We start from the raw sequence: 55,838 nt of genomic DNA, 5'->3' as shown, positions 1-55,838 counted from the left end.
CAGTACCCCCGAGGACGCCTGCGACTCCGCCGCGCCGCCGGGCGCGGACAGCCGGTAGCGGGCGGTCTGGTGACCGGCCTGCCCGAAGTAGATCTCGTTCAGCGCCAACAGCCGCTGGGTGTCGTCCGCCACCGCCTCCACCATGGTGCGGGCCTCAAACCTCCCCTCCGCGCCCGGTCCGACGGCAGCCCGCAGCAACTGCCCGGCCCGGCCCGGACGGTGGCGCACCAGCACGCCCGGGTTGCGGCCCGGCTCCGCGTCGATTCCGATCACCGGCTGCCCCGACAGGTACTTGGCGGTGTTGGCGACCAGCCCGTCCTGGCCGACCACCACCACCAGGTCCTCCGGTCCGAACAGGAACCGGTCCAGGTCCGCCCGTTCCACCCGGGTCTGCCGCCAGTCCAGCGGCACCGCCGCCGACACCTCCGCCAGCGCGGCCCGCGCCAGGTCGTGCCGCTGCTCCGCCTCGTCGAGCGAACGGTAGCGGCCGGCGAGGAAGAACTCCGCCTGGCCGTGCGTGCCGTGGTGCGCGATCAACTCCTGGTACTCGGTGCGGCGGTGGACCAGCACCACGCGCGGCGCGAGACTCATCGGACCGGCCGATCCGCGCCGCCCGTCGGGGCGGTGGACGGCGTGGCGGACCGCGAGGTGGACGGCGTGGGCGGTGTGGTCGGGGTGGACAGGCGGGTGAGCAGGCCGGTCAGGACGTCCGGGGTGAGGGTGATGCTGTCGATCCGGGGCAGGTGCTCGGCCAGCCGGATCAGGGCCAGCGCCTGCAAAACCTCCGGTCCGGCCTGCTGGTGCGCCGTCAGCCACGCCGCCTCGGCGGCGGCCTTCGCCTCGCCCAACGACCGTGCCGCCTCGGCCTGTTGTACGGCCAGGGTGCCCGCTGCCTCGGCCTCCGCGACCGCCAGCCGGGTGCGGCGGGCCGCCTCGGCGTCGGTGCGGATCGCGTCCGAGGCCGCCTTCTGTTCCGCCTCGCGACGCGCGTTCGCGCCCTGCTGGGTCACCAACTCCTCTTCGCGGCGGGCCAGTTCGATCCGGCTGGCGAGTTCGTTCTCGGCGATGGTGCGCTCCCGCTCGACCGCGACCGCGCGACGCTCGTAGGTGGCCCGGTCCGCCTCCTGCTGGACCTGCTCGCGGGCGGGGGTGCGCAGCGCCCGCTCCATCTCGGCCTCGGGCCGGACGGCGGTGACGCGGACCGCCAGCACCATCAGGCCGATCTCGCCCAGCCGGGGTTCGCCGACCAGCCCCTCGGCGATCCGTTCGCGGACCGCCGCCACACCATCAACCAGGGTGTCCGCCAGGGGAGTTCGGGCGATCAGCTGGAGGGCGTGCTGCTGGGCTGTCTCGGTGAGCAGGGTGGCGAGCTGGGCGAGCGGTTCGGCCCGCCACGCGCCGGTGTCGGGGTCGATGCCGAAGTCCAGGCGGGTGGCGGCGACCGTCGGGTCACTGATCCGGTAGGTGACGGTGGCCTGGACCGCGAGGTCCTGGAAGTCGGCCGTGCGGGCGTGGCACATCATCGCCAACTCGCGGTCGTCCGCCGGTACTTCGGATATCGCGGCGGTGAGCGGCCGGAACCAGAAGGCGAGCCCGGTGCCCTCGTGGGCGACCTGGCCGCCCCGCAGGTGGCGGATGTGGCTGGTGGGGGCGGAACGCAGGTGGCGGAAGCCGAAGCGGCGGGTGATGTCGGCCATGGCGTCGTGACCGTCCTCTCTTTTCGTCTTGATGACGATAAGGCGGGGCGGTCATTGTCGTCAATGCGACGAAAAGAGGGGTGGTGGGCCCGTGGGCCCGAGGCTCGGCGGGCGTCAGATGGCGGCCCGCGTGCGGGAGGCGGTGGAGATCGCGGCGAGGTCGCTCTCGCCGTGGCCGTGGGCGATGGCCTGGAGCAGGGAGTCGCGCAGCAGCGAGGCCAGTGGGAGCGGGGCGTTGGCGCCGGCGGCGGTCTCCAGGGCGAGGTTCACGTCCTTCAGTCCGAGCGCGAGGCGGAACCCGGCCGGATCGAAGGAGCGTTCGGTGATCATCGCGCCGTAGCCGGCGTAAACCGGGCCCGGGAACAGGGAGTTGGTGAGGACGTCGAGCAGCGCGGCCGGGTCGAGCCCGTTCGTCTCGGCGAGCACCGCGGCCTCCGAGAACGCCTCGATCGCCGACACCAGAAGGAAGTTGGCGCTGATCTTCGCCACGTTCGAGGCCGCCGGGTCCTCGCCGAGATGCCAGGTGCGGCGGCCCATCGCGTCGAACAGCGGTGCCACCCAGTCGAGTTCGGCGGCCGGACCGGCCGCCAGGATGTTCAGGTTCCCGGCCGCCGCCGCGTCCGACCGGCCCAGCACCGGCGCCGCGATGTATCCGAGGCCGTGCTGTGCGTGCAACTCGGCGGCGCGGCGCGCCAGCCCCGGCGAGACGGTGGCCATGTTGACGTGCACCGCCGCCCGCGCCGAGGACAGCAACTCGTCGTTCAGCAAAAGGCGTTCGACCACTCGGTCGTCCGCCAGCATGGAGATCGTGACCTCCGCGCCGAACGCGTCCGCGAGCGTTCGCGCCGCCGACGCCCCGTCCGCGACCAACTCCGCCACCGGCTCGGGCGAGCGGTTCCACACCCGCACCGAATGCCCAGCGTCCAGCAGTCGACGGGCCATCGCCCGACCCATCGCGCCCAGACCGACGAAACCGACGTCCATGCTCACTGCCTTCCAGCGGGATGCGAACGGTGATCCGAGGGCGATGCTACGACGCACCCCCGCCGCCCGGCCGGTACGGCACGACCGGGCCCCGCCCCCGGTGTCCCGCCGCGAGGGCCGAACGGGAGACCTCGGCCCCTGTTCGGCGACCGGCCCGGCGGTGATACTGGACCCATGGGGTTCATCGTCTTCGTTACGCTGCCGGGCCTGGTGCTGCTGCTCACCGCCCTCGCGGTGGTCGACCAAGTCCTGCTTCGCGCAGGCCGCGCAGGCCTGCTGCCCTGGCGGCCCGGCCACCGGCAGGGCCAGATCTCGGCGACCGGGTTCGAACAGCTCCACGCCCAGTTCTCGGCGGGCAAGCAGAACGAGCTGAAGGAACGGCAGTCGGCGCTGATGATGCGCGACGAGGACGAGGACGGCGCGCCGCCGAACAGCAGCCGGATCGACCTGACGCGCGGCTCTGCCGTGATCAGGATCCCGAAGTCCTCCTGACGGCGGCTGTTCGTACCTGCGCAGTTCGTACCTGCGCAGTTCGTACCTGCGCAGTTCGTACCTGCGCAGGGAGAATGCTCCCGTGGCACGGCACAAGGGAGCAGGGAGCGGGACGTGGGGACGGACGCGGGCATGAACTGGTACGGAGTCCGATGCGTATTCGAGTGGGCGGCTTCGGGCGGGCGCAGCTACGAGGAGCGGATCACGCTCTGGCAGGCGTCCTCGGCCGACGACGCGATCGCCCGGGCGGAGGCGGAGGCGGAAACGTACGCCACCGAGACGGGGGTCGCGTACCTCGGCCTCGCACAGTCCTACCGCCTCGGCGGCGACGGCGTGCCGGGCGCGGGCGCGGAGGTGTTCTCGCTGCTGCGGGACAGCACGCTGGAGCCGGACGCCTACCTGGACGCGTACTTCGACAGCCGGACCGAACGCCAGCAGCGCTGAGCGGCCGCCCGGGGCGTCGGGAGCGGACCTCCGGCCACCGAAAAAGGGCCGGCGCGGCGGCCGGTCGGGCGTCGTCGTCGCTGCCTGCGCGGCCGTGACGCTTGCGGGAGCATCGGGGGCGGACGCGAGATCGCCGGCAACTGCTGGTCGACGCCCGGTACTTGAGCGTGACAGGGCTGGGGTCGCATCGTGTGCACCTCGACCGAAAAGCCGCGGGCGAGGACGCCGTTGAGGTGTTCCGCGTGGGCGCCGAGCCACTGCTCGATGGGGACGCCGGGGCGCTGATCCCGAGGAGCACGTAGTCGTCGGAGTCGGCGGTGCTCTCGCCGCAGACGCAGCACAGGAGGCGCTCGAACGGGGTGTCTGCGGGGCTCGCGCTGTCGGGCATGAGCGACAGGGCAACGAGCGCAGGCCGCTCGGCGCGGGGACGCGCGGGCGAGTGGCGGGCGGCGGCTTCGAGCGCCTCGCGGCCATTCCGGACGATCCCGGACTTCTGCGCGTCCAGGCCGACGGGGACCCGGCTGCGGAAGGCATGCGACTACCGTTTCCGACGGGCGATCGGCGGTTCGTCGAGACCTGTGGGCCCGGGTTTCGTCGGCGGATCGGGCCGTGGCGCGGTCAGCCGGGGGTGGTGCGAGCGATCCGCTCGGCATGGCGGCGCATTCGGGTCGGGTCCCCCGGGAAGTGGCTCTCCCAGTCCTGGTGCAGGCTCATCCAGGCCACCGGCTGGCCGCTCTCGGCGGTGAGGGGCACCGCGGCGTCGACAACCGCGGTGTAGGACAGCCCGAGTGTGACGGTCCCCCCGGGGCGATAGCAGCGGACTGCGACCATGGCCGGCTCCGGGAACGGTTCGACCCGCAGGCCGGTCTCCTCGAACAGCTCACGGATCGCGCCCTCCCTGGGCGTCTCCCCGGGTTCGACCCGCCCGCCCGGCGGCACCAGGCCTCGCCAGCGGTTCTCGACCAGCAGGACCCGCGCGAGATCCTCGTCGAAGACCCAGACCTCGGCGCCGAACGGCTCCGTCAGCGTGGGGCCGGCCGAGGCCAGCCACTCACATGCGCCGTCAAGCTCAACCCCGGCCAGGCGGGCGTCGGCAGCCGCCGCTTCGAGGGCCCGGCGGTGGATCACGTTGTGAGTCACCCGGTCACGATACGAGGCCGGTCCGACACTCCCGGGCCCGGCTACGCGAGGGGTCTGCCGGGGCGCGGCGGCGAACTGTCCCAAGTCCGGCCACTGGCAGTGCTGTTGATGCTTTGGCCGGCGGGGGAGTTGTTCGCGGTGGGTGGTGCGGGCTGTGGGGTGGGGCTGGGCTGGGGGGTGTTGGGAGTGGTGAGGCGGGTGATGATGGCGGCGGTGGCTTGGGCGTCGGCGTGGTCGAGGCGGCGGGCCGAGCCGCGCAGCAGGTGGCGGGCCTCCATTGCGGCGAGAGCGAACAGACCGGGCAGCAGGTCGGTGGAGCGGGCCGCGACCCAGCGGGTGCCGCGAGTGGCCATCCACCACAGGTCCGCGCCCGGAGCGGGCGTGCGGGTGGGGAGTTCGGCGGGCGGCGGGCCCACCGGGTGGCCGCTCTCGGCGAGCAGGGTGTGGAAGCCGCGCGCGATCAACTGGTGCCCGGCGGCACTGGGATGGAGCCGGTCCACGCTCAGCAGGGCGCGCTGCTCGGTCCATGGCAGGTCCGCGAGGTGCAGGTGGACGGCGTGGTGGTGATCGGACAGCGCATGGACCATCGCGTTCACGCCGCGCATCCGGCGCGCCAACGGACGTGCGAGCGGTGCCGGAAGGCGCAGCAGCCTGCCGGGGTCGGGCAGGCAGGCGGTGAGCGGGACGGTGCCCGTTGCAGTCAACGAGGAGAGAATCGAGGAAAATTGACGTGCCGTCAGCTCGAGGTCGAACGAGGCGCGCAGGGTGTCGTTGCCGCCGACCACGACCGCCGCGTACTGCGGGCGCAGCGCGAGGGCGGTGGGCAGTTGGGAGACCAGCAGGTCGCGGCTGAGTGCGCCGCTGTTGGCGAGGTTGCGGAAGTCCACGGGGTCCGGCGACAGGCTGGGCGCGAGCAACGCTGCCCAGCCTCGCCAACCGCCGGGAACGGGGTCGCCGACGCCCTCGGTGAGGGAGTCGCCGAGCGCCGCGAACCGAACCGTCATCACGTCCCTCCAGCGGGGTCGGGGATGGGTGTGGAGTGCGGTGGGGGAGTGGGAAGTTGGGGCCTGGCGTGCGTCAAGGCGGGAGGGGCCGGGAGCGCGATGTGAGGGGGTGGGGGTGCCGAGTGCTGTGGAGCCATGGGTGGTTGGGGACGCTGCGGGGCTGGGCGGGGTGGCGTGGGGCGGTCCTGTGATGGGCCGGCGCGTGCGGAACGCCGTGCGGGTGCGGGTAGTTGGTGGTAGTTGCGGCCGATGGCGAGGTGGGATCGGTGGTGCTGGCGGGGTGGAGGAGGTGACGCCCGATGACGCGGGTGGCGGGTGGCGGGTGGCGGGTGGGGAGGGTGGAGCCGACGGGCTGGGCGCTGTGGCGTGCCGGATGGCGATTGGTTGTGTGGGTGCGGATTCCCCGAGGTCGCTGCGGGCTGGATGGCGTGGTGGATGCGACGGTGGGAGGAGTTGGCGGCCGGGTGTTGTGGCGCGGGGCGGTGGAGTGGGAGAAGAGGCGACCGGTGGTGGGTGGTTGGGCTGCTCCGCACCACGGTCCGAGGCGGGATCGGCAGCGGGCGGTCGGACGGGGAGCCGGTGGCGGGTGTGGTGGCCGGCAAGGCCGGCGGGTGCGAAGTGGAGGGTGGTAGCGGTGAGTTGGTGGTCGCTTACGAGGATGGGGCAGCAGGTGGTGGGTGCTTGGGGCTGCTGCGTGCCACCGCATGAGGCGGGGGCGGTGGCGGTCGGCCGGGCGGGGAGCCGGCGGCTGGGTGTGGTGGGCGACGAGGTTGGCGGAGTTGGCGGTCGGGTGATGCGGGGCGGGGTGGCCGGCGGTGGGTTGGGGGGTCGGTGATGCCTCCTCGCGGGCGCTGAGGCGTGAGGTGGTGGGCGGCAGGACTGACGGGTGCGGAGCGCGGTCCGGGGTGGCGGGAGCCGGTGGTCGCGTATTGCGGCCAAGGTGGCGGAGGGCGGGTGGGTACGGCCGTCGCGCGCCACCACATGCGGCGGGGTCGGTGGTGGGCGGCGACGTTGGTGCGTGCGAAGTGGGCGCGGGTTGGGGGGCGTTGGTGGTCGCGCACGGGGACGGGAGTAGCGGCGGCTGGTGGCGGGTGGCAGGGGTCCCTGTGTGCTGCCGCATGAGGCGGGGCGGTGGTGGGCGGTTGACGTGGGGGTCGGCGGCTGGTGCGGTGGGCGGTGAGGAAGGAAGTGGTGGCGAGGCTCCGGTTGGACTGTTCGGCGCGGGTGCGTGCGGTGGTACGGCGTTCGGGTTCGGGGTGGGTGGGGCCGCTGCTTGCCCCCGCGCGCGTGAGCGGTCGGACGGGGGTCCGGTGGGGGTCAGGGTGTGAGGTGGTGGGCGGCGGGGGCGGTGGCTGCGTGGTGGGCGGTGAGGAAGGCGGTGGTGGCGGCGTTCCAGCTGAACTGTTCGGCGCGGGTGCGTGCGGTGGCGCGGCGTTCGGGTTCGGGGCGGGTCAGGAGTTGCGTCACGGCGTCGGCGAAACCGCTGCCGGTGTCGGCGGCTGCGAGGCCTGCCGGGCCGACGACCTGGGGGAGGGCGGAGGAGCGGCTGACGGCGACGGGGGTGCCGCAGGCCAGGGTTTCGAGTGCGGCCAGGCCGAAGGTTTCCACCGGGCCGGGGGCGATCACCGCGTCGGCGGTCGCCAACAGGGCGGCCACGTCGGAGCGTTCGGCGAGGTGGCCGAGGAATCGCACGGGCAGCCGCAGTTCGGCGGCCTGGCGTTCCAAGCGGGCGCGCAGGGGTCCCGTTCCGGCGACGGCCAGTACGGCGGGGACGCGGTGGCGGCGGCGGAGTTCCGCCAGTGCCTGGAGGGCCCGTTCCGGGCGCTTCTCGGCCGACAGCCGTGAGCACATCACCAGCAGGACCTGGTGCGGCCCGGCCAGCCGGGCCCGCAGGGCCGGGTCGCGGCGGTCGGGGTGCATGGTCGTCAGGTCGACGCCCAGTGGCGCCTGGGCGAGGTTGGCGGCGCCGATCCGCTCGAACTCCTCGGCCGCCCACGCCGTCGTGCACAGCACCGTGTCGTAGGCCTGCGCCGTACGGGAGTTGAGCCGGTCGGCGAGGCGGCGCGCCAGGCGCGGGGGCAGGCCCCAGGTGCCGAGGACGCCGGTGGCACTCTCGTGCGAGACCATCATCGACCGCACTCCGTGAGTCTTCGCCCAGGCGCCCGTCCAGCGCAGTGTGGTGCGGTCCGAGACCTCCAGCCGGTCGGGGGCCAACTCGTCGAGGACGGCGGTCACTTGACGCCGGTCCCGGAGGACCCGGTAGCCGCCGCTGCCCGGCATTGGGGGGCCGGGCAGCGTGATCACCCGGCCCTGCTCGGTCCACTCGTCGCTGCGGCGCGCCCCGGGGACGATCAGCACCGGCTGGTGGCCCGATGCCAGGTAGCCGGCGCCGAGGTGCCGCAGTGCGGTCCGCAGGCCGCCGGAGACCGGGGTGACGAAGTTCGCCACCCGGACGATGCGCAGTCCTCCGTTCACGCCGGCTGCTCCTCGACCAGTTCACCGGCCGCCGGTGCGGGCGCGGCGGCAGACGCGGTGGCCGATGCCGGCAGTGCGGGTGCGGTGTCGGGCGGACGGGGTGCCGGCATCGCCGGGAGGTCGCCCGGGGAAGGGGCCACCGAGGGCACGGAGACGGCGGAGGGCACGGAGACGGCGGAGGGCACGGCGTCGGCGGAGAGCGTTGCGTCGGAGGAGCGGGAAAGCGTTTTCCGTTTGGTCCTGCCGGGCGTGTCGGCCGGTCGGGCGCGGTGTTCGGCGAGGACGTCCTGGTAGTGCCGGATGAGCTGGTCGCCGACCGCCTCCCAGGTGCGGTCGGTGACGTCGGCGCGGCCGGCGGCACCGTAGTGGGTGCGGAGGTCGGGGGCGGCCGCGAGGGTGGCGACGGCGCGGGCGACGGCTCCGGCGTCGCGGGGGGCGACCAGCAGGCCGGTGCGGTGGTGGCCGACCAGGTCCAACGGGCCGCCGACGGCGGGGGCGACCACGGGGACGCCGCTGGCCATCGCCTCCTGGATGGTCTGGCAGAAGGTCTCCAACGGGCCGGTGTGCACGAACACGTCCAACGAGGCGAAGCAGCGCGCGAGTCCGGCGCCGGTGCGGCGGCCGAGGAAGACCGCGCCGGGCATCGCGGCCTTCAATGCGGGCGCGCTCGGCCCGTCGCCGATCACCACCACTCGCACCCCGGGCAGCCGGGAGGTCTCGGCGAGCAGGTCGACGCGCTTCTCGGGGGCGAGCCGGCCGACGTAGCCGACCAGGACCTCGCCGCCGGGGGCCAGCGTGCGGTGCAGCGCCTCGTCGCGGTGCTCGGGGTGGAAGCGCGCGGAGTCGACGCCGCGCGCCCAGATCCGGACGTTGCGCACGCCGTGCGCGGTGAGGTCCTGGGCGGCGGGGGTGGACGGGGCGAGGTTGCGCGCGGCGGAGCGGTGCACGGAGCGGATCCGCGCCCAGGCGAGCGCCGAGCCCAGCCCGCGTCCCATCCGGTACGCCTGCGCGTACCCGGCGAGGTCGGTCTGGTAGACGGCCACCGTCGGCAGGTCGAGGCGTTCGGTGATCCTGGCGGCGCGCGCACCGAGCACGAACGGGCTGGCGAGGTGCACCACGTCCGGCCGGTGGGCGGTGAGGGCGGCGGCGAGCCGACGGCTGGGCAGCGCGATGCGCACCTGGGGGTAGCGGGGCAGCGGAACGGAGGGAATGCGCACCACCGGCAGCGGTTCCCGGTCCGGGCCGAAGGACTGCGGCGGGCAGTGCGCGCCCCGGGCCGGCGCGGGCGTGATCACCAGTGGCTGGTGACCCCGCCGGACGAGGTGTTCGGCGGCCCGCAGCACGCTGTGGGCCACGCCGTTGACCTCGGGCGGGAAGGATTCGGTGACGATGGCGACTCGCATGCCAACGTTGTGGCCAAGCCGGGCATGCGCCCGGACAAAGGGATCTTTCGCGCAGGCGAACGTCTGCCGCCATTTCCGCACACCGGCCGACGGGCCCGGCCGTGACCCGGACGGTTCGCGCAAACGGGCTGCGCACTGTGCACAAAACTGCGCGGAACGAGGCTTGAACGAATGCTCGACGCCATGGCGCGCTTGCGGCTGCGATGTGTGCAGGTCAGCTCGCGGGATCGACTCCGACGTTCAACCACAAGTTCCTGCAGATGACTTGGCGGACCTCCAGCACCCCGCGGGTCCGGCCCGCACCGCCCACTGTCCGTCCGCCCGCTCAGGAGGAATCCCGATGCGCCCCGCCCCACGGACCTCACCGCACAGACCCGGACGCGCCCGCCCGGCGATCCACCGCGACCACGCTGATGCCGGCGACACTGGCCGCCGTGGCCGGCCCGGCCGACGCCGCCCGCGCCACCACCGCCGCCCGCGCCACCACCGCCGGCAACGCCACCGGCGTCACCCGCTCCGGCGACACCTTCACGGTCACCACCTCCGGCGGGGCCGCCGCCCGGATCCAACTGGCCCGCGCCCAACGGCAGCTACAACGGCCAACTCGCGGCTCGAGACTACGAATTCACCGTGCAAGAGGCCGCCGCGCCGAGCAGCTTCACGGTCGGGACGGCCGCACTCGCCAAGCCGACCGGCAAGGCCGCGTACGACGCCGCGAACACCGGCTGGTACTTCGACCCCGCCGACCGGGCCGGTGTCCTCTGGATCAAGGCCGGCAACCGTGCCGTCACCAGCGCCTTCAACGTCACCGCCACCGGCCTCACCCTGTCCACCGGCACCCCCGTCGCCGCGAACTGGCCTATCCCACAGGCCAATTGGAAGGTCGTCTCGGCCGACAGCCAGAAGACCGTGACGGAGAACGGGGCCGCCGCCAACGCCATCGACGGCAGCAGCGGCACCCTCTGGCGCACCCGGTGGTCCACCACCGCCACCCCGCTGCCGCACGAGATCCGGATCGACCTCGGCGCCCGCTACAGCGTCGACAGCCTCACCTGCCTGCCCCGCAGGGACGGCGGAGTCAACGGCCGCATCGGCACCTACGAGATCTACATCTCCGACGGCACCAGCACCTGGGGCAGCCCCGTCGCCACCGGGATGTTCGCCGACACCCCCACCGCCAAACCCGTCAACTTCCCGGCGAAGAGCGGACGTTACCTACGGCTGAGGGCGCCGGGCGAAGCCGGCAACCGCGGGCCGTGGACCGGCGCCGCAGAGCTCACCGCCACCGGCGTGCCCGCGCCCACGCCGTAGCCCGCCGGCCACCAGCCCGCCCCGCCCCGGGAGACCGGGGCGGGGCGGGCACAGGCATTCGCTCAGGGCACCGGGTGCGGCAGTGGACGCGCCAACCGCCGCACCTCCTCGAGACGGGCCGGATCGGGCTCCTGCCGGGTGAACAGGTCGTGCCCGACCACCGTCGACTCCCACTCGTCCGGGGCCTCTGCGGAGCGCGTCAACAGCCAGGCCGCCGAGATCCACTCCGCGCCGTTCTGCTGGTACTGGCCGCTCCACGACGTCACCGAACCCGCGTCGCCGCGCTCGTTGTGCCACGCCACCGTCCAGCCCACCGCCGTCCCGTGCCCGGCCTGCGTCGGCGCCACCAGACGTCCCACCAGCGGATACGCGCCGCTCGCCCGGCCCGTCGCCGACACGTACGTGCCCGTGACCGACCCGTCCGGACCCGCCACCAACCGCATGTGCGAACCCAGTTCGCTGTACCAGTCGCCGGTGATGCCCACGCTGCTCCTCCCGCCGCCCTGCCGGCCGCCACCGCGCCCGGCCCGGGCGCGCCAGCCACCACTGTGCCGCCCCCGGCCGCCCGGACAGCGGCGACGCGCGGACGTCCCACGAGGGATGACACGACTGACTCGGGCCCCCGTACCTCCGGGCGGCCGCCGGCCTCGCCGCCCCCGGGACCGATTCACCCCCGGGACGGAGTCGCCTGCGCGTCAAGGGACAATGGACTCTTAACAGGCCCCCCGCCCCCGCCCGCAGGAGACTCCGCACCGTGACCGACCAGCAAGACCCCGCCCCGACCGGCCGTCGCCTCGACCTGCTCGCCGACTGCTCCTCCTGCTTCGGGCTGTGCTGCGTCGCCCTGCCCTTCGCCAAGTCCGCCGACTTCGCCGCCAACAAGAACGCCGGCACCCCCTGCCGCAACCTCGACGCCGACTACCGCTGCGGAATCCACGTCAAGCTCCGCGACCGCGGCTACCAGGGCTGTACCGTCTTCGACTGCTTCGGCGCCGGCCAGAAGATCTCCCAGCACACCTTCGACGGACGCAGCTGGCGCGAGGACCCCGACACCGCCCGGCAGATGTTCGACGCATTCCCCGTGGTGCGCCAACTCCACGAACTGCTCTGGTACTTGACCGAAGCGCTGGAGCTCCCCCGGGCCCGCCCCGTACACGCCGAGCTGCGCCGCGCGAGTGACGCGATCGACGAGCTGACCCGCCGGGACGCCGCCGCCCTGATCGCCGCCGACGTCCCCGCGATCCGCGCCGAGACCAGCGAACTCCTGCTGCGGGCCAGCGAGTTGACCCGCAACGCGCTGCCCGGAAAGAAGCGCAACCACCGCGGCGCGGACCTGATCGGTGCCCGGCTGAAGGGTACCGACCTGCGTGGGGCCAATCTGCGCGGCGCCTATCTGATCGCCGCCGACCTGTCCGGCGCGGACCTGCGCAGTGCCGACCTGATCGGTGCGGACCTGCGCGACGCCGACCTGCGGGGCGCGGACCTGACCGGCGCGCTGTTCCTGACGCAGTCCCAACTCAACGCCGCCAAGGGCGACTCCACCACCCGCATCGGCCCCGGACTCGCCCGGCCCGCGCACTGGTGACGGCGCACTGGTGACGGCGCGAGAGTGACTGCGCGCGGGACGGCGGCACGCGCGGTGACGGTTTGCGGGGCGGCGGCACGCGGGACGACGGCGCAGTGGGCGGGAGGGGGCGCGAGGGGCGCGCGTGGAGCCCGGATACGGGATTAATCACCTGCGGCCCGTGTGCTCCCCACGTATGGTCATGACCTCCCCGACGCGAGAGGAGGATCATCCGCGATGGGACTGTTCAAAGACACCCCGCCCCGCGAACATCCGGAGTTCACCCAGCTACGGTTCATGGCCGCCGGTACACCCTCGTGGTGGAAGCGCAACCGCCACAAGGTGGTTGGCACTGCCGGCCTGCTGATCGGCTTCTGGCTGGCCGGACACCACGACACCGCCGCACCCGCAGTACCCGCGACACCCGCCGCTCCGGCGGCGCCCGCCGCGGGCTCCTGCACCCCGACCGGCCGCTGACCACGGCCGGCGGACGACGAGACGCGTAGGCCCTCGGCGCCGCCCGTGACGACAACGGGCGGCGCCGAGGGCCGAGTTCACTCACCGCCGGGCACGGGCCGACGTCCAGGGCGGACGCCGCCGGCTTCGGCAGTCGCCGACCCGTAGGTCACTTGCCGCCGTGCAGGGCGGCCAGCGTGGCCTGGAACGCGGCGCCCGAGTTGCGCGGACGGTTGTACGGCAGCTTGCCGAGCATCGCGCCCATCGCGCAGCTGTTGGTGGCCGCCGAGAACAGCAGGCCCGCGCCCACCGCGGCCGACACCCAGCGCACGCCCGGCACGGCCAGGTCGATCACCACGCCGGCCAGCACCAGCGAACCCGCGACCATCCGGACCTGGCGGTCCATCGCCCAGCGGACCTTCTCGCCCGGCACCTTGTCCAGCTGCTTGCCGTCGGCGGCCCAGGCCGCGGTGCCGCCGGAGATCAGCAGCGCCTGGATGCCGGCGGCGGACAGCTGCTCGCACGCGTTGCCGGCTCGGGCGCCCGAGGCGCAGGTGATCGCCAGCTCGCCGCGCTCGGCGGCGGCGCGCAGCGCGGGCAGCGCCTGCGACAGCTGGTCGAGCGGCACGTTGTGGGCACCGGGAATGTGGCCGCCGGCGAACTCGCCGGGCGACCGCACGTCGATGACGGTCAGCTGCTGAAGCCTGGGCTGGAGCTGGTCGACGGTCAGGGGCGTGGTCATGTGGTGTGGGGCCTTTCGGGCAGGAGTGACCCGGCGTGCGGATCGCCGCCGGGCGGGGGAGTGGAACGGTACCGGAGAACGCAGGTGGGACTGCGAGGGCTCCGGCAGGTGGCGCGGGCCGGTCAGAGCACCGCGTCCACCAGCATCAGGGCGGCCACCGCGAGCAGCGCGGTCGCGAAGATCCGCTGCAGGGTGCGGCCGGACAGCTTCGACGCCAGCCGCTTGCCGTCCCACGCGCCGAGGATCGCCGCGGCTGCGAACGGGCCGACCACCGCCCACGGGATGTCGGCGGCACCGCCGAGCCGGGGCAGCAGCGCGGACAGCGAGTTGAGGGTGATCACCAGCAGGCTGGTGCCGATCGCGTCCGCCATCGAGAACGCCAGGAAGGACACCAGCGCGGGCACCGCGAGGAACCCGCCGCCGACGCCCAGCACGCCGGTCGCCGCACCCAGGCCGGCACCCGCCAGCGCGGAGCGGCGCGCGGACGCGGGAACGGGAGCGGAGGTGGCGTCGGTCTCGGTGTCGGACTCGGGCTGCCGGGCGTGCTCGGCGGGCAACGGGAAAGCGTTTTCCGTTTCCGGTTCGGCTCCCGTTTCCGTCCCCGGCTCCGCTTCCGTGCCGTGCACGGACGTCCCGTCGGGGAGCGCGAGCGCCCGGGCGCGGTCCGGCGCCGATGCCCGGCTCTGGGCCGGAATCGACGCCTGCGCGGCGGCTGCGCGGGGGGCGGTCTTGCGTCCGGCGGACAGCATCCGCCAGGCAGCCAGGCCGGCGAGCAGGGCGAACGCGGCGGTCAGCGCCGGCCCGGGAAGGTGCCGGGAGAGCGCGCCGCCGAGGGCGGCGAACGGGAGTCCGGCGGCGCCGAACAGCAGGCCGCTGCGCCAGCGGACGCGGCCGGCCCGGGCGTGCGCGACCAGTCCGGTGAGGGAGGTCACGGCGACGATCAGCAGGCTGGCGGTGGTCGCGGTGCCGGGCGTCAGCCCGAGCAGGTAGATCAGCGCGGGTACGGCCAGCATGCTGCCGCCGCCGCCGAGCCCGCCGAGGGCCAGCCCGACCACCGCACCGGCGATCAGGGCAAGGATGACGGCGGTCATATCGCGGCGCCGCAGGAACACTCGCCCTGGTGGGACGGCAGCCCCGCCTGCAGCCAGGCGATCATCCCGCCGACCACGTTCACCGTCCGGATGCCGCGTGCGTTCAGCAGGTCGGTGGCGACCTTCGAGCGGTTCCCGGAGCGGCAGAGAGCGAGCACCGGCGGGCCGTCGGTGCCGGCCGCCGGGCCGCCGTCGAAGCCGGGGAAGGCGCTTATGTTGCCGAGCGGGACGAGGACCGCGCCGGGCGCGTGCACCTCGGCGTACTCCGCGGGCTCGCGGACGTCCAAGAGCAGCGCCTCGCCGGCGGCGGCCAGACGGTGCGCCTCGGCGGGGTCGATCTGCGCGGGAGCGGGCGGCTGGTGGGACAGGGCCACGGGGTCCTCCTGGGCGGTGATGAGGGTGGTGCGTGTGGACTGCGCACACGGGTCCGGCGGTACTTCGCGGCGGCGAACCGCCCCGAGGACGATACCGGAGGGGGTATATCGTTGGAACCGAGCATATACCCCCACCCGTATTGGCCGGCATCCGCTACAGTCGGGAACTGCCTGCAATAATACCCATGGGGGTATCGGCGGGCCTCGGGTCCGAGGCGGCGTCCCCTCAGCCTGCCCCGCCCGCACGCGGAGCCGTACCGGCGCCCGCACCTCCACCCTCCAGCCGTGACCGGCCGACGTTGCCGACGCAGAGATGAGGACATCCGTGTTCTTCGCCCAGTACTACCTCGACTGCCTCTCCCAGGCCTCGTACCTGATCGCGGACGAGACCACCGGCCGCGCCGTCGTGGTCGACCCGCGCCGCGACGTGGACGAGTACCTGGCCGAGGCCGAAGCGCGCGGCTTCACGGTCGAGGGCGTCATCAACACCCACTTCCACGCCGACTTCCTCTCCGGTCACCTCGAGCTCGCCGCCCGCACCGGCGCCTGGATCGGCTACGGCCGCCGCGCCGAGACCGAGTACTCGATCCGCAAGCTCGCCGACGGCGAGCGGATCAGCCTCGGCACGGTGGAGCTGGAGATCCTGGAGACCCCCGGCCACACCCCCGAGTCGATCAGCGTGCTGGTGCGCGAGAACGCCGACGACACCGTCCCGTACGGCGTCCTCACCGGCGACGCCCTGTTCATCGGCGACGTCGGCCGCCCCGACCTGCTGGCCTCCGCCGGCGTCAGCGCCGCCGAACTCGGGCAGATGCTGTACGACAGCGTCCAGCACAAGCTGATGGCGCTGCCCGACGAGGTCCGGGTCTACCCCGCGCACGGTGCCGGCTCGGCCTGCGGGAAGAACCTCTCCACCGAACTGCAGTCCACCATCGGCCGGCAGCGCCGCACCAACTACGCCTGCCAGCCGATGACCGAGGACGAGTTCGTGGCCATCGTCACCGCCGGCCAGCCCACCGCACCCGGCTACTTCGGCTACGACGCCGACCTCAACCGGCGCGAGCGCGAACTGTTCGACTCCGCCGCGCTCGCCGCCCCGCTGGACGCCGAGACCTTCCTCGCCCGCCGCGCCGAGGGCGCCGTCGTGGTCGACGCCCGCGACCCGCTCGACTTCGCCGCCGGGCACCTGGCCGGCGCCATCAACGTCCCCGCCGACGGCCGCTTCGCCGAACAGTCCGGCACCGTCCTCGACCCGGCGTGGCAGCTGCTCGTCGTCGCCCCCGAGGGCCGCGAGCAGGAGACCGTCACCCGACTCGCCCGGATCGGCTTCGACCGGGTCGCCGGCCACCTCGCCGACCCCGAGGCGACGTTCCGCTCCGTGCCCGAGCAGATGCGCCAGGCCGCCCGCCGCACCGTCGCCGACCTGCGCGCCGAACTCGCCGGCGACGAACCGCCGCTGGTCCTCGACGTGCGCGGCGGCTCCGAGCGCGAGGGCGGGCTGATCGCCGGCTCGATGCACCTCCCGCTGGCCGAGCTGCCCCAGCGCCTCGCCGAGATCCCGCAGGACCGCGCCGTCGTCGTCCACTGCGCCGGCGGCCACCGCTCGTCCATCGCCGCCAGCCTGCTGCGCCACCACGGCCACCCGCAGACCTCCGACCTGCTCGGCGGCTACGGCGCGTGGGAATCCGCCGCCTGACCGACCCGCATCCCCAGCACCCCGACCGGTGGGCGGGAATTCCCCGCCCACCGCCCCGGTTGATACCGGCGGGGGTATTACTCGCCCCACCCGGCGCCCGCCGGAGCAAGGCCCAGCACGAGGAGGAGACCCGATGCAGGTGGACGAGGCGGCCGTCGGCGCCGTACTGAACCGGCTGCGCCGCGCCCAGGGCCAACTGGCCGGCGTCATCGCCATGATCGAAGCCGGTCGCGACTGCAAGGACGTCGTCACCCAACTCGCCGCGGTCTCCCGCGCCCTCGACCGGGCCGGCTTCAAGATCGTCGCCAGCGGCATGCGCCAGTGCATGGCCGAGGCGGAGGAAGGCGGCGCCCCGATGAGCGAGGCGGAACTCGAGAAGCTCTTCCTCACCCTCGCCTGAGCGACGTTGTCACGGGGCCGAGTCCGGGTTGTTCCCGGGCTCGGCCCCGCGAGTCCACCACAGGCGCCACCATTCGAGGCGATCCGCGGAGTCCTGCGGGAAGACCAGGTGGAGGGCGGCCACCAGGAGCGCCGCACCCTGGCAGCCGAGAGTCGCCCACCAGGGCGCGCCGGCCACCACGCCCAGCCCGGTCGACCCGCCGACCAGCCCGATTCCGGTGGCTGCGCGGGCGAGAGACGGCTGGGGCGACGAGCGTCGCGGCATAGAATTTCCCCTCCAGGACCAGTCGGTGATCTGCCGTCTGGATCATTGCGGGCGGCAGAGCGTTGCCGCACGCGCACACCGTTGCGAGTTCTCTGCAACGGTGCGCCCGGCCCCGGTGGGAGAAACGCACGGTGGAGCAGTACGACGGCCGGCCCGAGACCGTGGTGGGCGAGTTGCTGCCACTGCCCGGCGGGCCGCGCACGATGGTCTTCCAGAAGGACCTCGACCGCGCTGCCATCGGCGAGGAGCGCTACCAACTCGCCCTCGCCCTGCGCCAACTGGCCCAGCGCCTCGGCATCTCGCTGACCCGCTACGCGGCCAGGGTGACCTGGGACCGCTCGTCGCTCTCACGCTTCTTCAGCGGACACGCAGTCCCGCCGGCCGACTTCGTCGACCAACTGATCGCCGACGGCGACCGGGCCCTCGGCGCCGAACTCGCCCCGGCAGTGTGCTCGTTGGTGCGCGGCCTGCACCGTGCGGCCCTGCAGGTCGCCAGCCCCAAGGGCGCCCGGCTGCAAGGCCTGCGCGACGAACTCGCCGACGCCGAACGGCAGAACGGGATGCTCCAGCAGGAAACCCGCCTGCTGCGCGACATGGTGATCGCGGCGAAGCAGCAGATCGAGGACCGGGACGCCAAGATCCGCGCCGTCGAAACCTCCGCCACCGCCGACCGGATCACCCACCGCGCCGAACTCGCCCAACGGTCGGAGAGTTTCGAGACCCTGCGCGAGGAACGTGACCAACTTCGCGCCGTGCTGGAGAAGCTGAGAGGCGAGCTGGCGGACACCGAATCGCGTGCGGCGGAGGCCGAGCGGCGCTGCGTCGAGCTGGAGAACCGGCTGGAGGCGGCCGAGGAGGGAGCGGGCGACGAATCGGACGGACGACTGCTGCGCGCCGACGCGGCACCGACCGCCGCAGCGTCCGCTCCGTACCGCGGCGACGACGAGGACCTCGGCGAGGTCATCGCCGAGATCCAGCGGCGTGATGTGTTGGGCAGACGAATCGTGACTGCCGTCACGCGCGCCATGGACCAGGTGGTCGACGCGGCACGGACGGGGCGGGTCCGGCTCGACCAGCTTCCCGCCGTCGAGCTCGCCTCGCTGACGGCGATCGTGGCGAACCACCTCCAACACGCGTTGAACCTTCCGGACGGACCGTCCTCGGGACTCCTCGTCGCCGGTCGGCAGGTGCGCTTCCGGTTCGCCCTGGCCCCGGCATGGACTGTCGCGCCCGACGAGTCGGACGGCCTCTTCCTGCTGGTCGAGGTCAACGAAGCGGCCGGTTGGTGGCGGATCGGGGTGGTGCGCGCCACTCCGCGGAACCTGGCCGGCCCGTCGGAGATCCACTGGCTGCACCACCGGGTCGAGCTGGGGCCGAACGTCCTGGGCTCCATGACGGCGGAGGAACGTCGTTCGATCAGCGCCGCAGGTCTGCCCAAGGATCAGCTGGGCCGGCTGTTCCGCATGGTCCAACTCCGGCCGATCGACCGACGGACCGTGCAGGCGATCGCCCGTACAGAGTCCATTGGGAGTCGAGTGCACGACGCCGCCGAGCGGCTCGCGGCGGAAGGGATCATCGTGCTGACCCCTTTCAACGAGCGCTTCCACGAGATCACTGCCGCGCTCGGTTTTCCGGTGCCGCCGCGGGGCTCTCGCCACTTCCTCGCCGCCCGACTGGTGCGCCTTCGCCCCGACCACGGCTCGGTTCCGTCGCTGGAACTGACAGGGGAACGGTGGTGCGTCGCCCGGCCGGAGGACGCCGTGGAGGCACTTCCGCCGGGCCGCCACCCCCGGTGACCTACGCGAGGGTGAGGAAGAGCTTCTCGAGTTCGGCCTCGGTCATCGGGGGAGTGTTCTCGTCGGCGGTGGCGAGGCACTGACGCATGCCGCTGGCCAGGATCTTGAAGCCGGCCCGGTCGAGGGCGCGGGAGACGGCGGCGAGTTGGGTGACAACGTCCTTGCAGTCTCGGCCGGCCTCGATCATGGCGATCACACCGGTCAGTTGGCCCTGGGCTCGGCGCAGCCGGTTCAGCACCGCGCCGACGGCCTCCTCGTCCACCTGCATGGAGCACTCCTCGCCTTCTCTGAACTCGCCCGATCATACGGGAGCCGTACGGTCGTACCTGCCGCCGCCGTTTCGCGGTCAGTGCGCGACGTCCGCGCGGGGGCGCGGAGCGGGGACGCGGACGGGCTGCTCCGTCGGGTGGGTGATAGTGGACGGGTAACGGTGGCGGTCGACCACGCGCTGGGTGGCGGCGGCCAGGTGGCGACGCCCGGGGAAGAGCGCGGGCGGCAATTGCGGCAGGAACTCGACCTCGCCGACCAGGCCGCGCACCGAGACCACCCGCCACAGCGACGGCAGCAGCCCGTCGTCGCCGACGAACGCCGGTGCGGTGGTCGGGGCGCCGCCCGCCCGGTAGCGCAACGTGAGCGGCTGGACGGGGACGTCGGCGCGCACCGCCGCCTCGAACAGGGCGGGACGGAAACGGCCGCCGCCGCGTCCGCACCAGGTGGAGCCCTCGGGGAAGACCACCACCCGCTCGCCCCGGCGCAGCGCCGACGCGATCTGCTCGACCGTGTCGGGGAGAGCACGCAAGCGGTCGCGGTCGATGAAGATGGTGCCGCCCCAGGAAGTGAGCGGGCCGAGCACCGGCCAGCGGCCGACCTCGGTCTTGGCGAGCATGCGGCCGGGGCGGACGGCGGCGACCAGCAGGATGTCCAGCCACGAGACGTGGTTGGCGACCAGCAGCGAACCGCCGACCTGCCTGCCCGGCAAGGCAGTTGGACGCACCCGCACGCCCAGCGCCGCCAGCAGGAGCCGCGCCCAGCAGCGCACCAGACGCTCGGCCGGTAGCCACCGGACCACCCGCACCACCGGCGTCGCCGCGACGCCCACCAGCAGCACCGCCAGGCACGCGGCGACCCGCAGCACCCGGCGGGCCGCACCCACCCGGCGCCCGGCGACCGTCACGCAGTCACCGGGCGTGCACGGCGCGATCGGCAGCCAGGCACTCATGCCGCCGTCGCCGCCTCGTTCGAAGTGCCGCGGCTCTCGCGGGAGTTGATGGCGGAGACCGGCAGGTCGGCCGCCGCGGCCAGGAAGTGGCGCAGGTAGCGCGGGTCGGTGCGCTCCAGGGACAGCAGCACGTACAGGTCCGCCACGTTGAAGTCCGGGTCGTACGCGGGCTCCCCGCACACCCACGCACCGAGGCGAAGGTAGCCGCGCAGCAGCGCCGGGATCGGCGTCCGCCCCTGCCGGGCCACGCCGTCCGCCGACCACCGGCGCAACGGGGAGACCCGATACTCCTGCGGCGCAAGGTACTTGGCCGACACCGCGTCCCAGACCCCCGCCGCCGTCGTCCCGCCGTCCGACAGCGGGATCGAGCAGCAGCCGGCCAGCCACGCGTTGCCGGTGGCCGTCATGTAGCGGGCGATGCCGCCCCACATCAGGTTGATCACCGCGCCGTTGCCCCGGTGCGCCTCGGCGATGCAGGAACGGCCGACCTCCACCAGCCCGTCCCGCAGGCCGCCGAGCCGGCCGAGGTCGAACTCGGTGTCCGAGTACAACCGGCCCGCGCGGCGCGCCTGTTCGGGACGCAGCAGCCGGTAGGTGCCGACCACCTCGCCGCTCGGCTGCTCGCGCACCAGCAGGTGGTCGCAGAACTCGTCGAACGGGTCCGCGTCCAGGCCGGGAAGCGTCGAGTTCAGCACCGCCCCCATCTCCTTCGCGAACACCTGGTGACGCAGCCGCTGCGCGGCCCGCACGTCCGCCTCGGTGCGGGCAAACACCAGTTGGTAGGAGGCCTGTTGGCCGGCCGCACCGGCCGCACCGGCCGCACCGGGCGTGTGGGCCGAAGGGGACTGGACGGGACGGACGGGGGCGGTGGTCATGGCGGACACTCCGGGGTCTCGGGGCGCGATACGGTGGCGACGGAACAGCACGGGACGACACGCGACGACACGACGCCCACGCCCGGTCCGCCGGTCGGGCGGCGCCGGTCACGAGCGGCATGGGTATGTCTCCCCGACCCGACTGGCCCTCAGATGGACGCCCGACGGAGAACAGATGTGCACATGCTGAATGACCGGTTCGGCAACCGGAGTTCAGCAGTTCGCGGCCCGGACGGGCGTGTTCGGCGGCCTGGGCGGGCGTGTTCGCCGGCCCCGACGGGCATGTTCGCCGGCCTGGACGGCACCCCCCGATCCGGACGTTCCGCGGCCATCTGCCGGACGCGGACCCGTCGCCCGGCCGCCACCGCGCTCTGCCACCGTTCCCGACATGCCGAACACGGGCGCGAACGCCTACCCGGGCCGGTACCGGTGGCTCGGACTCCTCGGTTCGCTCGCCCTCGCCGCCGGCGCCCTCACCGCAGGCTCTCGACCCGCCGCCGACACCGGCCCCACCCTGCGCGCCTCCGGCGGCGCCGGCACCGCGCTGGTCTTCGCCGGACTCGCCGTCCTGACCGCCGCCTGGCTGCTCGTCGGACGCCCCGGAGAAGGCCAACCACCCCCCGGCACACGATGGTTGACCGCCACCCTGGCCTGGTGGGCCGCCCCGCTGCTGCTCGTGCCGCCACTGTTCAGCCGAGACGCCTACAGCTACCTCGCCCAAGGTGCCATGCTCGCCCAGGGGCTGGACGTCTACACGCACGGCCCCGCCGACCTCGGCGGACCAACTGCCGCACAGATACCCCAAGTCTGGCAACACACCCCCGCCCCCTACGGCCCCGCCTTCCTGTTGCTGGCCCGCGCCACCGCCCCGCTCGCCGAACACCCCTGGGCCGGAACGCTGCTGCTGCGCCTGGCCGCCGTACTCGCCGTCGCCGCACTTGCCGCCCTGCTGCCCGCCCTCGCCCGCACCCTCGGCACCGACCCCGCCACCGCGCTGCGCCTCGGCGCGCTCAACCCGCTGGTGCTGCTCCACCTGATCGGCGGCGCGCACAACGACGCCCCGGCGCTCGCCCTGCTGCTCGGCGGCCTGCTCGCCGCCACCCGGGGGCGGGGTCTGCTCGCCGCAGCGCTGGTGACCTCGGCGGCGCTGGTGAAGGCTCCGGCCGTGCTCGCGCTGCCCGTGGTGTGTGCGCTGGTCGCCGCCGCCGTCGCCGGTCGCGGAAGGCGGAAGCAACTGGCCGCAGCGGCAAGGGTGTTGTGCGCAGCGGGCGTCACCGTTCTCGCCGTGACCGCTGCGGCCGGCACCGGGTACGGGTGGGTCGCCGCGCTCACCACCTCCGCCACCGGCACCAGTTGGTCGCTCAGCACCAGTCTCGGTCGGTTCGCCGCCGAGGTCACCGGCGTGGGGCCGGACGGTGCGGTCGCCGCCGCCCGGCTGGTCGGGCTGGCGCTCGCGGCGGTCGCAATCGCCCTACTGGCGCGACGAGTTGTCCGCAGCGAGGCCGAACCCGTGGCCGCGCTGGCGGCCGCGTTCGCGGCGCTGGTCGCCCTCGGGCCGGCCTTCCGGCCCTGGTACGCGCTGTGGGCGGTCCTGCCTGCCGCGTTCGCCGTGCGCACGCCGGGCGTCCGCCGGGGCGTCGAACTCGCCTGTGCGGTCCTGGCGTTCACGTTGATGCCGGACGGTTTCAGCCCGGACGGCGCGGAACTGGTGCTCGCCGTCGGCGGGTTTGCGATCGGGGCCGTCGCCGTGCTGGCCGCCGAACGCGGGATGCCGTTCCGGGAGAGGCAGTTGGCGTGCTGACCCGGGGGACGACCGCCGCCCGGATCACGGTTCTTGTCGGGGCGGTGCTCGTGACCGCGCTCGTCCTGGCCGTCATCCCCGGGCATCGCGGCTGGTTCGACATCGGCGTGTACTACGGCACCGTGCGGCACTGGTTCGACACCGGCCGGCTCTACGACTACGTCCGCCCCGGCACCGCCTACGGGTTCACCTACCCGCCGTTCGCCGCGCTCTGCATGCTGCCGATGCGCCTGTTCGGCTGGCACCCGGCGATCGCGGTCGGCGTCACGCTGTCCGCCGCCGCCACCGCCCTGCTGCTGTACTGGCTGATCGACCCGATCGCCCGCCGGTACGGCTGGTGCCGCTGGTACGCGTTCGGGCTGGCGGCCTGCCTGTGCGCCCTCACCAACCCGGTGCGGGACACCTTCAGCTTCGGCCAGGTCAACCTGCTGCTGGTCGCCCTGGTCTTCGCGGACCGCCGACTCGCCGACAGCCGCTGGACGTTCCTGGCCGGCGTCGGCACCGGGCTGGCCGCCGCGATCAAACTCACGCCCGCGCTGTTCATCGTCCACCTGCTGATCACCCGGCAGTGGCGCGCCGCCGGCACCGCCGCCGCCACCGCGCTGGGGGCCACCGGACTCGGCTTCCTGATCGGCCCCGAGGTCTCACGGCAGTTCTGGGCCGCCACCCTCTGGGACACCGACCGGGTCGGCGGCTTCGCCAACATGTCCAACCAGTCCCTGCAAGGCCTCATCGCCCGCCTCGGGCCCCAACTCCCGGGCCGGGCCCTGTGGGTGGCCGCCTCGCTCGCCGTCCTCGTGATCTGGACCCACCGGCTGCGCCACGCCGCCCGGGCCCGCGACAGCCTCGCCGCCTACAGTCTCACCGGGCTCGCCTGCTGCCTGGTCAGCCCGATCACCTGGGTGCACCACCTGGTGTGGGCGCTGCCCGCACTCGTCGTCCTCGCCGAGGCCGCCCTGCGCGAACGCCGCCGGGGAGTGCTCGCCGTCAGCTGGCTGCTCCAACTCGTCATCTCCAGCGGCATGGTGTGGCTCTGGCGACCCGACGGACGCACCCCCGGCACACTGTTCGGCGGCAGTGCCTACGTCCTGGTGACCTTCGCCCTGCTGGTCGCCATGCCGATCCGCCACCGTCCCGACGACGGCCCGGCTCCCGCCGTGACGCCCCCGGGCCGCAACGCCCGGCCGGGCACCGCGAAGCCGGGCACCGAGAACCCCGGCACCGCGAAGCCGGGCGGTCCCGGGCGTCCCCGCAAGCGCCCGGCCGCCGTCGGCTGAGCGGGCTCGCGCGGGTGCAAGGGGCGCGTCGATATGCGGTGGACCCCGGCGGCGCCCACTGCCACAGTGGGCGGCATGATCACGTCGGAGCCGCCGAACGCCCCGGAGCCGCCGTTCGTCCCGGGGCTTGAACTCGCCGCAGCACTGTACGAGGACGCCGTCCGACCCCAGTTGGAAAGCGCTTACCCGTTGCTTCGGTACGCCGCCGCGCGGATCGGGCCGGGCTCCGAGGTGCTCGGCTTCGACACCGCCCGGTCCGCCGACCACGACTGGGGGCCGCGACTCCAGCTCTTCCTCACTCCCGAGGACGCCGAACGGCACGGCGGGGCCATCACCGCGCTGCTCGCGGAACGGCTTCCCCGGCAGGTTCACGGCTGGTCCACCCACTTCCGGCGCACCGGCGACCCGCACAATCCGGTCAGCCACCTCGAACCTGCCACCGGCGTCACCGTCGACCACCGCGTCACCGTCCACCACCTGCCCGGCTGGCTCACCGAGCGTTTCGGCCCCCGCGCCGCCGCCTGGATCGACACCGACCCCACCACCGCCGACTGGCTGGCCCTCCCGCAACAGCGGCTCGCCGAACTGGTCGCCGGCACTGTCCTGCGAGACGACCACGGCACTCTCACCGCCGTCCGTCGACGCCTCCACTGGTATCCCGACCAGCTGTGGCGGCACCTGATGGCCTGCCAGTGGCAACGCATCGCCCAGGAGGAGGCGTTCGTCGGCCGTTGCGCGGAGACCGGCGACGAACTCGGGGCCGCCGTCGTCGCCGCCCGCCTGGCGCGCGACCTGATGCGGCTCACCCTGCTGCAACACCGCACGTACGCGCCCTACGGCAAGTGGTTGGGCCGGGCGTTCGCCCGCCTGCCCGCCGACCCCGTCCTCGGGCCCGCGCTGCGGGCCGCGCTCGCCGCCACCGACCCCGACACGCGCGAACGGCGGCTGTGCGACGCCTACGAGGCGGCCGCCCGCGCCCACAACGCGCTGGGGCTCACCGAGCCGCTCGATCCGGCCCGTCGGTGGTACCACGGCCGCCCCTATCAGGTGCTGCACGCGGAGCGGTTCGCCCAGGCCCTGCAAGGCACCGTCACCGACCCCGAGCTGCGCGGCCTCCCGCTGACCGGGGCCGTCGACCAGTGGGCCGACAGCACCGACCTGCTCGCCCACCCCGCGGCCGTCCGGGCGGCCGTCGACGTCCTGAGCGGGTCCGGTGGGGTTCAGGACGGGCGGGAGGCGCGCAGCGAGTAGACCAGGGGGACGCGGGGGCCGGGCGGCAGGAGGAAGTGGCCGTGCGCGTGTTCGTGGAGGAACTCCAGACGCAGCCCGGCGGCCGTCAGCGCGCTGACCACCTCGCCGACGCCGTGCCGCCACTGCACGGTGCGGGTGGCCGACATGCGCGCCGCCCGGTCGGCATAGCTGCCCGGCGTGTCCAGGACGGCCGGCGCGAGGTCGAAGTAGTCCTCCACCAGGGTGCGGCCGTCGTCCGCGACGAGTTCCGCGAACGGATGGAACTCCGCCAGGTACACGAACCCGCCCGGGCGGACCAGCGCCGCCACCGTCCGCGCCCAACGGGCAACGTCCGGCAGCCAGTTCAGCGCCCCCATGCCGGTGTACACCACGTCGAAGGTCTCGCCGTCGAGCGCCTCCACCGCGCCGTACACGTCGGCGGCGACGAAGCGCGCCGAGGCCGCCCCGATCCGCTCCGCCAGCTACGCGGCCTCCACCAGCGCCGGTTCGGAGAAGTCCAGCCCCGTCACCAGCGCGCCGCGCCGCGCCCACGAAAGGGTGTCCAGGCCGATGTGGCACTGCAGATGCAGCAAGCGCTTTCCCGTCACGTCGCCGACCTCCGCGAGCTCGAAGTCCCGCAGGACCTCCGCGCCGGCCTCGAACGCCGGCACGTCGTAGAACGCCCCTCCGACATGGACCGGCACCCGCTCGTCCCAGTTCGCGCGGTTGGCCGCCGCCCAGTCCGTCCAGTCGGCGGGAGGGAGTGAGTCGGGCCAGGCGTCGTCAGAGAAAGTGGACATGGCGATGCAGCCTTCCGGGTCGACGTGTGCTGGTCAACGGATTATCGGACGGTGCGTCACGGTCGGCGGTCGGCGGGCAGGAGGCGTTCCGCAGGATGTCGCCCGCCCGGCCGAGGGTTGCTGGTGGCGCCGGCCTGTCGTGAGCGTCGAACGGTGGTGCTCGAGGGGGAGGCGGAGCGGACGACATGGCGACGATCGAGGTTCCGGGGCTCGAGCCCGGGGAACCGGCACCGTCGAGCCAGGGCCGGCACAACCCCGCCCGCCAGCTGCTGACCGTCGAGCGCGGCTGGGTCGGGTTCGGTCGGGCTCGGTCGGGCTCGGTCGGGTGGACGCGGCGGCCTTCCGCATCGGGAGGACCGACTTCACGCTGAGCCAGGACCCCGATGCGCGGGTCACGTACACACTGGTCGGTGTGGACCGCAGTGTGGACGACGTGGACGCGGCACTCGAGCTCCTGCTCGACACCCTCGGCATCGGCCACGAGGCACTGGCGTTCCGCGGGACGGTCGAGACCGGCTTCGAGAACTGCAATGGCTGGACCGGCGAACAACCCACGAGCGGTGGCCGCGACACGAGGTCGGCTCGTGCGACGTCCGGGGCACGCCGGTCGGGGCCGGACGCGGCGCGCCGCTGTCGGGACTGTCCGTCGGACCGGCGGCCTGACGCCGACGGGACCGTCCGGCGTCCGGCGGACGGTCAGGTGTGCGACGCCGACCAGCGTGCCGCCAGCACGGCGCCCGCCCGGTGCAGCCAGCGGGCCGGCTCGGTGCGGGCCGCGGACGACGAACCCGCCAGTGAGGAGAGGGTGAGTACCCCGGCGGCCGCCGACTCGCCGGCCACCACGGTCGACGGGACGCCCGCCGCCTCGGCCAGGCGCACCACCTCGCCGACGGCCTTCCCCTGGAGGCTGGTCGCGTCGTAGCGGCCCTCGCCGGTGATCAGCAGATCGGACGCTTCCAACAGGCCTGGCAGGCCGAGGAGTTGGGCCACCGCCGGGGCGCCCGGGTCGACCACCGCGCCCCAGCCCGCGAGCAGCCCGTAGCCCGTGCCGCCCGCCGCGCCCGCGCCCGGATGCGACGGGTCGCCGCCCATCAGCTCGGCCAGCCGCGTCAATCTTCTCTCCAACAGCGGAAGTTCGCGCTCGCCGGCGCCCTTCTGCGGCCCGTACACCGCCGCCGCGCCGCGCGCGCCGAGCAGCGGGTTGGTCACGTCGGTGAGCAGCACCACCCCGCCGGGCGGGGCGAAGCGGATCCGGGAACGGTCGAAGGAGGCCGCAGCGTCGAGTGCAGCGTCTAGATCTGACGCCGCGTCAAGAATGGTGCGGCCGGAGCCGTCCAGTAGTCGGGCGCCGAGTGCGGACAGCAGGCCGAAGCCGCCGTCGGTGGACGCCGAACCGCCGAGGCCGATCAGCAGCCGGGTCGCACCGGCGTCCAGCGCGGCGGCGACGGTCTCGCCGGTGCCCCGGGTGGTGGCGGTCAGCGGGCGCAACTCGCCGCCCAGCAACGGGAGTCCACTGGCCACGGCCAGCTCGACCACGGCCGTGCCGTCCGGCAGCAACGCGAACTGCCCGCGCACCGGACGGCCGTCCGGGCCGGTCACGTCCGGGACGTCGACCAGCCGGGCGCCCGGACTGGCGGAGGCGACGGCCGACAACGTCCCCTCGCCGCCGTCCGCCATCGGCACGCACCGCACCTCGTCCGCCGACCGCACCGAACGCCAGCCCGAGGCCAGCGCCTCGGCAGCGTCCGCCGCGTCGATCGTCCCCTTGAACGAATCCGGCGCCACGACGATCCGCATCCGCCCACCTCCGACTCTCTCGATCCCGACACCGGTCCCACCAGCCAACCGGAGCACAACCCGCGCCCACCACCACGACACGACGCGACGCGCTGCGACACGAAGCGACGCGCTGGGACACGACACGGCGTGCTGCGACACAACACGGCGTGCTGCGACACGAAGCGACGCGACGCGACAGGGCGAGCCGGCCGCGAGTACCGGCCGACCCGCCCGCGCGTCCGCCCGAAGGGGCCTCAGCCTCGCACGATGTGCGTGCGGTGCCGCTCCTTCAGGGTGGCGAGGGTCTGCTCGCCCGGGGTGTTCCACACCTTCTCGTTGAACAGCTCGACCTCGATCCAGCCGTCCCAGCCGGCGGAGGCCACCCGGTCGGTCAGCCAGCCGAAGTCGATGTGGCCGTCGCCGACGTGGCCCCGACCCAGCAGCGCGTCCGACGGAAGCGGCAGCGTCCAGTCGCACACCTGGTACGAGGCGATCCGGTTGCCCGCCCCCGCCCGTGCGATCTGCTGCTCCAACTCCGGGTCCCACCAAACGTGGTAGCTGTCCACCACGACACCGACCTGCTCGGCCGGGTGGGCCTCGGCCAGGTCCAGCGCCTGGCCGAGGGTGGAGACCACCGCGCGGTCCGCGCAGAACATCGGGTGCAGCGGCTCGATCGCCAGCCGGACCCCGAAGTCGCCCGCGTGCGGGGCGAGTTCACCGATCATTTCGGCGACCTGGCGGCGCGCCCCGACCAGGTCACGGCTGCCCGACGGCAGACCGCCCACGACCAACACCAGGGTGTCGGTGCCGAGTTCGGCCGCCTCCTCGATCGCCGCCAGATTGTCCGCGAACGCCGCCCGACGGGCCTCCTCGTCGCCCGCCGTCAGGAACCCGCCCCGGCACAGGCTGCTCACCGCGAGACCCGCGTCCCGGCACAGCCGCGCCGCCCGGGCCAGACCCGCCTCGGCGACCCTGTCCCGCCAGAGGCCGATCGCCGGGATGCCGGCGTCCACGCAGCCGTGCACCGCCTCCTCCAACGTCCAGCCCCTGGTGGTGATCTGGTTCAGCGACAGCCGCTCGCACCCCTCGGCCGCCTTCAGCGCCGCCCCGCTCATGCCCGCACTCCCGCCAGCGCCAGGAACTCCCGCATCCGACCGGCCGCCAACTCCGGATCGCCCAACACCCCGGCCGCATCGGCCAGTCGGAACAACTCCACCAGGTGGCTCACCGAACGGCCGCTCTGCGCACCCGCCACCATGGTGAAGTGGTCCTGGTGCCCGCACAGCCACGCCAGGAAGACGATGCCGGTCTTGTAGTGGAACGTCGGCGCCGCGAACAGGTGCCGGGCCAGCGGTACCGTCGGTCCGAACAGCTCGTCGTAGCGCGCCAGTTCACCCGCGTCCAACGCCTGCAGCGCCGCCGTCGCGACCTCCGCGATCGGGTCGAACACGCCCAGCAGCGCGTCACTGTGACCGACCTCGTCACCCCGCACCAGCTCCGGGTAGTTGAAGTCGTCACCCGTGTACATCCGCACCCCGGGCGGCAGTTCACGCCGCAGCGCGATCTCCCGGCCCGCGTCCAGCAGCGACACCTTGATGCCGTCGATCCGCCCCGGGTGGCTGCGGATCAGCTCCAGCACCGTCTGCGCGGCCTCGTCCAGATCCGCCGAACCCCAGTAGCCCGCCAGCGCCGGGTCGAACATCTCACCCAACCAGTGTAGAATCACCGGCCGTTCGGCCTGCTCGACCAGCTTCCCGTACACCGACAGGTAGTCCTCCGGACCGCGCGCCGACGCCGCCAGCGCCCGGCTCGCCATCAGGATCGGCTGCGCACCTGCCGCCTCGACCACCGCGAGCTGCTCCTCGTACGCCGCCGACACCTCGGCCAACGAGACTTTCACGGAGGCCAGTTGGTCCGTTCCCGCGCCGCACGCCAGTCGGCCGCCGACGGACTTCGCCGCCGCACCCGAACGGGCGATCAGCTCCTGGGTCGCGGCCCAGTCCAGGCCCATGCCGCGCTGCGCGGTGTCCATCGCATCGGCGACGCCGAGGCCCAACTCCCAGAGCCGGTGCCGGAACTTGAGCGTGCCCTCCCAGTCCACGGCGGCAGGCGCACCGGGCGCGTTCCCGCCCAGCGGATCGGCCACCACATGGGCGGCCGCGAACGCCACCCGCGACGAGGCCGGCCCCGACGGGGCGGCGAGCGCCACGGGCTCGCGCAACTGGTACCGGCCGATGCCGGGCAGATCGAGATGAGTCATGGTGTCAGGCCTTGGGATCGGCCGATCGCGAGGATCGGCAGGAGGGGAGAGGGGAGGAGGTGCGCAACCTTGGACGGGTCGGACGGGTCGGACGGGTCGGACGGGCGGCGGAGCCGGGTGCCGACTCGCGCCGCCTGTCCGTCCGGTTGCCGGGCTGCCGAGGTGCCGGGGTGCCGGGGTGCCCGAAGGCGGACGCGCAGCGCGTCAGAGGCTGAGTTCCGGCACATCCAGGCGGCGGCCCTCGCGGGCCGAGCGCAGGCCCAGCTCGGCCAGCTGCACGCCCTTGGCGCCCTCCAGCAGGTCCCACTGGTACGGCGCGCCCGTCACGACGTGCTTGAGGAACAGCTCCCACTGCACCTTGAAGCCGTTGTCGAACTCGGCGTTGTCCGGCACCTGCTGCCACTGCTCACGGAACTGCTCGGTGGCCGGCAGGTCCGGGTTCCACACCGGCTTCGGGGTCGAACCACGGTGCTGGATACGGCAGTTGCGAAGGCCGGCGACCGCGCTGCCCTCGGTGCCGTCCACCTGGAACTCCACCAGCTCGTCCCGGTCCACCCGGACCGCCCACGAGGAGTTGACCTGCGCGACGATCCCGCCCTCCAGCTCGAACACGCCGTACGCCGCGTCGTCCGCTGTCGCCGGGTACGGGCGGCCCTGCTCGTCCACCCGCTGCGGGATGTGCGTCGCCGCGTGCGCGTACACCGAGCGGACCGGGGCGATGATGCCGTCCAGCACGTAACGCCAGTGCGGGAACATGTCCAGGATCATGCCGCCGCCGTCCTCGGCCCGGTAGTTCCAGGACGGACGCTGCGCGTCCTGCCAGTCGCCCTCGAACACCCAGTAGCCGAACTCGCCGCGCACCGACAGGATGCGACCGAAGAAGCCGCCGTCCACCAGCCGCTTCAGCTTCAGCAGGCCCGGCAGGAACAGCTTGTCCTGCACCGCGCCGTTGCAGACCCCGGCCTCCCGGGCCAGACGCGCCAACTCCAGCGCCGCATCCAGCGACTCGGCAGTCGGCTTCTCCGTGTAGATGTGCTTCCCGGCGGCGATCGCCGCCTTGATGGCGGACTCGCGGGCCGGGGTGACCTGCGCGTCGAAGTAGATCTCCGCCAGCGGGTGCGCCAGCGCCTCGTCCAGCGAGGTGGTCCAGTGCGACAGGCCGTGGCGATTCGCCAACTCCTCCAGCTTGGCGGCGCTGCGCCCGACCAGGATCGGCTCCGGCCACAGCACCTGGCCGTCGCCCAGCGGCAGACCGCCCTGTTCGCGGATGGCCAGGATCGAGCGCACCAGGTGCTGGCGGTAACCCATCCGGCCGGTGACGCCGTTCATGACGATGCCGATGACCCTGCGGGACATGGGGGGTCCTTTCCGTGGGCGGAGATGGTGGTGAGGTGGAACGACAGGAGATGGAACGACAGGGGTGACGGGCGCGGGTCGGCCGGTGGAGCGGGAAAGCGCTTACCGTTTGCGCCCGCCGGGCGTGGCACGGCGGTGCGGGAAAGCGCTTTCCGGCTCGGCCGGCCGACCGGCCCGTCGTGGTGTTCGAGGGGTGGGTCGAAGGTGCTGCAGAAGCCCTGTGCGGCTTTGTGCAGACTGCTGGAAAGCGCCTTCCATGCTGGCCGCGCAAGACCCTTGGAAAGCGCTTTCCATGCGCCGAGGCTAAGCGGCCCGCCCGCCCCGGTCAAGGAGCTGTGCTCGCCTCGGTCGACCGGGCCGGGCCGGGCGGTACCCTGTCCCTCGATCATCGGCGAGCAGGGCGAGGGAAACGGGGAGCAATCGGGTGGCTGTCACTCTCGGAGATGTGGCGCGGCACGCTGGTGTCTCGCTGGCCACCGCCTCCCGGGCCCTGAACGGCTCGGCGCGGTCGGTGACGGAGGAACTCTCGGCGAAGGTCCGGGCGAGTGCCGACGCCCTCGGCTACCTCCCGAACGCGCCCGCGCAGGCCCTGGCCCGCTCGTCCGGCGCGACCATCGGGGTGCTGCTGCACGACGTCGCCGACCCGTACTTCGGCGGGATCGCCCGGGGCGTCGGCGACGCGGCCGCCCGGGCGGGCCTGATGTCGCTGGTGACCAGCACGGACGGCGACCCGCGGCGCGAGCTGGAGGCGATCCGGATGCTGCACGCGCACCGGGTCCGGGCGATCGTGCTGGCCGGGTCGGCGTACAACGACATCGCGGTGCTCCAGCAGCTGGACGAGGCGCTGACGGCGTATCAGGAGCAGGGCGGTCGGGTGGCCGCGATCACCGATCACGGCCCGCTGTACGACACCGTCGAGGTCGCCAACCGGGAGGGCGCCGCCTCGCTCACCCACTCGCTGGGCCTGCTCGGCCACCGCCGCTTCGCGGTGATCACCGGCCCCGAGCGGATGCGGGTCGCCGAGGACCGCCTCGACGGCGTCCTCGACGCCCTGCGCGAGAGCGACCTGACGCTGGGCGAAGGGATGCTCCAGCGCACGGAGTTCACCCGGGAGGGCGGTCGCGCCGCGATGGCCCGCATCCTGGACGTCGCCCAGGAGAGTGGAACCCCGCTGCCCACCGCCGTGCTCGCCCTCTCCGACATCTGCGCCGCCGGCGTCCTCGCGGAGCTTCGCGACCGGGCCATCTCCGTCCCCGAGCAGATCTCGGTGGCCGGCTTCGACGACATCCCCCTCGCCACCGACCTCGCCCCGGCCCTGAGCACCGTCCGCCTCCCGCTCGCCAAGATGGGCGCGTCCGCCGTCCGCCTCGCGCTGCGCGAGAGCGGCCGCGGCAAGCCCGAGACCAGTTCCGCCTTCGCCGAGGTGGTGCTCCGCGACAGCACGGCCGCGCCCAGGACCGACTGACGCGGCGTCGGAGTCGCGCCGGTCGGCCCGGTTCCGGGGCGTCGGCCCGGCGTGCGAGCTCCGCCACGAACCCGTGCTCGTCGGGCTCCTGTTCGCGCGCCGGCGTCGGGCGGGTAGGTTGCCCGGCATGGCTTCGCGTGTGACGCCCGGTGCCTCCGGGGCGATTCGGCGGTTTGCCGGGTGGCTCGCCCGGGGGGTCGGTGGGGCATCCGATGTCGGAGGGGATCGACTACTGGGCGGAGCTGCGGGATTCGCCGTCGCAGGCGGAGGTCTGCTTCGCCGTCTTCGTGAACGTCCTCGAACTGGACGCGCAGGGGGAGCCGGTCAACGAGAAGTACGCCGAGCGGCGGGCGGCGACGTGGCTCTACCAGTACTGCACGGGGGAGTTGCCGCCGGGCGAGGCCGCACTGGAGGCATGGGAGTGCGAGCTGCACTGAGGTCGATCGTCAAGGCGGGCCTGCGGCACGGGTGTTGGTGCCGGGATGGAGCGCGAAAGTCGATTGCGCGTGGCTGCGGGCGATCTGGGCGGGGCGGGCGCGGGTGAGCGAGAGCTTCTGGCGACTGTACTTCGTGGTGCTGGTGGACGGCGAGCCGGTCGGGATGCAGGACCTGGTGGGGGCCGACTTCACCAGGTTCGGAGTGGTGTCCTCGTTCTCGTGGCTGGTGCCCGGGCGGCGCGGGGACGGGATCGGGAAGGAAATGCGGTCGGCCGTCCTGCACTTGGCGCTCGCGGGGCTGGACGCGCGTGAGGCCGAGAGCGACGCCTTCGCCGACAACCACGCGTCCAACAAGGTGTCCCGCACGCTGGGCTACGAGCCGAACGGCACCACGTGGGACACCCTTCGCGGGGAGCTCGCGCCGATCCAGCGCTGGAGGCTGACGCGGGACGCCTGGGAGCAGGGCCGCCGCGACGACATCGAACTGGTCGGCGTCGAGGAGTGCCGGCCGGCGCTGGGCCTCGGCTGAGCCGTGCTCAGGCGTCCGCCGGGGCGCCGGCCAGCAGATCGGCCGCCGACCGGTGGATCACCGGCGCGACCGGAAACCTCGGCCGGCACCTGGTCCGCGCGCTCGACGCGACCGGCGCCGAGCTGCGCCTGCTGGCCCGCGACCCGGCCCGCGCGGCCGCGCTGCCCGCCCGCGCCGAGCACGTGGTCGGCGACCTGGGCGAACCGGCCACGTTGGAAGCCGCGTTGGCGGGCGTGGAGAAGCTGTTCCTGCTCACGCCGGGCATCGGCACCGCGCACGCCGAGCACGCCGTCGCCGCCGCCCGGGCCGGGGGAGTGCGGCACCTGGTGCACCTGTCGTCCGCCACCGTGCTGGGCGGGCAGCGGGACGTGATGGGGCGCTGGCACCACGCGCGCGAGGAGATCGTGCGCGCCGGCGGCGTCCCGGCCATCGTTCTGCGGCCCGGAGGATTCATGGCCAACGCCCTGGAGTGGGTGGGGACGATCGGCGCGGACGGCTACGTCCTGGACCTGGTCGGTCCGGGCCGGATCGCGCCCATCGACCCCGAGGACATCGCGGCCGTCGCCGCCGTCGCCGCCAAGGTCCTCACCGAGGACGGCCATCAGGGCGCCGAGTAGGTGCTGACCGGCGACGAGTGCCTGACGGTCGCCGAACAGGTGCGGATCCTCGCCGCAACCCTCGGCCGCAGCATCGAGGTCCGTACGGCCCGCACGCCCGGCGAGGCCGTCCGGGCGCGCTTTCCGGACGGCGCGCCCCGGGCGCTGGCCGACGCCCTCGTCGAGGGGTTCAGGCTGATGCGGGCCGACACCGTGGGCCTGCGCACCGACACCGTGGAGCGGCTGCTCGGACGCCGGCCGGGCTCGTTCGCCGCCCGGTGTGCACGCAACGCCGACGTATTCCGATCGTCGAACCCGGCCTGACTGACAGAAGGGGTCGACAAGTGCACGGAGACGGGCAACTCCGGTCGGTCGCGTGCACGAAGCGACAGGCCGGAGTTGCCGTTCCGTCAGGACCGCCCGGCGGAGAGGTGGTGCTCCAGCTGCTGCTGGTTGACGACCAGGCGCAGGCACAGGTGCCGGAACTGTGCGAGCTCCTCCGGCGTGAAGCCGCGGAAGATCGCCGACATGGCGCGCTGGGTGGGCAGCCGGAACGCGTCGAGCCACTCGCGGCCGGCGGGGGTGACGGTGACGCGGACGGAGCGCCGGTCCTCGGGGTGCTGGACGCGGCGGGCCAGGGACTCGCGTTCCAGGGTGTCGACGAGCCCGGTGACGTTGCGGGAGCTGACGCCGGCCGCCCGGGCCAGTTCGCCGATGGTCAGACCGCCCTCGTCGGCGTTGCCGAGCCGGGTGAGCAGATCGAGGGCCCCGGTGCTCAGCCCGCGGCCGCCCGCGCCGTGGGCGCGCAGCCGGTCGACGGCCTGGGAGGCGGAGCGGACGGCGGCGGCGGCCTCCAGCGCCAGGGTGTCGTCGCCGAGGGCGAAGGCGCGCATCGATTCGCGCACGCCGGGGTCGTAGAGGTGGCCGTCGGGGTCCTCGGCAAGGGTGGGTTCGGGAGCGGGTGAGTTATGTACGTCCTTCAACATGAAGCAGTACCCTAACTGCCGCGGGCCTTCCGGTCCACCCCTGGCCGAGGGGCGAGGTGCGATCAACAGCCCATAACAGAAAGCATCTTGACGACCGTTGCGATGCGTTCCGCCGTTCGGCGCAGCGACGCGCCGCCGGGGGTGCAGTGGGCGCGCGGGAAGACCGGGGTGCTCGCTAGCGTCCGAAGCCGAGAGGACGTCGGGGCCGAACGCCGCACGAAAAGCACCAAGCCGCGCCGGGCCGTCCCGGGCCGCGCAGCGCCGCCCGGGCCCGACCGTCCGATCGACCACCGGATCGAGCTGTCGAGTGCTGGGAGAGTGCGCGTGGCCGTGACACCGCCGCCCCCCGGGGCCGCCGGGGGCCCCTCCGCGGCGGACGGCCCGCCGCCCTACCGTCGGGGCGCCGTGCGGGCGGGCCCGGCGCCGGGCGAGACGCACTCGCCGACCGGCCGGGCCTCGCTGGTGGCCGCCGCGGCGAGCATGCTGCTCGTGCTGGCGATCCTGCTCGGCAGCCGGGGCCTGCGGGACTTCGACTCGGCGCTGGTGCCGTACGCGGTCGCCTCGGTGTTCCTGACCTTCGGCGTGGTGTACCGCTACACGGTGTGGGTCTCCGCCCCGGCCGCCCGCCGGCTGTTCGTGGAGGGCTGGCGCGCGGCGCTGTCCTGGGAGAACCTGCGAAACTCGCCGACCGCGCTGCCGAGGATGGCGGCCACCTACCTGGGCTTCCAGAAGTTCCTCGGCGCCCGCTCGCACGCCCGCTGGGCCGCTCACCAACTGATCTTCTGGGGCTGCCTGTTGGCGGCGGCCATCACCTTCCCGCTGACCTGGGGCTGGTTCACCTTCACCTCCTCCGGCGCGAGCGGCCCGGGCTACGAGATGCGGCTGTGGGGGCTGAAGCTGTTCGGCTTCGACTCCGGCAGCTTCCTCGGCTGGGCGCTCTACCACGGCCTCGACCTGGCCGCGGTGATGGTGATCGGCGGCGTCGGCTACTTCCTGTGGCGGCGGGTGCGGGACCGGGCGGCGACCACCGGCCAGCGCTTCGGCTACGACTTCCTCCCGCTGCTGGCGCTGCTCACCATCTCGGTGACCGGCCTGCTGCTGACCTTCTCCGAGATGTTCCTGCACGGCGGCGGTTACGAGTTCCTGGCGGTCCTGCACATGGTGTCGGTGGTGCTCACCCTGGTCTACCTGCCGTTCGGGAAGTTCTTCCACATCGTGCAGCGCCCGGCCGCGGTCGGCATGCAGCTGTTCAAGTACACGGCGCGGCGCAGGGGTTCGGACGCCGAGGAGCTGCGGGCGTGCCGCCGCTGCGGGCAGCCGATCGACACCGTCGCCGCCGTCGACAACCTGCGCGCCACCATGCGCGACCTGCGGCTCGGCTTCGACGAGTGGGCCGAGTACTGCCCGCGCTGCAAGCGGGTGCTGCGCGGCTCCGCGTACCTGTCGAGCGTCAAGCGAGGCTTCAAGTGACCGACGATGTCGAGCGAGGGCCCAAGTGACCGCCGAGCACGTTCCGTTGGACCCGAGCGTCGCCCCGCTGGGGACGCGCAACTTCCGCGATGCGGGCGGCCTGCCCGCTGCTGCCTGGCGGGCCGACCAGACCGAGCAGACCCTCGTCCCCACGCACTGCTGCTTCTGCGGCATCCAGTGCGGCATGTACCTGCGGGTGGACGGCCGCGGCAAGGTGTTCGGGGTGGAGCCGCGCAACCACGACATCAACCGAATGCGCCTGTGCCCCAAGGGAATCAACGCCTACCAGCAGGTCAACCACCCGGACCGGCTGACCGCGCCGCTGATGCGCCGGGACCGCAACCAGCCGCTGCGTGAGGTGAGTTGGGACGAGGCGCTGGAGTTCACGGTGGGGCAGATCGGCCGGATCCAGCGCGAGCACGGCCGGGACGCGTTCGGGATGCTCGGCGGCGCCAGCCTGTTCTCCGAAAAGACCTACCTGGTCGGCAAGTTCGCCCGGGTAGCACTGCGGACCCGGCACGTCGACTACAACGGCCGGCTGTGCATGGTGAGCGCCGCGGGCGCCAACAAGCTGGCCTTCGGCATCGACCGGGCGGCCAACCCGTTCGCCGACATCCTGCAGACCGACTGCCTGCTGATCGCCGGGTCCAACGTCGGCGAGTGCTTCCCGGTGCTGACCCAGTACGTGTGGGGCGCCCGGGACCGCGGCGCGACGCTGATCGTGGTCGACCCGCGGGAGACCGCGGTCGCCCGCACCGCCGACATCCACGTCGCGCTCAAGTCCGGTACGGACTCCGCCTTTTTCAACGCGGTGCTGCAGGTGATCGTCGATGAGGGGCTGACCGACGAGGCGTTCCTGGCGGCGAACACCACCGGCTGGCCGGAGGTGAAGGCCGCCGTCAAGGCGTACCCGCCGAGCCGGGCCGCCGGGATCTGCGGCGTCCCCGCCGAGCAAATCGTCGACGTGGCAAGGGCGTTCGGCCGAGCACGGCGGGCGATGGGCTGGCACGCGCGCGGCATCGAGCACCACACCCAGGGCGTGGAGAACTGCCTGACCGTCATCAACCTGTGCACCGCCACCGGCAACCTCGGCCGCCCGGGGGCCGGTTACGGCACGCTGACCGGCCAGGGCAACGGGCAGGGCGGCCGCGAACACGGCCAGAAGTCCGACCTGCTGCCCGGCGGCCGCTCCATCAACGACCCGGCGCACCGCCGGCAGATCGCCGCGATCTGGGGCATCGAGGAGGCCGAACTCCCGCCCGCCGGAACGTCGATGATGGAAATGGTGTGGCAGATGCAGCGCCAGGAGATCCGCGGCCTGATCGGCGTCTGCAACAACCCGTTCGTCTCGCTGCCCAACTACGCGGTGGTGAAGGACGGTTACGACAAGCTGGAGTTCCACGCCCAGTTCGACTTCTTCCTCTCGGAGACCGCGGCCAACGCGCACGTGGTGTTCCCGGTCACCACCTGGGCCGAGGACGAGGGCGTGATGGCCAACGCCGAGGCCCGCGTCGTCAAGCACAACAAGGCGCAGGAACCCCCCGAGGGGGTGCGCACCGACACCTGGGTGATGTGCGAACTCGCCCGACGCCTGGGCGTGGGAAGCAAGTTCGCCTTCGAGGGATCGCGCGAGGTGTTCGACGAACTGCGCCGCGCCTCGGCCGGCACGGTGATCGACTACTACGGCATCACCTACGAGCGGCTGGAGCAGACCGGCGGCCTGGTGTGGCCCTGCCCGGGCCTCGAACACCCGGGCACGCCAAGGCTGTTCGAGGACGGCAGGAGCTACCACCCGGACGGGAAGATCCACCTCCAGGCGGTCGAGTGGCACCCGCCCGCCGACCCGTACGACGACGAGTTCCCGATGACGCTGACCACCGGCCGCACCGTCGCGCACTTCCTGTCGGGCAACCAGACCCGCCGGCTGGGCGCGCTGGTCGAGCAGACGCCGCGTCCGTGGGTGGAGGTGCACCCCTCGCAGGGCTTCCGCAACGGCGAACCGGTGCGGGTGGTCACCCGCCGGGGCAGCGAGGTGCTGCCGGCGCTGGTCACCGAGGCGATCCGGCCCGACCACGTGTTCGTGCCCTACCACTGGCCGTACCCGGTGGCCGCCAACGAGTTGACCATCGACGCCCTCGACCCGCGTTCGAAGATCCCCGAGTACAAGGTGTGCGCGGTGCGGATCGAACGCGCCCGGTCCGTCGACGAGGTGCCCGCGCCGCCCACCCCGCCGGGCCACGAGGCGTACCCGGAGGCCCAGGCGTCGCGGACCGACCCGCTGCCGCCGACCTCGCCGCAGGGCCGCGGCACCGGAGAGAGGGGCTGAACCGCGATGCTGGGACGCACCATCTTCATCGACCCCGGCCGCTGCATCGGCTGCCAGGCCTGCGTGTCGGCGTGCCGCGAATGCGACTCGCACCGCGGCAAGTCGATGATCCACCTCGACTACACCGACGAGGGCCGCACCACCGCCTCGCTGCCCACCGTGTGCATGCACTGCGAGGACCCGGTCGCCCCGTGCGCCGAGGTCTGCCCCGCGGATGCGATCCTGATCACCGCCGACGGCGTCGTCCACGAGGCCGACCCGACCCGCTGCATCGGCTGCGGGAACTGCGTCAACGCCTGCCCGTTCGGCGTGCCCAAGATCGACCTGGCGGCGAAGCTCCAGATGAAGTGCAACCTCTGCTACGACCGCACCTCCTACGGCCTGGCCCCGATGTGCGCCACCGTCTGCCCGACCGGCGCCCTGTTCTACGGCACCGTCGAGGAGTTGCAGGCCGAACGGCCCGGCGTGGACGTCTCCACCGCGTTCACCTTCGGCGCCACCACCGTCTCCACCGGCGTCGCCATGGTCGTGCCGCCCGAGCGCCGCGCACCCGTCCCCGGCGGCCTGCTGAACCTGATCGAGGTCAACGGGCGTCCCACGCCCGGGAACGGAGCCCCGGCGTGACCAGCCCCACCGACCCGCCCGAGCCGGACGGCGCCGAGGACCGCCACCGGGCCGAACAGGCCGCGCTGCGCGAACGGATCAGCGCCGACCCGCTCACCACCCGCCGCGACTACCTGCGGATCGTCACCACCGTCTCCGGCGGCCTGGTGGTCGGCTCCACCGTCGTCTCCGCCGGCGTGCTGCACCGCCACGGCGACGGCAGCGCACCCCCGTTGAAGGTCGCCGACCGGCTGGAACGCGGGCAGGCGGTGAGCTTCGACTACCCCGGCGAGGACGACCGCGCGATGGCGATCCGGCTGCCCGACGGCACCCTCGTCGGCTACTCCACCGTCTGCACCCACCTCGCCTGCGGCGTGCTCTGGCGACGCGACCACGGACCCGAAGGCGACCTCTACTGCCCTTGCCACGAAGGGAAGTTCGACTCCCGAACCGGCGTGGTGACAGCCGGACCGCCGCCCCGGCCGCTGCCCAAGGTCATCGTGGTCGAGGACGGCCAGGGCGCGGTCTGGGCGATCGGCACCGCCCGCTCCGGCGAGGACGAACAGGCGGGCCTGTGCCGGGGCCTGCGCCAACGCAACCCGGCACTGGCGGACGCCGCCGGCTGCCCGAACCGGAAGAGCGGCCGATGACCCACCAGCGCAGCGAGTCGACCGAACGCGGGGGCGCCCGGTGAGCCACTTCCCCGAGGGCTACCACCCCGGCAGCGACGAGCCGCGCCTCAACCGGCCCATCCACGAACGCTATCCGCAGATCCGGCCGACCTCCGGCTACGCCGACGCCCGGGTCACCGCCACCGGCCCTGGCCCCGGCGCGGGCACCGACCAGCAGCCGGAACGCTCCGCGATCCTCTCCGCCCGCGTCGGCCTCGCCATCACCGTCGTCATCGGCCAACTGTGGGCCCTCACCGTCGCCACCGACGCCTGGATGCGCGGCGAGATCGCCACCGCCTGGTGGTCCACCGGCTTCAGCGCCGCGTCCTTCCTGGTCGTCCTGCTCGCCTGGCGCATCTCCCCGCACGACCGCTGAGCGCACCACAGCGCACCACAGCGCACCGCTGCCACCGCTGCCGCGCTGCCCGCCGCTGAGAGTGCGGTGCCCGGAATGTGGTGATACCTCTCGAAGGACCTGTGGAAAGGGAGCCCCCGATGGACGACTATCCGTTGCTCAACCTGTTCTGGACCATGCTGTGGTTCTTCCTCTGGATCCTCTGGCTCTTCCTGCTGTTCAAGGTCGTCACCGACATCTTCCGCAGCCACGACATGGGTGGCTGGGGCAAGGCCGGCTGGACGGCCTTCGTCATCCTGCTGCCCTACATCGGCGTCCTCGTCTACCTGATCGCCCGCGGCAAGTCCATGGGCAACCGCGACCGGGCACTCGCCATGCAGGCCGAGAGCGGCTTCCAGGACTACATCCGCAAGGCCGCCGGCACCGAGAACCGCGACGCCGGACCGCGGCACGTCGACGAACTCGCCCGGCTCGCCGACCTGAAGAACAGCGGCGCCATCTCCGAGGACGAATTCCGCGTGGCCAAGGCCAAACTGCTCGCCTGAGAACCCGCCGAGAGGCGGGCGGGAGGAGGACCCGCGGGGTGCCGGACACACCACTGACACCCGAGGTGTTCGACCGTGCCGTCGTGGCGATCGCCCTGACCGCCGGCCGCGAACACCGCCTGGTGTACACCAACGACGCGTTCCGAGAGCTGTTCGGCGACCGCCCGCTCGGCATCCCGGCCCGTGAGGTGTTCCCGGAACCGGGCGCCGAGCGTTTCGTCGCCACCCTCGACGCCGTCCTCACCTACGGCATCGCCCGACAGGTCACCGCCCCACGCACCCTGACCTGCCCGGAAGGCGGCACCGTCCACCGGCACTTCGTGTACTCCTGCTCGCCCGCCGGCACCTCCGAGGGCCCCGGCATCCTCGTCGCCGCCATCGACACCACCGCCGAACTGCACTCCGCCCTCGAAGCCGAACGCCTCTCCGTCGAACGCCTGCAGACCCTGCGGCGCTACGAGGCACTCATGTCCGCCGCCTCCCAGATGGTGTGGCTGGTCCACACCGACGGCACCGCCGACGAACTCGTCCCCGGCTGGCAGGCCCTCACCGGACAGCCGTTCCCCGAAGCCGCCGGCACCGGCTGGCTGGACGTCATCCACCCCCAGGACCGCGAAGAGGTCGCCGCCCGCTGGGCCGACGCCGCCCGCGACCTGCCCACCCCGTTCGAACACGTCTTCCGGATCCGCGGCCGGGACGGCGGCTACCGGCACGTCCGCGCCCGCGCCGTCCCCATCCTCCGCGACGGCGGGCCCGCCGAATGGATCGGCACCACCAGCGACATCGAGGACCAGTGGCGCAACCGCCTGCGCGAACGCCTGCTCGCCCGGGCCGGCGCCGTCACCGATGCCGAACGCGCCGACGACGCCTTCGCCGCCCTCGCCGCCACCCTCGTCCCCGACCTCACCGACGTGTGCGCCGTCTACCTGCTGCGGGAACCCGACGCCGCCGGCGGCGACGTCGTCGCCACCCGCGTCGCCGCCGTCGCCCGCCCCGGACTGCCCCCGCTGCCCCCCATCAACCGGCAGACCTTCACACTCGGCGAACGCGCACGGAAAGCGGTTTCCGACCGTACCCCCGTGGTGATCGAATTCGGTCACGGCAGCGTCCCCGGCGGCAGCCTCCCCGAGATCTCCGTCCGCTGGCTGATCCGCGCCCGCGCCACCAGCCTCACCCTGCTGCCGATCGTCGTCGACGGCGCCGTCGTCGCCCTCGCCGCCACCGCCGACTGCGAAGGCGCACCCCCGCCCGGCCCCGCCGACATCGACCTCCAGCACGAAGTCCTGCAACGCGCCCAGGCCCCCCTGCGACAGGCCCTCGCCCTGCAACGCGCCCGCCACACCGCCGTCGTCCTGCAACGCGCCATGCTCACCACCCCGCCCCGGATCGGCGGCGCCGACCTCGCCGCCCGCTACCGCCCCGGCAGCCGCAACGCCGAAGTCGGCGGCGACTGGTACGACGCGTTCACCCTCCCCGACGGCTCGCTCGCCATGACCATCGGCGACGTCGCCGGCCACGACCTCGCCGCCGCCACCACCATGGGCCAACTCCGCGCCATGCTGCGCTCCATCGCCTACACCCGCCCGCACGGCCACACCCCCGCCGACACCCTGCGCGAACTCGACACCGCCGCCGAAGGACTGGGCCTCGGCACCTTCGCCACCGCCGTGCACGCCCGCCTCACCCGGCACGGCGCGGACGGCGCCTGGGAGGTCGAGTGGAGCAACGCCGGCCACCCGCCGCCCGTCCTCGTCCCCGTCACCGGCCCGCCCCGGCTGCTGACCGCCGAGGACGCCGATGTCCCGCTGTGCGTCGACCCGCGCCGCCCGCGCGTCACCCACCGCGACCCGATAGGACCCGGCGAAACGCTGCTGTTCTACACCGACGGCCTGGTCGAAGTGCCCGGCGAACACCTCAACGAGGGCATCGCCCGGCTCTGCGAAGCCGCCGCCGAAGCGCGCCATCGCCCGCTCGCCGAGCTGTGCGAACACCTCACCGGCCGGGTCGCCGACGTCCGCGACGACATCGCCATGATCGCCTTTCGGCCCACGCCGGCGACCCGTTCGACCACGACGACCCGTTCCGCCACGACGACCCGTTCCGCCACGACCAGCCGCCCCGGCCCGGCCACCCGGCCCGCGCAGGCCCGCCCGACAGGAGACCTGCCGCGATGAGCACCCGCAACAGCGACACCGACCACGCCCGCCGCGACGCACCGGGCGACGACGACCCGGCGCTGCTCGACGCCGTCTTCACGCAGGCCCCGCTCGGCCTCTACCTGCTCGACCACGACCTCCGGCCGGTCCGCCGCAACGCCGTCGCACGCGGCGGCGACACCGGGATCGGCGGCCACTGCGCCGGCGACTTCGCCCCCGGCTACGACGCCGCCGAACTCGAAACCCTCGCCCGCCAGTCCCTCCAGGACGGCGAATGGATCCGCGACCGCCTGATCCGCGGCCTCGCCCCCGGCGACCCCAGCAGCGACCGGGTCGGCGCCGTCTCCTGCTTCCCGGTCGAATCCCCCACCGGCCACCGCTACCTGCTCGCCATCATCGAAGACGTCACCGAACGGCAGGCCGCCCTCGACCGCCTCGACATCCTGCACACCGCACACCGCCAACTCGGCGCCTCCCTCGACGCCATCGGCTCCGCCGAGGAACTCACCGACGTCGCCGTCCCCCGCCTCGCCGACATCGCCACCGTCGACCTGCTCGACGAACCCCTGCGCGGACTGCCGCCCCACGCCGGACCCGTCGACCCCACCGCCCCGCTGCGCCGCGCCGCTTTCCGGGCCACCCGCGGCCCCGGCCGCGGCATCGGCGAGAAGGGCCCCATCCCGCGCGGCGAACTGTCCACCTACGGCGCCCCCACCCCGTACAGCCAGGTGCTCCACGACGGACGGGCCCGCCTGGTGCGCGGGCTCCGCGGCGACGAGGACTGGCTGACCGCCGACCCCGCACGCGGACGCCGGCTCACCGGACTCGGCGTGCACTCGATGATCGTCGCGCCGCTGACGGCCCACGACACCGTGCTCGGCCTGCTCACGCTCTACCGGGACCGGCGCACCGACCCGTTCGAACAGGCCGACCTCGACCTCGCCGTCGAACTGGCCTCGCGCGGCGCGCTGTCCATCGACAAGGCCCGCAGCTACGCCCGCGAACGCTCCATCGCCACCACCCTGCAACGCCAACTTCTACCCAAGGAACCGCCCGAACTGAGCGCCGTGGAGACCGCGCAGGTCTACCTGCCCGGCGTGGTCGGGCCCGGCGGCGACTGGTACGACGTCGTCCCGCTGTCCGGCGCCCGGGTCGGCCTCGCCATCGGCAGCGTCAACGGCACCGGCATCGAAGCCGCCGCACTGATGGGCCAACTCCGCACCGCGCTGAGGACCTTGGCCGTGCAGGACATGTCGCCGGACGAGTTGCTGGTGCGCCTCGACGAGACCGCGCGGGTTCTGACCGACGAGCAGCGCAACACCCTGCCGCCCGGCGCGGACCGGCTGCCGGACGGCCTGGCGTCCTGCCTGTACCTGGTGTACGACCCGATCGCGCGGACCTGTGTCGCCGCGTCCGCCGGACACCCCGGGCCGGTGCTGGTCGGCCCGGACGGCGAGGCACTGCCGTTCCCCGTCGAGCGCGCGCTGCCGCTGGGCTGCGGCGACAAGTGCTACGAGACGACGACCCTCGAACTCGCGCAGGGCAGCGTGCTGGCGCTGTACACCGGCGGGCTGATGTCCGGCTGGCCCCGCACCGGCGAATCCGGCGTATCGGGCGCATCCGGCGAGGCGGACGAGCCGGGCGGGGCGGACGAGCCGGGGGAGCGGTTCGGGGCGCGCCGGGCCGTGCTGGAACGGGCGCTGGTGCGGGCCGGGGAGGAGGAGTTGCGCGAACTGTGCGACCGGGTGGTGTACGCGCTGCTGCCCGAACAGCAGCGCGAGGACGCCGTACTGCTGCTGGCCCGCACCCGGGCGCTGCCGGACGAGCAGGTCGCGGTGTGGACGCTGCCCGACGACCCCGCAGTGGTGCGCACCGCCCGGCGGCTGGCCGAACACCAGCTCGCCGCCTGGGGGTTGGAGGAACTGGACTTCGTCACCGGCCTGATCGTCAGCGAGCTGGTCACGAACGCGATCCGCTACGGCGTGCCGCCGATCCGGCTGCGGTTGATCAACGACCGCGGCCTGATCTGCGAGGTCTCCGACGCCTCCGCCAGCACCCCGCACCTGCGACGGGCCAAGAGCACCGACGAGGGCGGTCGCGGGCTGTACATCATCGGGCGGCTGGCCCAGCGCTGGGGCACCCGGTTCGGCCGGCACGGCAAGACCATCTGGGCGCAGCAGGACCTTCCGGCCGACCGGCCTTAGCAGGCAAGGGAGTTCGACGGCCGGGCGGCGCTGCGGAGGTGCCTCGCGGGGGGTGCTTCGGGGGTGTGCTCCGCGGAGGTGCTTCGGGGCGCCGCCCGGTGGGACGTCAGGGGCGGGCCTTGGGGGCGTTCTCGGCGGTCTTCGCCGGGTCCGACACTGCGACGGGCGACAGGACTTCGTCCATCCGGGCGAGCAGCTCCGGCTCCAGCTTCACGCCGGCGGCCTTGGCGTTCTCGGTGACCTGCTCCGGCCGGGAGGCGCCGATGATCGCGGCGGACACGTTGGAGTTCTGCAGCACCCACGCGACGGCCAACTGGGCCAGCGACAGGCCCGCCTGGTCGGCGAGCGGGCGCAGCAGCTCGACGCGCTCCAGCACGTCGTCGCGCAGCCAGCGGGCGACGAAGTTCGCGCCGCCCTTCTCGTCGGTGGCCCGGGAGCCCGCCGGGGGCTGCGCGCCGGGCCGGTACTTGCCGGTCAGCACGCCCTGCGCGATCGGCGACCACACGACCTGGCCGATCCCCAACTCCTCGGAAACGGGGACGACTTCACCCTCGATGACCCGCCACAGCGCGCTGTACTGGGGCTGGTTGGAGACGAACGGGATGCGCAGCTCGCGGGCCAGCGCGTGTCCGGCGCGGATCTGGTCGGCCGTCCACTCGGACACGCCGATGTACAGCGCCTTGCCGGAGCGGACCACGTCGGCGAACGCCTCCATGGTCTCCTCCAGCGGCGTGGACGGGTCGTAGCGGTGCGCCTGGTACACGTCCACGTAGTCGGTCTGCAGGCGGCGCAGCGAGGCGTCGATCGACTCCATGATGTGCTTGCGGCCCAGCCCGCGGTCGTTGCGGCCGGGACCGGTCGGCCAGAACACCTTGGTGAGGATCTCCAGTCCCTCGCGGCGCTCGCCCTGCAGGGCCCGGCCGAGGACCGACTCGGCGCGGGTCTCCGCATACACGTCGGCCGTGTCGAAGGTGGTGATGCCCGCGTCGAGGGCGGCCCGGATGCACGCGGCCGCGGTGTCCTCCTCGACCTGTGAACCGTGGGTGAGCCAGTTGCCGTAAGCGATTTCACTGACGATCAGGCCGCTGCGGCCCAGGTGACGGAATTCCATGATCTGTACGGTACGTCAGCCGACGGCTCCGGTGGGTACCATCGCCGTGCCGCGGGAACCGGGAGCGGGCCGGTGCGTGCGGGCGTGCCGGCGTCGACCCCGACGGCGGCGCGGAGTGACGACCTGGACGAGGACGACAGTGAGTCTGTGACGGTATTGCCGGCGGGGCGGGCGGACTGTCCCGACCGGAGAAGAGGAACCGTGACCCACCCGCAGGCGATGCCCGTCGTGCACAGGCCCGCCGGCCGGGCGCCCGAGCCGGCCCGGTGGAACCGGCAGCGGCTGCGCAGCAACAACGAGTGGCTGCTGCTGGAACTGCTGCGCACCGGGGGCCCGTCCTCGCGGGCCCAACTCGCCCGTGACACCGGCCTGTCGAAGCCGACGGTGTCCGCGGCGCTGGGCTCGCTGGAGACGGCCGGGCTGGTCCGGGAGGCGGGCACGCTGGCCCCCTGCCGGGGTCGCACCGCTGTGCTGTACCGGGCCGACGCGGGCGCGGGGTACGTGCTCGGGATGGACGTCGGCCGGGCCCGGCTGCGGGTCGCCGTCGCCGACCTGGCGGGCCGGGTGGTGGCCCGCCGGGACGTCCCGAACCGGGCCAGGACCGGGCCGGGCGTCGCGGACGCGCTGGTCGCCACCGCCCGGGAGACGCTCGCCGACGCCGCGCTGGCCGAGGGCGGTGGGGGCATCGGTGGCCCGGGTGTGGGCTGCGGGTCGGTCGAGGGCGGTGTGGTGCGGGCGGTGATCGGCAGCCCCGGCGTGTGGGACGAGCGGCGGCGGGTGATGCGGCACGCCGCACACCTGCCCGGCTGGGCCCGGCCGGGCCTGTTCGACCGGATCGAGGACGGCCTCGGCATGCCCGTGCAGGTCGCCAACGACGCAAACCTGGCCGCCCTCGGCGAGTACACCTACGGTGCGGGGGCGGGCAGTTCGGTCTTCGCGTACCTACTGGTCGGCACGGGCGTCGGGGTGGGCCTGGTGCGGGACGGCGAGCTGTGGACCGGTGCGCACGGGGCGGCCGGCGAGATCGGGACGCTGCAACTTCCCAGACCCGTCGGCGATCTGACGATTCGTCAGGATGTGCTGCTGGAGGAGGTGGTGGCGGCCGACGCGGTGGTCGGCGAGGCGTGGCGGCTCGGGCTGACCAGTGTCGGCACCGCCGAGGAGGTGTGCGCGGCGGCCCGGGCCGGCGATTGGGCCGCACGGGAGGCGATATCCCGGCAGGCGCAGCAACTCGCCTTCGCGGTGGCCGTGGTGGCGGCCGTCGCCGACCCCGAGCTGCTCGTGCTGGGCGGCGGGCTGGGCCGCAGCGCGGACCTGCTGTTGCCGCTGCTGGAGGAGGCCCTGCACCGCACCTGCGAGCTGCGGCCCAGGGTGGTGGCGAGCACGCTCGGCGAGGACGCGGTGCTGCTGGGTGCGGTGGCGACGGCGCTGGAGGCGGCCCGGCTGGAGGTGTTCGTGCGGCGTACCGCCCCGGCGTGAGTGCGCTGGCGTGTTCGCGGCTTTCCGGGTGGCTTCCGGGTGGCATTGCGGGCGGCTTTCCGGTGGCGGGGAAGGGGCGGAGGTCGCCCCGCGGGGGCCTTTGGGCCCTACCGGAGCGGCCCGCCGGAGGCGCACGCTCAAGCCAGGGACACGTGCAACGCGACGATGGATGCGGCGAGGAGTGATCCGCGATGGTCGAGTCGACGGCTGGTACGAGGGGCGGACCGGGGGCGGCACTGAGCGTGCAGGAACTACGGGTACTGGTGGCGGCGGCCGGCGCGGCGCCCTCGCTGCACAACTCCCAGCCCTGGCAGTTCCGGGCGACCGATGACGGCCACGGCGTCCTGGTGTTCGCGGACCCCGACCGGGCCGTCCCGGTCGCCGACCCGGACGGCCGGGGCATGCTGCTGTCGGTCGGCGCGGCGCTGTTCAACCTGCGGGTCGCGGCCGCCCGGCAGGGCCTTCCGGTGGACGAACTGGAACTGCTGCCCGGACCGTTCGACGCGCACTCCCCGGTCGCGGTGGTGCACTTCGGGCCGCGCGGAGTCCCGTACGAGACGGCCGAGTTGGCGGGAGCGATCGCGCTTCGGCACTCCAGCCGGGAACCGTTCAACAACCGGGACGTGCCCGAGTCGGTGGTCGGTGAGCTGATCGCGGCCGCCGCCGCCGAGGATGCCGTTCTGGACGCGCCGGAGGAGGCCGAGACGCGCCGGGTGCTGGCCCTGGTCGCCGAGGCGGAGGCCCGCATCGTCGCCGACGCCGCCCGCCTTGCGGAGACCGGTAGTTGGCTGCGCGGCGAACCCTCCGCCGACGGCATCCCGGTGGCGGCGCTCGGGCCGCAGGACCACGAAGCCCGCGTCCCCGTACGGGACTTCACCGGGCACGGCCCGGTCCGCTCGCAACGCTTCGAAGCGCTCCCGCAGTTGGTGACGATCTCCACCCGCGGCGACACCCCGGCCGACTGGCTGCGGGCCGGCCAGGCCATGGAACGCGTCTGGCTGGTGGCGACCGCGCACGGCGTCCGGGTCTCCGTGCTCCACCAGGCCGTCGAACTGCCGGACACCCGGTGGCGGCTGCGCAACCCCGAATCCGGCGTCGGCACCGTGCAGTTGGTGCTGCGGATCGGCTACGGGCCGCGTGGGTCGGACACCCCGCGTCGCGAGGTCGAGGAACTGCTGGGCGGCAGCGTCCCGGCGTCGTGAGCGTGGCTGGGTGGCTGCCCGGTTGCCCGGTTGTTCGGTTGCCCGGTTGTTCGGCGGATGTGGGGCTCGCGTCGTCGGCGCCGGGGCCATGACCGGGCGCACCGCGCTCATCTCATGTCACCTCATGACCGGTCAGCCCGTCTCGGCCAGTCGTGACTCGGCGACCGCGAGGCCGGCGATGGCCGCGAGCATCAGCGCCGTGCCGATGACCGTGGGCGCGGTGAGCCGTTCACCGAGGAACAGTACGGCGAGTACCGCCGCGCTGACGGGCTCGATGAGCATCACCACCGAGGCTGTGGCCGCCCGCACAGCGCCCGCTCCGGCGAAGTACAGCGGATAGGCGAGCGCCGTCGTGACGGCGGCGACGTAGAGCATCAGCAGCACGACGTGGCCCAGGTGGGCGGTGTGCGGCACGAGACCCTCGCCCCAGGCGAAGGGCGCCATGACGGCCGCGCCGACGGCGAACGACCCCACCGTGAGGGTGTAGGGGTCCTCGCCGGCACCGTGCCGTCCCGTCCACCGGCCAAGGAGGTTGGAGACGGCGTACCCGGCGGCAGACAGCAGCGCCATCCCCACGCCGACGGGATGGACGACACCGGCCTGGTTGCCCAGGACCAGGATCGCAAGGCCCGCCGGCGCGCCGGTGACCGCGAGCAACCCGGCACGCCCGATGCGCTCACCCAGGAACAGGCGCCCGCCGGCGGCGGTGAGAACCGGGGCGGCCCCCAGCGCGACGATGGTGCCCACCGCCAGGCCAGTGTCTTGCACAGCGGCGAAGTAGGCGGTCTGGAAGACCGCCAGACCGACGCCCGTGCCCGCGAGCAGCAGGGTCCGGCGGCCCAATGCCTGCGACGTCCGCGACGGCCGCGACGTCCGCGACGTCTTGCGGCCAGGACGGAAAGCCTGGGCCGCGAGCAGCAGCGCCACGCCGGTCAGGAAGCGCCAGAACGAGACGGCCATGGGCCCGAAGTCGCTGGACCGGTAGACGATGTCCACGGCGGCCCCGGTGGTGCCCCAGGTGATGCCGGCGAATGCCAGGTAGGCAAGGCCGCGGCGCACAGATCGGTGCGCCGACACAGGGGCGGGTGGAATTGCAGCAGCAGTTTTCGACACGGAAGGAATCTCCAGACGGAGCAGATGGCCGTGGTCTCGCGTCTGCGGGCACAACCAATCAGCGCGTCGCGGCCGTTGGCCTACCTACGCGCCGGTGTCGATGGCGACCCGCCTCAGCGGACGGGAGGCGAGAGAACTGCCGGGAAAGACATGCCCGTTACTGTATGGCACCGCAGATCGAGGGCCCTCTCCTCCTGATCCCGGCGAATGGGCCGGCCCACGGGCTCGCCGCCGGCTGCACAGCGCGCTGTCGGATCCATCGGTCGTCAGAGCACCAGGGCGTTGAGGACGAGGCCCAGCGACGCGAGCTGGTCCTGTCCGAACCAGCTCGGCCGGGGTCCGGCGGAGGCAGACGACGGGACGGGTTTGCCGAGGAAGAAGCCCTGGTCGCGGCCTCGGTCACTCAGAGGAACTCAGTAGAACTCGCGGGATGTCGCACACGCCGGGGGCCGGGGGCCGGGGTCAGCGGGTGGCGGTGGCGAGTAGGGCGGTGTGGGGGAGGGCCAGGGTGCCGTTCGGGGTGCGGAAGGTGGTGGCGAGGCGGTCGTAGTGGCGGCGGGCCTCGTTGCGGGTCTCGGGGGTCTGGGCGAGCAGGGTCAGGCCGATGGTGGCGACGCCGGAGGCCGGGCCTGCCCACCAGTCCTCGGCGGTGGTGCGATGGTCCCAGGAGAGGGTGCGGCAGGCGGCGTCCTGCAGGCCGGCGGCGGTGAGGAGGGCGGCCAGGCCGTCCGGGGTGCGGGGGAAGTCATCGGCCGGGTCGAGCGGCCCCAGGTGCGGCGGACGGACCGCGCCGGCGGCCTGGAGGGCCTGCGGGATCAGCGTCTGGCCCGGGCCCGGGGTGCCGGACCAGATGGTCACGGCGAGGCGGCCGCCGGGGCGCAGCACCCGGCGGAGTTCGGCCAGGGCGAGTAGCGGGCGGCCGACGTGGTTGAGCACGAAGTTGGCGACCACCGCGTCGAACTCGGCGTCCGGGAACGGGAGTTCAGGCAGCGCTGCGAGTTCGATCCGGGCGGACGGGACGGCCCGGCGGGCGAGCTGGACCATGCTCGGCTCGGCGTCCACCGCGGTCACCTCCGCGCCGCGGGCGTGCGCCGCCGCCGCGACCGTGCCCGGGCCGGTGCCCACGTCCAGCAGACGGGTGCCCGCGCCGAACACCCCTGCGGCGTCCAGGAGTTCCGGCACGGTGTGGGCGCACAGCCGCCCGAACGTCGCGGCGTAGGCGTCGGCCCGCCCGGCCCAGGCCGTGCGTTCGTTGGCGTCGAATCTCGTGGTGGACGGCATGCTGGTTCCCCCCTGAACTCGTCGGTCGGTGGGTGTTCATAGCCCGGCCGGGCGGGGCCGTTCAGGCCCCGCGGCGCTGCCACGCACCGCACTGACGTATCCGTTCACCGAGGTCGTCGGGGGTGTCGGGGGTGCCGGGGGTGCCGGGGGAGTTCGGGGGAGTTCGGGGGTGTTCGGGGCGAGTGCCGCGTGGGTGAGGCGGAGGGCCGGACCGAAGTGGGCGGCGCGGAAGCCGCTGGGCACAGCGGATTTTGCCGCCGCTGCCGGATTCTGCTGCCGCAGCCACCGACAAATTTTTTTGTCTTGACAGGTTTTCCGGTCGGCGCGATGCTGGAGTCGTCCCCGGAAGCCGCCGGGGCGCCGGGAACGGAGGGTGGAGAGGTGCTGGATGTCGCAGTGATCGAGGAGGCCGCCGCGGCCGAGGCCTCGCTCGACCCGATACGGTCGCGGATCCTCGCCGCCCTCGCGGAGCCCGGCTCCGCCGCCATGCTGGCGGGCCGGCTGGGGCTGCCCCGGCAGAAGGTGAACTACCACCTGAAGGAGCTGGAGCGGCACGGCCTGGTCGAGCTGGCCGAGGAACGGCGGAAGGGCAACGTCACCGAGCGGGTGTACCGCGCCACGGCCGCCTCGTACGTGATCTCGCCGAGCGCGCTGGCCGCCGTCAGCCCGGATCCGGACCGGTCGCCCGACCGGCTCTCGGCCCGCTGGCTGCTGGCGCTCGGGGCCCGCCTGGTGCAGGAGGTCGGATCGCTGCTGACCGGCGCGGCCCGGGCCGGCCAGCGGGTGGCGAGCTTCGGCATCGACGCCGAGGTGCGGTTCGCCTCCGCAGCGGACCGGGCGGCGTTCGCCGAGGAACTCTCCCAGGCCGTGGCCGGCCTGGTCGGCCGCTACCACGACGAGACCGCGCGGCAGGGCCGAAGGCACCGGGTGGTCGTCGGCCTGCACCAGATCCCCGACCCGGCCCCGGCCCCGGCCACCGACACCGACCGGCCCGACGCACCGCAGGAGAACCCCCGATGACGCATCCCTTCGAGATCGAGCAGGAGATCGTCCTGCCCGCAGACCCGGAACAGGTCTGGGAGGCGATCGCCACCGGGCCCGGCATCGAGTCCTGGTTCATGGGCCGCAACGAGGTCGAACCCCGCGAAGGCGGCATCGCCGCGATGGACGTCGGCGGCCACCGCGAGGAGGCGGTGATCACCGCCTACGAGCCCGCCAAGCGCTTCGCCACCCGGACGGGCACCGCCGACGACGGCCGGTTCATGGCCTTCGAGTACCTCATCGAGGGGCGCGAGGGGGGCAGCACCGTGCTGCGCGTCGTCCACAGCGGCATGCTCGGCGACGACTGGCAGGACGAGTACGACGCGCTGCGCCGCGGCTGGCCGTTCCACCTGCACACGCTGCGCGAGTACCTGGCGCACTTCCCCGGCCGCACCGGACGTCCGGTCTTCGCCGTGGCGCAGGCCGCCGGGCAGCCCGCACGGTCCGCGCTCGCCCGCGCCCTGTCACTGCCGACCGCCGCCGCCGTCGGTGACCGGGCACACGTCGAGCCGGCCGGACTGCCGCCGCTGGACGGCGAGTTGACGTGGTCCGACGAGGAGCGGTTCGAGATCCGCACCGCCGACGGGCTCTACACCTTCCACCACGGCGGCGGCCCGGTGCTGATGTTCCACCACCTCTTCGACGGGGGCGTGGCCTCCGCCGCGGCGGAGGCCGGGTGGCAGCGCTGGCTGACCGACGTCCTGGCGGCACCCGGGCGCACCGGGCACTGAAGCACCTGTACGACGACGAAGGAGAGCACCATCATGCGCACCCTGATCAGCACGGCTTTCATCTCGCTCGACGGCGTCGTGGAGGCCCCGGGCGGAGAGCCCGGCTACCGCAACGCCGGCTGGACGTTCAAGGACATCGAGTTCCTCCCCGAGGCGTTCGAGCTCAAGGCGCGGGAGCAGGAGGAGTCCGACGCGATCCTGATGGGCCGGGTCAGCTACGAGGCGTTCAGCCCGGTCTGGCCGGAGATGGCGGAGTTCGCGCGCTACCGGACGCTGCCGAAGTACGTCGTGTCGACCACCCTCGGCGAGGACCAGCTGGTCACCAACTGGGGCGAGACCAGCATCCTGCGCTCGCTGGACGAGGTCGCCGCGCTGAAGGAGACCGAGGGCGGTCCGATCATCGTGCACGGCAGCGCCACCCTGAACCAGGGCCTGTCCGACGCCGGGCTGATCGACCGGTACCACCTGCTGGTCTTCCCGCTGCTGCTCGGCGCCGGCAAGCGGCTGTTCAGCGCCACCGACAAGGACGCCCAGAAGCTGGCGCTGGTCGAGCACGAGGTCTACCGCAACGGCGTGCAGAAGCAGGTCTTCGACGTCGTCCGTTGAGTGGCCCGCCGAGCGGTCCGCCGCGCGGCGGAGCGGCCGATCGGCCGGGCAGCATGCCACCGCCCGCCGTCGACATCGGTCGGCGGCGGGCGGTGGCGCGTTGGCGTGTGTCGGCGGCGGTCAGCCGCGGGCGGTGCGGGAGCGGCGGAATTCGAGGGCGAGCGGGAGCAGGGAGACCACGACGATCACCGCGATGGCGGGGAGCAGGTAGTGGTCGACGTTGGGGATGGTGGAGCCGAGCGCGTAGCCGCCGAGGATCAGGCCGACGGTCCAGACGAGGCCGCCGACGGTCTGCCAGAGCGCGAAGGTGCGGGTGGGGACGCCGAGGGCGCCGGCCAGCGGGTTGAGGACGGTGCGCACCACGGGGACGAAGCGGGCCAGCGTGATCGCCTTGGCGTGGCCGTAGCGGGTGAGCAGCTCCTCGGCGCGCTGGGCGCCCTCGTGCAGGCGGCGGTTGCGGGAACGTTCCAGCAGGGCGCGGCCGCCCTTGCGGCCGAGCAGGTGGCCGACCTGGGCCCCGGCGAGGGCGCCGATCACGGCGGCGACCAGGACCTGCGGCAGGCTCAGGTGCGGGCCGGAGTGCAGGCCGGGCGTGCAGAGCAGGCCGGCGGTGAACAGCAGGGAGTCGCCCGGCAGGAAGAAGCCGATCAGCAGGCCCGTCTCGGCGAACAGCACGGCGGCGATGCCGAGCGCGCCGAAGGCCGCCAGCAGCGAGGATGCGTCGAGCGGGTTGACCGCCAGCAGGACGGAGTGGGCGTACACGGCGTGGCCTCCGGGGCGCTCGGTGTCTACATGCGAGTAGACCGTCTACGCGACTGTAGACGATGTTGGTGGGGGAGGCGCAACCGCGGCCCGTCGGAAGCCGAGAATGCCGGAAGCCGAAAGCGTTGGAAGCCGGAAACGCCGGAAGGGCGCGACCGTGATGGTCGCGCCCTTCCGGGGCGGTGGCGGTGGGGCCGTCAGCCCGCCTTGACCTTGCTGGTGAGTTGGGGCAGGACGGT

General features: G+C 73.5%; 54 protein-coding genes and 1 pseudogene (1 of these 55 running past the window's edge). 29 read left to right on the top strand and 26 right to left on the bottom strand.

Translation table 11 applies throughout. From position 1 onward, the window contains the following. From AMK19_RS04945 to AMK19_RS04935, 3 genes are all read right to left on the bottom strand, one after another. A protein-coding gene (locus AMK19_RS04945; protein WP_073808466.1) for a hypothetical protein crosses the window boundary here: on the bottom strand, positions 1 to 591 show its 5' portion. The gene continues 309 nt to the left of window position 1, outside the view; 591 of the gene's 900 nt are visible here — the first part of the coding sequence; its start codon is at positions 589 to 591; its stop codon lies off the left edge, out of view. Continuing rightward, positions 588 to 1,697: an SPFH domain-containing protein gene (locus AMK19_RS04940; protein ID WP_073808464.1), complete on the bottom strand. Its 1,110-nt coding sequence runs from the start codon at positions 1,695 to 1,697 to the stop codon at positions 588 to 590. Before AMK19_RS04940 ends, AMK19_RS04945 begins: the two co-directional genes overlap by 4 nt. A gap of 114 nt (positions 1,698 to 1,811) precedes the next feature. Next, on the bottom strand, positions 1,812 to 2,681 hold the full coding sequence (locus AMK19_RS04935; protein ID WP_073808463.1) for an NAD(P)-dependent oxidoreductase: 870 nt from the start codon (positions 2,679 to 2,681) through the stop codon (positions 1,812 to 1,814). Between the two features lie 174 nt (positions 2,682 to 2,855). Here AMK19_RS04935 and AMK19_RS04930 point away from each other — a divergent pair, with 174 nt between their 5' ends. Beyond that, on the top strand, positions 2,856 to 3,173 hold the full coding sequence (locus tag AMK19_RS04930) for a DUF6191 domain-containing protein (protein ID WP_073808461.1): 318 nt from the start codon (positions 2,856 to 2,858) through the stop codon (positions 3,171 to 3,173). A gap of 132 nt (positions 3,174 to 3,305) precedes the next feature. Then, the gene (locus tag AMK19_RS04925) at positions 3,306 to 3,617 is read left to right on the top strand and encodes a hypothetical protein (RefSeq protein WP_073808460.1); all 312 of its coding nucleotides are present in this window, start codon (positions 3,306 to 3,308) and stop codon (positions 3,615 to 3,617) included. Positions 3,618 to 4,235: 618 nt separating this feature from the next. On the opposite strand, the gene AMK19_RS37930 is transcribed toward AMK19_RS04925, so the two are convergent. The 5 genes from AMK19_RS37930 to AMK19_RS35850 form a co-directional block, all read right to left on the bottom strand. Next, positions 4,236 to 4,757, bottom strand: coding sequence for an NUDIX hydrolase (locus AMK19_RS37930; protein ID WP_083646504.1), 522 nt, complete (start codon positions 4,755 to 4,757; stop codon positions 4,236 to 4,238). 41 nt (positions 4,758 to 4,798) lie between these two features. Beyond that, positions 4,799 to 5,761: an SGNH/GDSL hydrolase family protein gene (locus AMK19_RS04915; protein WP_083646503.1), complete on the bottom strand. Its 963-nt coding sequence runs from the start codon at positions 5,759 to 5,761 to the stop codon at positions 4,799 to 4,801. A 1,317-nt stretch (positions 5,762 to 7,078) separates the two neighbouring features. After that, on the bottom strand, positions 7,079 to 8,236 hold the full coding sequence (locus tag AMK19_RS04910; RefSeq protein ID WP_073808458.1) for a glycosyltransferase: 1,158 nt from the start codon (positions 8,234 to 8,236) through the stop codon (positions 7,079 to 7,081). Continuing rightward, positions 8,233 to 9,639 (bottom strand): glycosyltransferase family 4 protein, encoded by a 1,407-nt coding sequence (locus AMK19_RS04905; protein ID WP_073808456.1) that lies wholly within the window; start codon positions 9,637 to 9,639, stop codon positions 8,233 to 8,235. Before AMK19_RS04905 ends, AMK19_RS04910 begins: the two co-directional genes overlap by 4 nt. Before the next feature lie 361 nt (positions 9,640 to 10,000). Continuing rightward, positions 10,001 to 10,171 (bottom strand): hypothetical protein, encoded by a 171-nt coding sequence (locus AMK19_RS35850; protein ID WP_158071868.1) that lies wholly within the window; start codon positions 10,169 to 10,171, stop codon positions 10,001 to 10,003. Positions 10,172 to 10,269: 98 nt separating this feature from the next. Between AMK19_RS35850 and AMK19_RS04900 the strand changes: the two genes are divergently transcribed. Beyond that, complete coding sequence (locus AMK19_RS04900) at positions 10,270 to 10,950, top strand: discoidin domain-containing protein (protein WP_073808455.1); 681 nt, start codon at positions 10,270 to 10,272, stop codon at positions 10,948 to 10,950. A gap of 62 nt (positions 10,951 to 11,012) precedes the next feature. Here AMK19_RS04900 and AMK19_RS04895 read toward each other — a convergent pair whose 3' ends face one another. After that, on the bottom strand, positions 11,013 to 11,435 hold the full coding sequence (locus tag AMK19_RS04895; RefSeq protein WP_073808453.1) for an avidin/streptavidin family protein: 423 nt from the start codon (positions 11,433 to 11,435) through the stop codon (positions 11,013 to 11,015). A gap of 269 nt (positions 11,436 to 11,704) precedes the next feature. On the opposite strand from AMK19_RS04895, the gene AMK19_RS04890 reads away from it, so the two are divergent. Next, entirely contained in the window at positions 11,705 to 12,535 is an 831-nt protein-coding gene (locus tag AMK19_RS04890) for a pentapeptide repeat-containing protein (protein WP_073808452.1), read from the top strand. A gap of 216 nt (positions 12,536 to 12,751) precedes the next feature. Continuing rightward, positions 12,752 to 12,991 carry a hypothetical protein gene (locus tag AMK19_RS04885; protein WP_073808450.1) on the top strand — a complete coding sequence of 80 codons (240 nt, stop codon included), beginning with the start codon at positions 12,752 to 12,754 and terminating at the stop codon, positions 12,989 to 12,991. 148 nt (positions 12,992 to 13,139) lie between these two features. On the opposite strand, the gene AMK19_RS04880 is transcribed toward AMK19_RS04885, so the two are convergent. The 3 genes from AMK19_RS04880 to AMK19_RS04870 form a co-directional block, all read right to left on the bottom strand. Further along, on the bottom strand, positions 13,140 to 13,712 hold the full coding sequence (locus tag AMK19_RS04880) for a rhodanese-like domain-containing protein (protein ID WP_073808449.1): 573 nt from the start codon (positions 13,710 to 13,712) through the stop codon (positions 13,140 to 13,142). Positions 13,713 to 13,834: 122 nt separating this feature from the next. Further along, a complete protein-coding gene (locus AMK19_RS04875) occupies positions 13,835 to 14,803 on the bottom strand; it encodes a sulfite exporter TauE/SafE family protein (protein ID WP_073808447.1) in 969 nt (322 codons plus the stop codon). Further along, entirely contained in the window at positions 14,800 to 15,177 is a 378-nt protein-coding gene (locus AMK19_RS04870) for a rhodanese-like domain-containing protein (protein WP_073808446.1), read from the bottom strand. The genes AMK19_RS04875 and AMK19_RS04870 overlap by 4 nt, the downstream gene beginning before the upstream one ends. 325 nt (positions 15,178 to 15,502) lie before the next feature. Between AMK19_RS04870 and AMK19_RS04865 the strand changes: the two genes are divergently transcribed. Together AMK19_RS04865 and AMK19_RS04860 are read left to right on the top strand one after the other, a co-directional pair. Continuing rightward, on the top strand, positions 15,503 to 16,873 hold the full coding sequence (locus tag AMK19_RS04865) for an MBL fold metallo-hydrolase (protein ID WP_073808444.1): 1,371 nt from the start codon (positions 15,503 to 15,505) through the stop codon (positions 16,871 to 16,873). A 133-nt stretch (positions 16,874 to 17,006) separates the two neighbouring features. Continuing rightward, a complete protein-coding gene (locus tag AMK19_RS04860; RefSeq protein WP_043911727.1) occupies positions 17,007 to 17,273 on the top strand; it encodes a metal-sensitive transcriptional regulator in 267 nt (88 codons plus the stop codon). A gap of 9 nt (positions 17,274 to 17,282) precedes the next feature. Here the strand turns inward: AMK19_RS04860 and AMK19_RS04855 are convergent, their stop codons facing one another. Next, positions 17,283 to 17,537 (bottom strand): hypothetical protein, encoded by a 255-nt coding sequence (locus AMK19_RS04855; RefSeq protein ID WP_073808443.1) that lies wholly within the window; start codon positions 17,535 to 17,537, stop codon positions 17,283 to 17,285. A gap of 131 nt (positions 17,538 to 17,668) precedes the next feature. Between AMK19_RS04855 and AMK19_RS04850 the strand changes: the two genes are divergently transcribed. After that, entirely contained in the window at positions 17,669 to 19,333 is a 1,665-nt protein-coding gene (locus tag AMK19_RS04850) for a NaeI family type II restriction endonuclease (protein ID WP_073808441.1), read from the top strand. A gap of 1 nt (position 19,334) precedes the next feature. On the opposite strand, the gene AMK19_RS04845 is transcribed toward AMK19_RS04850, so the two are convergent. The 3 genes from AMK19_RS04845 to AMK19_RS04835 all read right to left on the bottom strand — a co-directional run bounded on the left by AMK19_RS04845 (position 19,335) and on the right by AMK19_RS04835 (position 21,427). Continuing rightward, a complete protein-coding gene (locus AMK19_RS04845; RefSeq protein WP_073808440.1) occupies positions 19,335 to 19,601 on the bottom strand; it encodes a metal-sensitive transcriptional regulator in 267 nt (88 codons plus the stop codon). Positions 19,602 to 19,679: 78 nt separating this feature from the next. Continuing rightward, entirely contained in the window at positions 19,680 to 20,552 is an 873-nt protein-coding gene (locus tag AMK19_RS04840) for a lysophospholipid acyltransferase family protein (protein ID WP_073808438.1), read from the bottom strand. Then, positions 20,549 to 21,427 carry a GNAT family N-acetyltransferase gene (locus AMK19_RS04835; protein ID WP_083646502.1) on the bottom strand — a complete coding sequence of 293 codons (879 nt, stop codon included), beginning with the start codon at positions 21,425 to 21,427 and terminating at the stop codon, positions 20,549 to 20,551. Before AMK19_RS04835 ends, AMK19_RS04840 begins: the two co-directional genes overlap by 4 nt. Positions 21,428 to 21,815: 388 nt before the next feature. Between AMK19_RS04835 and mptB the strand changes: the two genes are divergently transcribed. From mptB to AMK19_RS04820, 3 genes are all read left to right on the top strand, one after another. Further along, positions 21,816 to 23,228: a polyprenol phosphomannose-dependent alpha 1,6 mannosyltransferase MptB gene (gene mptB, locus AMK19_RS04830; RefSeq protein ID WP_073808436.1), complete on the top strand. Its 1,413-nt coding sequence runs from the start codon at positions 21,816 to 21,818 to the stop codon at positions 23,226 to 23,228. A 50-nt stretch (positions 23,229 to 23,278) separates the two neighbouring features. Beyond that, a complete protein-coding gene (locus AMK19_RS04825) occupies positions 23,279 to 24,505 on the top strand; it encodes a glycosyltransferase 87 family protein (RefSeq protein ID WP_241844251.1) in 1,227 nt (408 codons plus the stop codon). A 75-nt stretch (positions 24,506 to 24,580) separates the two neighbouring features. Then, a complete protein-coding gene (locus AMK19_RS04820) occupies positions 24,581 to 25,756 on the top strand; it encodes a DUF4037 domain-containing protein (protein WP_073809475.1) in 1,176 nt (391 codons plus the stop codon). Here AMK19_RS04820 and AMK19_RS04815 read toward each other — a convergent pair. The 5 genes and pseudogenes from AMK19_RS04815 to AMK19_RS04795 all read right to left on the bottom strand — a co-directional run bounded on the left by AMK19_RS04815 (position 25,726) and on the right by AMK19_RS04795 (position 31,930). Beyond that, positions 25,726 to 26,535 (bottom strand): annotated as a pseudogene (locus tag AMK19_RS04815) (class I SAM-dependent methyltransferase). The gene AMK19_RS04820 and the pseudogene AMK19_RS04815 overlap by 31 nt on opposite strands. A gap of 696 nt (positions 26,536 to 27,231) precedes the next feature. Continuing rightward, on the bottom strand, positions 27,232 to 28,332 hold the full coding sequence (locus tag AMK19_RS04810; protein WP_073808435.1) for a glycerate kinase: 1,101 nt from the start codon (positions 28,330 to 28,332) through the stop codon (positions 27,232 to 27,234). Between the two features lie 236 nt (positions 28,333 to 28,568). After that, complete coding sequence (locus AMK19_RS04805; protein ID WP_073808433.1) at positions 28,569 to 29,429, bottom strand: sugar phosphate isomerase/epimerase family protein; 861 nt, start codon at positions 29,427 to 29,429, stop codon at positions 28,569 to 28,571. Next, positions 29,426 to 30,574, bottom strand: a complete 1,149-nt coding sequence (locus AMK19_RS04800) for a dihydrodipicolinate synthase family protein (protein ID WP_073808431.1) — start codon at positions 30,572 to 30,574, stop codon at positions 29,426 to 29,428. Before AMK19_RS04800 ends, AMK19_RS04805 begins: the two co-directional genes overlap by 4 nt. Before the next feature lie 204 nt (positions 30,575 to 30,778). Then, a complete protein-coding gene (locus AMK19_RS04795) occupies positions 30,779 to 31,930 on the bottom strand; it encodes a Gfo/Idh/MocA family protein (protein ID WP_073808430.1) in 1,152 nt (383 codons plus the stop codon). Between the two features lie 445 nt (positions 31,931 to 32,375). On the opposite strand from AMK19_RS04795, the gene AMK19_RS04790 reads away from it, so the two are divergent. From AMK19_RS04790 to AMK19_RS36410, 5 genes are all read left to right on the top strand, one after another. Then, on the top strand, positions 32,376 to 33,395 hold the full coding sequence (locus tag AMK19_RS04790; RefSeq protein ID WP_198953212.1) for a LacI family DNA-binding transcriptional regulator: 1,020 nt from the start codon (positions 32,376 to 32,378) through the stop codon (positions 33,393 to 33,395). 149 nt (positions 33,396 to 33,544) lie between these two features. After that, positions 33,545 to 33,832, top strand: coding sequence for a DUF7677 family protein (locus tag AMK19_RS04785; RefSeq protein WP_443134987.1), 288 nt, complete (start codon positions 33,545 to 33,547; stop codon positions 33,830 to 33,832). A 31-nt stretch (positions 33,833 to 33,863) separates the two neighbouring features. Continuing rightward, complete coding sequence (locus AMK19_RS04780; RefSeq protein ID WP_083646499.1) at positions 33,864 to 34,361, top strand: GNAT family N-acetyltransferase; 498 nt, start codon at positions 33,864 to 33,866, stop codon at positions 34,359 to 34,361. Beyond that, positions 34,334 to 34,978 carry an SDR family oxidoreductase gene (locus AMK19_RS36415; protein WP_198953206.1) on the top strand — a complete coding sequence of 215 codons (645 nt, stop codon included), beginning with the start codon at positions 34,334 to 34,336 and terminating at the stop codon, positions 34,976 to 34,978. Before AMK19_RS04780 ends, AMK19_RS36415 begins: the two co-directional genes overlap by 28 nt. Next, positions 34,979 to 35,281, top strand: coding sequence for a hypothetical protein (locus AMK19_RS36410; RefSeq protein WP_198953203.1), 303 nt, complete (start codon positions 34,979 to 34,981; stop codon positions 35,279 to 35,281). An 86-nt stretch (positions 35,282 to 35,367) separates the two neighbouring features. Here AMK19_RS36410 and AMK19_RS04770 read toward each other — a convergent pair whose 3' ends face one another. After that, a complete protein-coding gene (locus AMK19_RS04770; protein WP_073808427.1) occupies positions 35,368 to 35,943 on the bottom strand; it encodes a MarR family winged helix-turn-helix transcriptional regulator in 576 nt (191 codons plus the stop codon). A gap of 330 nt (positions 35,944 to 36,273) precedes the next feature. Here AMK19_RS04770 and AMK19_RS04765 point away from each other — a divergent pair, with 330 nt between their 5' ends. The 8 genes from AMK19_RS04765 to AMK19_RS04730 all read left to right on the top strand — a co-directional run bounded on the left by AMK19_RS04765 (position 36,274) and on the right by AMK19_RS04730 (position 46,273). Beyond that, a complete protein-coding gene (locus AMK19_RS04765) occupies positions 36,274 to 37,413 on the top strand; it encodes an MFS transporter (RefSeq protein ID WP_443134992.1) in 1,140 nt (379 codons plus the stop codon). A 25-nt stretch (positions 37,414 to 37,438) separates the two neighbouring features. Next, positions 37,439 to 39,739 carry a molybdopterin oxidoreductase family protein gene (locus AMK19_RS04760; protein ID WP_073808425.1) on the top strand — a complete coding sequence of 767 codons (2,301 nt, stop codon included), beginning with the start codon at positions 37,439 to 37,441 and terminating at the stop codon, positions 39,737 to 39,739. A 6-nt stretch (positions 39,740 to 39,745) separates the two neighbouring features. Next, positions 39,746 to 40,363: a 4Fe-4S dicluster domain-containing protein gene (locus tag AMK19_RS04755; RefSeq protein WP_073808424.1), complete on the top strand. Its 618-nt coding sequence runs from the start codon at positions 39,746 to 39,748 to the stop codon at positions 40,361 to 40,363. Continuing rightward, positions 40,360 to 40,992 carry a QcrA and Rieske domain-containing protein gene (locus AMK19_RS04750; protein WP_073808422.1) on the top strand — a complete coding sequence of 211 codons (633 nt, stop codon included), beginning with the start codon at positions 40,360 to 40,362 and terminating at the stop codon, positions 40,990 to 40,992. Before AMK19_RS04755 ends, AMK19_RS04750 begins: the two co-directional genes overlap by 4 nt. 40 nt (positions 40,993 to 41,032) lie before the next feature. Then, positions 41,033 to 41,389 carry a hypothetical protein gene (locus AMK19_RS04745; protein WP_073808421.1) on the top strand — a complete coding sequence of 119 codons (357 nt, stop codon included), beginning with the start codon at positions 41,033 to 41,035 and terminating at the stop codon, positions 41,387 to 41,389. A gap of 119 nt (positions 41,390 to 41,508) precedes the next feature. Continuing rightward, positions 41,509 to 41,913, top strand: coding sequence for an SHOCT domain-containing protein (locus AMK19_RS35845; protein WP_073808420.1), 405 nt, complete (start codon positions 41,509 to 41,511; stop codon positions 41,911 to 41,913). Positions 41,914 to 41,951: 38 nt separating this feature from the next. Next, positions 41,952 to 44,087: a SpoIIE family protein phosphatase gene (locus AMK19_RS04735; RefSeq protein ID WP_073808419.1), complete on the top strand. Its 2,136-nt coding sequence runs from the start codon at positions 41,952 to 41,954 to the stop codon at positions 44,085 to 44,087. Further along, a complete protein-coding gene (locus tag AMK19_RS04730) occupies positions 44,084 to 46,273 on the top strand; it encodes an ATP-binding SpoIIE family protein phosphatase (RefSeq protein WP_073808417.1) in 2,190 nt (729 codons plus the stop codon). The genes AMK19_RS04735 and AMK19_RS04730 overlap by 4 nt, the downstream gene beginning before the upstream one ends. Before the next feature lie 106 nt (positions 46,274 to 46,379). Here AMK19_RS04730 and AMK19_RS04725 read toward each other — a convergent pair whose 3' ends face one another. Further along, on the bottom strand, positions 46,380 to 47,384 hold the full coding sequence (locus AMK19_RS04725; protein ID WP_073808416.1) for an aldo/keto reductase family protein: 1,005 nt from the start codon (positions 47,382 to 47,384) through the stop codon (positions 46,380 to 46,382). Positions 47,385 to 47,603: 219 nt separating this feature from the next. On the opposite strand from AMK19_RS04725, the gene AMK19_RS04720 reads away from it, so the two are divergent. After that, on the top strand, positions 47,604 to 48,863 hold the full coding sequence (locus AMK19_RS04720; protein WP_073809470.1) for an ROK family transcriptional regulator: 1,260 nt from the start codon (positions 47,604 to 47,606) through the stop codon (positions 48,861 to 48,863). 191 nt (positions 48,864 to 49,054) lie between these two features. Next, on the top strand, positions 49,055 to 50,065 hold the full coding sequence (locus AMK19_RS04715; protein ID WP_073808414.1) for an Acg family FMN-binding oxidoreductase: 1,011 nt from the start codon (positions 49,055 to 49,057) through the stop codon (positions 50,063 to 50,065). A gap of 132 nt (positions 50,066 to 50,197) precedes the next feature. Here AMK19_RS04715 and AMK19_RS04710 read toward each other — a convergent pair whose 3' ends face one another. After that, the gene (locus AMK19_RS04710; protein ID WP_073809467.1) at positions 50,198 to 51,157 is read right to left on the bottom strand and encodes a DMT family transporter; all 960 of its coding nucleotides are present in this window, start codon (positions 51,155 to 51,157) and stop codon (positions 50,198 to 50,200) included. Between the two features lie 483 nt (positions 51,158 to 51,640). Beyond that, complete coding sequence (locus AMK19_RS04705; RefSeq protein WP_073808413.1) at positions 51,641 to 52,459, bottom strand: class I SAM-dependent methyltransferase; 819 nt, start codon at positions 52,457 to 52,459, stop codon at positions 51,641 to 51,643. A 381-nt stretch (positions 52,460 to 52,840) separates the two neighbouring features. On the opposite strand from AMK19_RS04705, the gene AMK19_RS04700 reads away from it, so the two are divergent. The 3 genes from AMK19_RS04700 to AMK19_RS04690 are packed head-to-tail and all read left to right on the top strand — an operon-like array spanning position 52,841 to position 54,837. Beyond that, entirely contained in the window at positions 52,841 to 53,479 is a 639-nt protein-coding gene (locus AMK19_RS04700) for an ArsR/SmtB family transcription factor (protein ID WP_073808411.1), read from the top strand. Beyond that, a complete protein-coding gene (locus AMK19_RS04695) occupies positions 53,476 to 54,231 on the top strand; it encodes an SRPBCC family protein (protein WP_073808410.1) in 756 nt (251 codons plus the stop codon). Before AMK19_RS04700 ends, AMK19_RS04695 begins: the two co-directional genes overlap by 4 nt. Positions 54,232 to 54,264: 33 nt before the next feature. Further along, positions 54,265 to 54,837, top strand: coding sequence for a dihydrofolate reductase family protein (locus AMK19_RS04690; RefSeq protein WP_073808408.1), 573 nt, complete (start codon positions 54,265 to 54,267; stop codon positions 54,835 to 54,837). A gap of 120 nt (positions 54,838 to 54,957) precedes the next feature. Here AMK19_RS04690 and AMK19_RS04685 read toward each other — a convergent pair whose 3' ends face one another. Then, positions 54,958 to 55,599 carry a DedA family protein gene (locus tag AMK19_RS04685; RefSeq protein ID WP_073808407.1) on the bottom strand — a complete coding sequence of 214 codons (642 nt, stop codon included), beginning with the start codon at positions 55,597 to 55,599 and terminating at the stop codon, positions 54,958 to 54,960. Between the last annotated feature and the right edge of the window lie 239 nt (positions 55,600 to 55,838).

This window comes from Kitasatospora sp. CB01950 (assembly GCF_001905465.1).
In the GTDB taxonomy this organism is placed as follows: domain Bacteria; phylum Actinomycetota; class Actinomycetes; order Streptomycetales; family Streptomycetaceae; genus Kitasatospora.
Note: the sequence above shows the minus strand (reverse complement) of the source record. Positions and strands in the feature narration are given on the sequence as shown.

Excerpts from the sequence above, each read along its gene's own strand:
- AMK19_RS04705 (WP_073808413.1), bottom strand. The coding sequence starts at position 52,459 with ATGCCGTCCACCACGAGATTCGACGCCAACGAACGCACGGCCTGGGCC.
- AMK19_RS04795 (WP_073808430.1), bottom strand. The coding sequence starts at position 31,930 with ATGTCCCGCAGGGTCATCGGCATCGTCATGAACGGCGTCACCGGCCGG.
- AMK19_RS04725 (WP_073808416.1), bottom strand. The coding sequence starts at position 47,384 with ATGGAATTCCGTCACCTGGGCCGCAGCGGCCTGATCGTCAGTGAAATC.
- AMK19_RS35845 (WP_073808420.1), top strand. The coding sequence starts at position 41,509 with ATGGACGACTATCCGTTGCTCAACCTGTTCTGGACCATGCTGTGGTTC.
- AMK19_RS04690 (WP_073808408.1), top strand. The coding sequence starts at position 54,265 with ATGCGCACCCTGATCAGCACGGCTTTCATCTCGCTCGACGGCGTCGTG.
- AMK19_RS04930 (WP_073808461.1), top strand. The coding sequence starts at position 2,856 with ATGGGGTTCATCGTCTTCGTTACGCTGCCGGGCCTGGTGCTGCTGCTC.
- AMK19_RS04820 (WP_073809475.1), top strand. The coding sequence starts at position 24,581 with ATGATCACGTCGGAGCCGCCGAACGCCCCGGAGCCGCCGTTCGTCCCG.
- mptB (WP_073808436.1), top strand. The coding sequence starts at position 21,816 with ATGCCGAACACGGGCGCGAACGCCTACCCGGGCCGGTACCGGTGGCTC.
- AMK19_RS04875 (WP_073808447.1), bottom strand. The coding sequence starts at position 14,803 with ATGACCGCCGTCATCCTTGCCCTGATCGCCGGTGCGGTGGTCGGGCTG.
- AMK19_RS04720 (WP_073809470.1), top strand. The coding sequence starts at position 47,604 with ATGCCCGTCGTGCACAGGCCCGCCGGCCGGGCGCCCGAGCCGGCCCGG.
- AMK19_RS04935 (WP_073808463.1), bottom strand. The coding sequence starts at position 2,681 with ATGGACGTCGGTTTCGTCGGTCTGGGCGCGATGGGTCGGGCGATGGCC.
- AMK19_RS04755 (WP_073808424.1), top strand. The coding sequence starts at position 39,746 with ATGCTGGGACGCACCATCTTCATCGACCCCGGCCGCTGCATCGGCTGC.
- AMK19_RS04715 (WP_073808414.1), top strand. The coding sequence starts at position 49,055 with ATGGTCGAGTCGACGGCTGGTACGAGGGGCGGACCGGGGGCGGCACTG.
- AMK19_RS04810 (WP_073808435.1), bottom strand. The coding sequence starts at position 28,332 with ATGCGGATCGTCGTGGCGCCGGATTCGTTCAAGGGGACGATCGACGCG.
- AMK19_RS04860 (WP_043911727.1), top strand. The coding sequence starts at position 17,007 with ATGCAGGTGGACGAGGCGGCCGTCGGCGCCGTACTGAACCGGCTGCGC.
- AMK19_RS04915 (WP_083646503.1), bottom strand. The coding sequence starts at position 5,761 with ATGACGGTTCGGTTCGCGGCGCTCGGCGACTCCCTCACCGAGGGCGTC.
- AMK19_RS04905 (WP_073808456.1), bottom strand. The coding sequence starts at position 9,639 with ATGCGAGTCGCCATCGTCACCGAATCCTTCCCGCCCGAGGTCAACGGC.
- AMK19_RS04925 (WP_073808460.1), top strand. The coding sequence starts at position 3,306 with ATGAACTGGTACGGAGTCCGATGCGTATTCGAGTGGGCGGCTTCGGGC.
- AMK19_RS04835 (WP_083646502.1), bottom strand. The coding sequence starts at position 21,427 with ATGACCACCGCCCCCGTCCGTCCCGTCCAGTCCCCTTCGGCCCACACG.
- AMK19_RS04855 (WP_073808443.1), bottom strand. The coding sequence starts at position 17,537 with ATGCCGCGACGCTCGTCGCCCCAGCCGTCTCTCGCCCGCGCAGCCACC.
- AMK19_RS04885 (WP_073808450.1), top strand. The coding sequence starts at position 12,752 with ATGGGACTGTTCAAAGACACCCCGCCCCGCGAACATCCGGAGTTCACC.
- AMK19_RS04805 (WP_073808433.1), bottom strand. The coding sequence starts at position 29,429 with ATGAGCGGGGCGGCGCTGAAGGCGGCCGAGGGGTGCGAGCGGCTGTCG.
- AMK19_RS04770 (WP_073808427.1), bottom strand. The coding sequence starts at position 35,943 with ATGTTGAAGGACGTACATAACTCACCCGCTCCCGAACCCACCCTTGCC.
- AMK19_RS04730 (WP_073808417.1), top strand. The coding sequence starts at position 44,084 with ATGAGCACCCGCAACAGCGACACCGACCACGCCCGCCGCGACGCACCG.
- AMK19_RS04940 (WP_073808464.1), bottom strand. The coding sequence starts at position 1,697 with ATGGCCGACATCACCCGCCGCTTCGGCTTCCGCCACCTGCGTTCCGCC.
- AMK19_RS04845 (WP_073808440.1), bottom strand. The coding sequence starts at position 19,601 with ATGCAGGTGGACGAGGAGGCCGTCGGCGCGGTGCTGAACCGGCTGCGC.
- AMK19_RS04695 (WP_073808410.1), top strand. The coding sequence starts at position 53,476 with ATGACGCATCCCTTCGAGATCGAGCAGGAGATCGTCCTGCCCGCAGAC.
- AMK19_RS04800 (WP_073808431.1), bottom strand. The coding sequence starts at position 30,574 with ATGACTCATCTCGATCTGCCCGGCATCGGCCGGTACCAGTTGCGCGAG.
- AMK19_RS04880 (WP_073808449.1), bottom strand. The coding sequence starts at position 13,712 with ATGACCACGCCCCTGACCGTCGACCAGCTCCAGCCCAGGCTTCAGCAG.
- AMK19_RS04840 (WP_073808438.1), bottom strand. The coding sequence starts at position 20,552 with ATGAGTGCCTGGCTGCCGATCGCGCCGTGCACGCCCGGTGACTGCGTG.